The organism is Pseudoalteromonas sp. XMcav2-N (assembly GCF_024124545.1).
In the GTDB taxonomy this organism is placed as follows: domain Bacteria; phylum Pseudomonadota; class Gammaproteobacteria; order Enterobacterales; family Alteromonadaceae; genus Pseudoalteromonas.
Genome location: NZ_JAMXSF010000001.1, coordinates 691090 through 737503 on the forward strand (window position 1 = coordinate 691090; position 46414 = coordinate 737503).

The window sequence follows — 46414 nt, forward strand, 5'->3', positions numbered from 1 at the left end:
GAAACGCTATGAGGCCCTACCTGGTGTGATAGATGCCGAATCCGGCTATGCTGATGGTCGCGGCTTTAATGCGAGCTACAAAGCGATTACTGCTCCAAGTCGACGGTTTGATCCCAATAATTACGCAGAGGTAGTGCGCGTTACCTACAACGCCAGTCGGCTGTCCACAGACTCATTGCTAAAAGTGTATTTTGAAAGTCATGACCCGACACAGAAAAACCGCCAGGGCAACGACGTGGGTACTCAGTATCGTTCAACTATCTTGTATACACAAGAGGAGCAGAAAACCAAAGCAGAGGCGTTACGGGAGCAATATCAATTGTTACTGAGTAAAGCTGGTTATGGTCCGATCCAAACGGCAATTAAGCCTTTAGTGGCGTTTGTCAGGGCGGAAGAGTACCACCAAAACTATCTGGTGAAAAACCCCAATGGTTATTGCCCTGATCACAGTACAGGTGTGACCTTTAAACAAACGGTTGAAGAAAACGTCGACAATAAGGCATTAATGGTTGGCAAACATATTGTTGTTATTGATGCGCCATATTGCCCTTACTGTGAAAAGTTCAAACAACAAGTCGTGAATGATTATCAGGGCACCATTGCACTGCATTATCGTCGTGCAAACCAGTTGCAGGGGTTGAGTATCATGTCCGCAACCTGGGCGACACCGACGATCTTGTTTTTAGAAGCAGGTAAAGAAGTCGCAGGCTTTCAGGGCTATATGGATCGTGACGAATTTTACCGTGCACTGGGCGCTTTCAAGCTGGGTGACAGTGAGGCGTTCAAGACGGCGTTTGAGCAGGGCACAGATCGCCCGTTTTGTAAGCAGTATGATTTGTTTAAGCAAACTGGTGATGGTGTATTCATTGATAAGTTAAGCGGGCAAGCTTTATTCGATACCAAAGACAGGTTTAACTCAGGAACCGGTTGGCTGTCCTTTAAGCACCCCGTAGCTGGCAGCGTTACCTATCATGAAGATAATAGCCATGGTATGCAGCGTATAGAGATCCGTTCCAGTTCTTCTGGGATCCACTTAGGTCATGTGTTTGCCAACGAAGGTCCGGGTGGTAGCGATCGCTACTGCATTAATGCGACCGTATTGGAGTTCAAATCCAGGCAGGAGTACCAGATAAGCAAGTAACAGTCCCGCACTAAAATTAGATAGATGCTAAAGGATTAGCATCCAATCGCCTGCGATAATGGGCAGTTATTAATTGACTCTTCCCAACAAAAGCGGTTTTCAGTTGGCGCACAGTTATTAAAGTAGCTTTTAGGGCGACCGCCTGCTACTTGAGGTGTTACCTGAAGAGCTAATGTTGCTTTGTCCGCACTGAGCCTTTTGATGCATTTTTTATTCAAATTGAGTTTCATTTTGATATTCCTTTTAGAATTTGCAGTGTTCATATAGTGAACAGTTAAACATTAGTACATCTCATGCTAGCGTGTAAATCTGTTTAACTTAACTGTTTGTAAACAATTGTGTCACAAAAATGAGTTGGGTTTTTAGACTGAAAGAAGTGAAATAGCACCTATACTGGAGGGTATTGATTCTGAGCAGGCATCAGTCGTTTATGTACCGTATCCTCTGTTTTTGGATTTTGTTGCTGGCGATGCCACTGCGCGCCATGCAGCCTATTCAAATTCTCTACAATGACTGGACTAGCCAGCAAGTTTTGTCTCATATTGTGGCCAATATTTTTACCGAACTAGGCTATCAAACTGAATTTATAGAGGCCAAAACAGATGGCCAGTGGTTTTTACTTAAAGCCGGAATGGCAGATGTTCAAATGGAAGTCTGGGAAGGCACCATGGCCGACAAATATGCGCAACTTATGCACAGTCAGGTGATAGTTGACCTTGGTGATTATACGTTGAAAACCCGCGAAGATTGGTGGTATCCGCTGTATGTTAAACAGCATTGCCCCGGGTTACCTCACTGGGAAGCACTGATCCAATGTGCCGACGTCTTCTCCAGGCCTGGCTCTCAGGGCAAGGGCGTATATATCGCTGGCCCCTGGGAAAAACCTGACCGTGCCAGGATCCGAGCGTTACAGTTGCCCTTTGCCGTTGAGCAGGTCGACAGTGGAGAAGCACTATGGAAAAAGCTGGCGATCGCGCACAAAATTAAACAACCGATCCTGATGTTTAACTGGACACCTAACTGGGTGGGAGCCGTTTACCCTGGTGAGTTTGTTGAGTTTCCAGACTTTGATCCACGGTGCGAAACTGAACCTGGTTGGGGAGTCAATCCCAAATTCTTGTTTGATTGCGGAAACCCCAAATCAGGGTGGTTAAAAAAGATAGTCAGCACCGTGTTTTTTGAACGACACCCTTGTTTGGCCAAGGGCCTGCGTCAGTTCGACATGGACAGTATGATGCTTGAGCAACTGGCAGCCATGGTAAATCTGGAGAATTTTACGCCTGCACTGGTTGCAAAACACTGGCTTGAAACCAATCAGGTTCAGTGGCGTTTGTGGTTTGCTAAATGTATTGACTAGCCCTGTAAATGCAATAAAAAATAACATGAGTGGAGATCTTGAACTAAGCTCTAAGTACCTGTCGACTTTACAAGTCAGGATGACGCTGGAGGTGCCGTGAGCATCAAGTTAAAGCTTATTGTAAGCGTCTCAACTCTCATAACGATTGCGCTTATAATTTTGTCCTTTAGTGTGGGTATAGTGACTCAAAAAGATGTAGCCAGCACCCTTAATATGCAGGTCCAGCACCGCTTGGTGGGTCTCAGGGACGCAAAGAAAGAGCAGTTGACGGCGTATTTTGACTTCATCAATGGCCAGTTACTGACGCTGGCAACAAGTGAAGCCACCCGTAACGCGGCACTTCAATTTACAGATACTTTCAAACAAGTGGGCGCACAGCCCGAAGAAGCCGCATTGAGCCGCTATTATCGTGATGAGTTTGGACAGGTATTTACGCAAAGAAATGGTAAGCCGACTGATACACGGCGTCTGTTGGATAGCCTTGATGCACCAGCCAGATTCTGGCAAAACAAGTACATAGTGCAAAATACGCACCCATTAGGGAGTAAAAATGCCCTGAATAGTTTGCAAGATGGTAGCCAGTATGATTCTGTTCACCGTCTGCATCACCCCTTTTTTAATGGCTTCCTGGAGCAGTTTGGTTATTACGATATTTTTATTGTCGATGCACAAAATGGTCATGTGGTGTATTCCGTATTCAAGGAATTGGACTATGCGACATCACTGCTGCGTGGTCCCTATGCGCAAAGTGGACTTGGTGACGTTTTCAGAGCTGCCAGAACACTCACCCCGGGAGAGATAGCCTTTGTTGATTTTGCCCCGTATCTACCTTCCTACAATGCAGCTGCGTCATTTGTTGCGACGCCGATTGTCAAAGAAGGAAATATTCTGGCTGTATTGGTGTTTCAAATGCCGATCGACAGACTCAATGACATCCTGACTTACCAGCAGAACTGGCAAGCACGAGGGCTGGGAGAATCGGGCGAAACCTACCTGGTAGGCAGTGACTTTAAAATGCGTAGCATGAGCCGCTTTTTACTGGAAGATAAAGCAGGCTATCTGCAGGTACTGGCAAAGGCAGGTGTAGAGTCACAAGTGATTGCCGCAATAGACAGGTTTGATACATCGGTCGGGTTGCAAAGTGTCCGCACTCAGGCTGTCGAAGCAGCACTATCGGGTCGCTCCGGATTCGCCATCATTGAAGATTATCGCAATGTTGCTGTGGCATCTGCGTATACTTCCGTCGAGATAAACGGCAAGACCTGGGCGCTACTGAGCGAGCTCGATCAGTCTGAGGCCTTTGCTGATGTAGAAGAAATAACCAATCAGATAACAACGATGGCGATTATCATAACCGTCATACTGATAGTCATTGCGCTGTTTTGTGCATGGGTGCTGGGCAATATTATCGCTACGCCCATTCAAAAGATGAGCCGGTTTATCAATCAGGTTGCGACTTCACTGGACTTAACTTTGCGGTTTAATGAGTCTAATAGTCAGGACGAAATGGGTCAGGTAGAACGCGCTTTGAACTCTATGTTTGAAACTTTTGCCGACACTTTGAATCAGGTTAACTCCAGTGCCGAAAAGCTTTCCGGTCAAATGACACAGTTACAAGCTAACTTTACAGAGCTCACGAATAAGAGCGACACACAGACGGATTTAACCGTGCACATTGCTGCGGCAATGGAGCAAATGGCTGCAACCTCGGAGGACGTAGCCAAGAATGCGCAATACACCAGCGAAGCCAGTCATGATGCGGTGAGCGCGTCAGAGCAGGGTAAGAGTAATGTGGCCAAGAATATGCAGTCATCCCGTAGTCTGGAGCAGGCGATGGACCTGACTATGCAGCAAATGACGGCTTTGCAGGAGCAGTCCAATAACATCAGCCAGGTATTAGAGGTGATCCAGACAATTGCGGAGCAAACTAATTTGCTGGCATTAAATGCTGCGATTGAGGCAGCCCGAGCGGGTGAGCAAGGCAGAGGGTTTTCTGTTGTGGCCGATGAAGTAAGATCTTTGGCGCAGCGGACTCAGCAATCGACAGAAGAGATAAATCGTATGATACAAGGTCTTCAAAGTGGTTCGGCAAATGCGATGTCAGCGATACGTGAAGCACATGCGTTAACAGAGAATAACTTATCATCGACGGACTGCACACGGGATTCATTGCAGCAAATTAATGACCAAATTTGTAAAATCGAAGCCTTTAATGAACAAATGGCGACGGCGGCCACGGAACAAAGTGCCGTGGCCAAAGACGTAACTCAGCAAATATCAGATATCACAACCTTGGCTCAGGCAAACTGTGCGATTATCACAGAGGTCAATGCAATGGCCGCTGCTGCGGATGAGGATGCGCTATTACTCAAGCAGCAGATCAGCAAATTTCATCTGTAACACATGCGTTCAGGCAGATTTTCTAACAATCAACTTAGGCGGTAGCAGGGTGTCGGTCACCGTTTCCCCTTTAATCAAACTAAGCAGGTTGTTGACCAGCATTTGGCCTGCCAGTGTGGTATTTTGCTGTACTGTGGTCAAGGCTGGCGAAATAAAACTGGCAGCTGCGATATTGTCGAAGCCAATAACGGCGACATCACCCGGCACGTCTTTACCGGCTTCTTTGAGCGCTTTGAGCGCACCAATGGCGATGAGATCGCTGGCTGCAAATAACGCATCAAACTGAATATTATTGGCCAACAAAGAGCGGGTGGCATGATAGCCCGACTCTTCCGTTGAAATGGCATTGGCGATTTGGCGCTCGGGTAATGCTAAACCTTGTGCTGTCAGGGTATCCCGAAAGCCCTTAAAGCGCGCGAAAAACTCCGGGCTGTGATCGGATGCGTCGCCGATAAAGACATACTGAGTCCGATTTTGTTGTAATAGGTGTTTTGCCGCCAGCTTGCCACCACCGTAGTTATCACAACTGACTGTTAAATCTTCTCGCCCGTCGACCGTTGCGCCCCAGCAAACAAACTTAGTGTCCTGTGAGAGGAGCTGCTGGAGACGAGACTGATAGTCCATGTAATCACCATAACCAAGCAGAATAATGCCATCGGCTCTGTGGCTGTCTTCATAATCTGCTCGCCAGTCCTGGCTGGTGGACTGAAAGGAAACCAGCAGATCATAGCCTTGCTTTGCACAGGCGCGGGTGATGCTTCCGAGCATGTTAAGAAAGAAGGGGTTGATCTGCGATTCGTCCCCGGTTGGGTCTTCAAATAACAACAGTGCCAGAGTGCTACTTTGCTGGGTACGCAGGTTACTGGCATTTTTATCGACTTTGTAATTCAGCTGCTTTGCCACTTCCCAGACGCGACGTCGGGTCTCTTCATTAACCAGCGGACTGTTTCTCAGTGCGCGTGACACAGTAGACTGGGAGACACCCGCAAAGTGGGCTATATCAAAAGAGGTGGCCTTGCCTTTTGGTTTCATAGTTTATTTGTTCTAAGTGATAACCTGATTATTGTCAGCGAATGAATAAAATTTGCAAGCGTAATATCCATGTTGCTGCCCTGGTAACATACTTGACCGACCTAATTACCAAAATATTGCGGGTCTCAGAAATAGGTGCTGTGAAAATGCGCAGTTAGTAAATGCCGTGTCGATAGAGCGAAAATTTTTATTGCCTCCATCTGACACCGGTGTCATAATGTCACTGTTTTATCATTTTGTTGTCAAAACGTATTGGCTGTCCCTCCGGGGACAGCATTTTTTCAGCTGAACGTGCAAAGTTATACAGCTGAAGCTTGGCACCATCACCCGAGCCAGTTACCTTGGAAGTTGTGCATTCAGTGCACCCGGATAAAAGAGAAAAACAACATGAGCCAGACAACACCTCATAGCTCGAATAACAAAGGCCACGTGTTTGAGCCTATTGTCGTCGCGGATATCGGCGGAACCAACGCCCGTTTTGCCGTAATAACCCAATATGATTCGAGTACTAATCAGTTTGTAATAAGTCACCAGTCAACGTATCCCAGCGCCGAATTTCCCTCTTTTGAAACTGCCATCAGCCGCTACCTGAATGAACTTCCCATAGCCAAGCCGTTGCGTGCATGTCTGGCTGTGGCAGGGCCGGTGAAGGCACAGCAGGTTTATCTGACTAATTTAGGATGGCAATTTAACAGCCAGGATATTAAACAGCAATTTGGTTTTAGCGAATTAGCGGTCATCAATGACTTTGCTGCTTTTGCGTACGCTGCGCCTTACCTGGACCCAGAACAAAATATCGAAATAAAATCGGGTCAGGCTCAAGCTGGTGCTAATATCGCGGTGATGGGACCTGGCACCGGGTTTGGTGCTGCGTGTCTGGCCAGAGACATTAACGGCAGTGCCGTAATGAGTTGCGAGGCTGGTCATATCAGCTTGGCTGCGGTCACTGAACTGGATCAGCAGTTATTGGTTGCCCTGAAACAGGAAATTGCACATGTTTCAGTTGAAGAAGTCTTTTCCGGTCGTGGTTTAGCACATTTGTACCAGGCTATGGCAAAAGTAAAAGGACACACGGCTGAGAGACTGAGCGCGGCGCAGATCAGTGAGCGTGCAGCGGAATGTGAAATCTGTGATGCTACGCTGAATCACTTCTGTGATTGGATTGGCAGTGTTGCCGGTGATCTGTCTTTAACATTTGGTGCACTGGGTGGTGTGTTCATTGGTGGCGGAATTCTGCCTCGGATGGCGCAACGCTTAAAGTCAAGCCAGTTTGCTGAACGGTTTGTAACCAAAGGCCCGATGAGCCAATATGCGGGTCAGATCCCAGTCACTTTAGTAGTACAGGAAAATATCCCTTTGATTGGCGCTGCTGCGTGCTTACATGAGCGTGCCAGTACCAGATAGTCAGGACAAGTGTAATGAAAAAAGTGACCATTAACAGTGTCGCGCAGTATGCGGGTGTGTCGAAAAAGACAGTGTCCCGGGTATTGAATAATGAACCTAATGTCAGCCCTGCAACGCGCGAGAAAGTACTCAAAGTTTTTAAGGAGCTGGATTACCGCCCAAATCCTATTGCGCGTGGATTAGCGCGCAACAAGAGTTTCATTATTGGCTGCCTGTATGACAATCCGAGTAAAAGCTATATAACCCGTGTACAAAGTGGTGCGTTAGAAGCCTGTCATAAACATAATTACAACTTACTGATCCACCCTTGTGAGCTTCGCGGTGAGGCATTGATTGATAATATTGATCAGTTGCTGACAACGTCTCGGTTGGATGGTCTCGTATTGACGCCCCCGTTTTCTGATTCACGTGAGCTAATCGATTTTCTTAAGCAAAAAAATATCAACTACGCATTGGTGGCCTCAGCTATTCAGGATGATGAGTCTATTTCCATCTGTAGTAATGATGAGCAGGGGGCCTATGAGCTGACTGAACACCTCATTGCACTGGGTCATACAGATATTGCCTTTATCAAAGGTCACCCGGACCACAGTGCCACAGAAAATCGCTATAACGGATATAAACGAGCGCTTGAGCAACACCAGATCCCGCTTCAGGAACGTCTGGTTGCTGAGGGTAACTTTAGTTACCACTCAGGTGCAGACAGTGCTAAGGCCATTTTGGATATGACACCACGTCCGTCGGCCGTTTTCGCGTCTAACGACTACATGGCTGCAGCGGTACTCAAGTTGGCAACTCAACGGCAATTGCGCGTCCCGGAAGATTTGTCTATCGCTGGGTTTGATAATGCGCCGATCGCACGGCACATTTGGCCCGGTTTGACGACCATTGCACAGCCTGTTGAAGAGATGACGAGATTGGCTGTAGAGCAACTGATCATGCAAATCTCGGAACCCCAGGAGCAGGTATATCAGCGCGTTCTGGAAGCAAGACTGATCACACGCGAGTCAACTGCCAAAAACCACTAAATCCCATTTTTATACTTGCCCAAAGCCCGGCCAATCTTGGTCGGGCTTTTTTGTTTTCGGATTGTTCATTATTTGGTCATTGATGAATTTTAGACTAAATTTAAAGTAAGGGTTGACACCGGTGTCACAAACATGAGTAAATATAGTGACACCGGTGTCAGGTTGGGGTGAGAGACAACCTGACAGCGTACCTTTGAACGGGTAAATCAAAGCTGCTCAGTACAGGGAGAGCTGTACTGAGCCTTTTCCTCTAACAATAGAGAGTTGAATTATGTTGCATCCTCGAATTCATGAAGTCACTCAACGCGTTATCACCCGCAGTCAGCAATCTCGTCAGGCCTACCTTGAGCGCATAGAACAAGCAAAAAAACAAACTCGCGTCAGAGCCGGACTGGGCTGTGGTAACCTGGCACACGTGATGGCGGCCTGTTCGAGCAGTGACAAAGCAAGATTAAAAGCGGATGAGCAGCCTAACCTGGCTATCATCAATGCTTACAACGACATGTTGTCTGCGCATGTGCCTTACAAAGAGTATCCTGATCAGATCAAGGCGATCGCTGAAAAATACGATGCCACTGCACAGGTTGCAGGTGGCGTGCCCGCGATGTGTGATGGCGTAACGCAAGGGCGTGATGGTATGGAGCTGTCCTTGTTTTCTCGCGATGTTATTGCAATGTCGACGGCGGTTGCACTATCACATGATGTGTTTGACGGTGTGTTTTGTTTGGGCGTGTGTGACAAAATCGTCCCCGGATTACTGATTGGCGCGCTGTCATTTGGTCATCTGCCAATTTACTTCCTGCCAGCGGGCCCTATGCAATCGGGCATTCCCAATAAAGAAAAGGCTCGTGTCAGACAGAAGTTTGCACAAGGTCTGGTCAGCCGTGAAGAACTGTTGGAAGCAGAAAGTGCCTCTTACCACAGTGCGGGTACCTGTACTTTCTATGGTACGGCAAACTCAAACCAAATGCTGATGGAAATCATGGGTCTTCACTTACCTGGCAGTTCATTCATCAACCCTTATACCGAGCTGCGTGATGGCCTGACTGCCAGCGCAGTAGAAACCATGTTAAAGCAGCTGCTTGGCGACTACAATGTGAATAGCCTGGCAGAGGTAGTGAGCGAAAAAACCGTGATTAACGGGTTGGTGGGCCTGCTGGCAACAGGGGGGTCTACAAACCACGCCATTCACTTGGTGGCCATGGCTAAAGCCGCTGGCGTTCAAATCACCTGGAAAGATATGGCTGACTTATCGGAAGTGGTGCCATTACTAACGCGTATTTATCCTAATGGTTCAGCTGATGTGAACCACTTCCAGGCTGCGGGTGGCATGGGCTTTTTGATGCGTGAATTACGTGATGCCGGTTACCTGCACAACGATGTTAAAACCATTGTGGGCGAAGGCCTTGAAGCATATACAAAAGAGCCGATTTTAGATGTTGACCCAAGTCTTATTATGACAGACAGCACTGGGCCTGCAAAAGTGAAGTGGGTAGATTGCCCAGTTGATTCTCTGGACGAAGATGTGCTCAGACCTGTGTCTAATCCTTTCAACAAGCAAGGGGGCCTGCAGCTTTTAAGTGGCAACCTGGGCAAGTCCGTTATTAAAGTATCTGCGGTTGCTGAGCAGCACCAGGTGGTTTCGGCACCTGCGAAAGTATTTAGCTCCCAAGCTGCATTGCAAGAAGCGTATACCCGTGGTGAGCTGAATCAGGATTTTATTGCCGTACTTAAAGAGCAAGGTCCCAAGGCAAAAGGGATGCCTGAGCTACATAAGCTGACGCCGGTAATGGCGAGCTTGCAGGATGAAGGCTTCAAAGTCGCCATTGTCACTGATGGTCGGATGTCAGGTGCATCGGGTAAAGTGCCTGCGGCTATCCACCTGGCGCCAGAAGCCGTTGAAGGTGGGCCGATTGCGAAAGTGCGAGAGGGTGATTTGATCACGCTTGATGCACCCAAAGGTGAACTGGTTCTGCACGTCAGCAATGAAGAGCTTGCTCAGCGTGAGATTGAATTGACCGAGGTTGGTCCAACTTTTGGTACGGGCCGGGAGTTATTTAGCGGTTTCAGAAATATTGTCAGCAGTGCCGACTTGGGCGCAAGTGCATTCGGCATAGAAGAATAACAGCAACTGGGAATGAGGACATTATGAGCATTAAAGATATTTTATCAGCGGCGCCGGTAGTACCTGTCATTGTCATTGATGACTTAGAAGATGCCGTGCCACTGGCACAGGCTCTATATCGCGGTGGCCTGCGTGCACTGGAAGTGACATTGCGCACATCAGTTGCTGCACAGGCGGTCAAAGCCATGAAAGAAGCGGTGCCAGAGGCCTATGTCGGGACTGGAACCGTCGTTGACAAAGCATCATTCGACGCGTCCGTAGAAGCCGGTGCTGATTTTATGGTCAGCCCGGGCGTAAGCTCTGAATTGCTGGCGTTGGCAAAGGACTCAGATATTCCATTTTTGCCTGGCGCTGCAACGCCAAGCGAAGCGATGGAACTGGCCGCTCAGGGCTTTAAGTTTTTGAAGTTTTTCCCGGCAGAGGCTGCAGGTGGTACAGCCATGCTGAAATCAATCGGTGGTCCTTTGCCTCAGGTGACGTTTTGCCCAACGGGTGGGATCAGCTTAGCGACAGCACCTGACTACCTGGCACTCAAAAATGTGATTTGTGTCGGCGGTACCTGGATGCTGGACAAAGCACTTATCGCAAACAAAGACTGGCAAGCCATTGAAGCGCTTGCTCGACAAGCAAGTGAAGTAAACTAATTTAGGGGAATAGGGTTATGATTAATATTGCAATTAATGGCTATGGCCGTATCGGTCGAAATGTACTGAGAGCGCTTTACGAAGCAGGTCAGAATGATCAGATCAAGATTGTCGCGATTAACGATCTGGCACCAGCACAGACTAACGCACACCTGACCCAGTTTGACTCGGTTCATGGGCGCTTTAATTTTCCGGTTGAGCTAAAAGACAATACTCTTATTGTTGGTGAAGACGAAATTACACTGACTCAGGAACGTGATCCCGCACAATTACCGTGGCGTGACCTTAAGGTAGATATCGTACTTGAATGTACGGGCCTGTTTACTTCACGTGAAACTGCCGGCAAGCATATTGCAGCGGGTGCGAAGAAAGTGATCGTGTCGGCACCTGGCACTGATATGGATGCCACCGTTGTGCATGGCGTAAACAGTGAAGTGCTGAACGCAGATAGCAACATCATTTCCAACGCATCATGCACGACCAACTGTCTGGCACCAGTAGCAAAAGCCCTGAATGACACAATAGGGATTGAACAGGGCAGTATGACTACTATCCATGCTTACACAAATGATCAAAACCTGTGTGATGTTTACCACAAAGACTTATACCGTGCGCGTAGTGCAACACAATCAATGATCCCGACAAAAACCGGTGCAGCGAAGGCTGTGGGTCTGGTATTACCAGAGCTGGCTGGCAAACTTGATGGTATGGCGGTGCGTGTGCCGACGGTGAATGTTTCTTTGGTTGATCTTACTTTTATCGCAAAACGTGAGACATCTGCCGAGGAAGTAAACGAGATCTTAAAAGGCGCTGCCGACGGTGCGATGGCTGGTATTCTTGAGTACAACACATTGCCACTGGTATCCGTTGACTTTAACCATAACCCAGCGTCATCAGTATTTGATGCAACCCAGACTAAGGTCGATGGCAAACTGGTTAAAGTTATGGCCTGGTACGATAATGAGTGGGGTTTCTCGAACCGTATGCTTGACCAGGTAAAAGCACTAGGCCAATTCCTGTAAGCCTGATCAAATAGCATTTTTTCTTGCGTCATGTGAGCCCTGCTTAGTGCAGGGCTTTTTTATTTTTGTTGGATTTTTCCCCAAGGGAGTTTTTGTTACCTTTTTTAACGACAAAGTTAGCTCATTAGGCGTGTGGTGTTTGCACCAGAGGGCCAATTTTTATTACACTGCGCACAATTTAAATTAACGACAAAGAATTAACATGAAAGAAGGGTTCAAAGTTCCCCATACGCTCATCCTATTATTGTCTATGATGCTGGTAGCATATCTCGCAACCTGGCTTGTTCCGCAAGGCTTCTTCGAGACAGTAACACTCGACAATGGTCGTCAGGCCGTAGTTCCTGGTACTTACGCGCTTGCTCAAGCGCAAACGCACTTAACTCCGATGGACTTTCTGGTCGCGATTCCGCGTGCGTTTGCAGCGGCACAAGATGTTATTTTCTTCGTCTTTATTGTCGGTGGTGTGTTATCAATCGCACGTGCAACGGGCACCATAGATGCGCTAATAGGCCGCTTACTGGAGCGATTTGGTCATAAGCCGAATATTCTAATTTTCATGGTGGTATTCTGCTTTGCGCTGGCATCAGGTGCCATAGGTACAGCCGGTGAGTATATTCCTTTTGTACTTATCCTGGTTGGACTATGTAAAGCGATGCGCCTTGATGCAATGACTGCCGTGGGCATGGTGGTTGCGGGTTACGGTATCGGTTACGGCGTGTCTGCCTTTAATCCTTTTACCGTAATGGTGGCTCAGAAGGTAGCAGACATTCCTGTATACTCGGGCATTGAACTGCGGCTGGCAATATTCCTGCCGTTTGTATTGATTGGTTTTCATCATGTCTGGAGTTATGCCAAAAAAATACAGGCAAACCCTGAGTTATCCTTGACCAAAGGTTTACCATGTCCGTTAGCCGGTAGTGCTGAGGCAAATTATCCGACACTGAATAAACGTCACCAGATGATTTTATTTGGTCTGGTTGCCGCGATTGTGACAGCAGTATGGGGTATTTCTCAAAAAGGCTGGTATCTGTATGAGCTGGGTGCCGTATTTATTTCTTGGGGGATTTTCACGACTTTAATTGGCCAGATAGGAGCCGATCGGGCGGCCAATGAGTTTATTGAAGGGGTGAAAGACTTAGCAAGCACCGCTATTTTAATTGGTGTGGCACGTGGTATTGCATTGATAATGGAAGATGGTCAGATCCTTCACACTTTGGTTTATGCCATGTCGTCACCATTATCACATCTGGGTGCTGAACTGGCAGCTGTAGGTATGTTTATTATGCAAACGCTGCTGAATCTGTTTATCCCTTCAGGCAGTGGTCAGGCTTATGTCACTATGCCACTGATGGCACCGGTCGGTGATATTATTGGTGTATACCGTCAGGTTGCAGTACTGGCATACCAGTTTGGTGATGGCTTCTCTAACATGATCATTCCGACCAATGCGGTTCTGATGGGGATCATTGGTATGGCAGGAGTACCTTATCATTTATGGTTCCGATTCTGTCTGCCACTGTTTGGTAAACTGATGCTGGCTGCATCCGTTGTACTGGTTTTGGCTGTTACCTTTGGTTACGGCGAAGACGTCCAGCCTAAAGTGGAAGAGACTGCACAAACACAAGCAAAGTAAGCCGGATAAGATACCTTGTATCTCACAGAGTGAGCCACGTGCTCACTCTGTGCAGCGCATCAATCAAACTGCAATACCCATGAAGCATATTGCCATTGTGATATCAATCCGCATTAATACATAACCAATCGATGGGTGTATGACAGTCAGCCTATGTAGTTTGATGGTTTACAGGCAATAAAAAAGGGCTACGATAATCGCAGCCCTTTTTTACAGTTTGACGAACAGTTAATTGATATCAGTCGAGTTTTAACTCGAAATTACCTGTTACCTCTTCATCTTTGAACGTGCTAAGCGGCAGGTCAAAGTTAAACTCAGCTTCGATATGTGTGTCTGTATTGTCCCAATCCAGCTTAAGCATCCCTGAGTCGCTCTTGAGCTGGCTTATCTCAGGATATAGCGATGTTTCAAGCTGCGCAAAGTTGCCGGTTCCCACACTGGATAAGCTAGCAAGTAAGTCACTTGGCTTACCGCCAAATGTGAAGGATAGCTCAAACGGACTGCCTTCGTATTGGCTAGTCAAACGCACGACTGTGGCGTCGGCACTGGTTAATGTCTCATTATTACTGTCCTTTGCTTCCACATAAGACGTGGCAATAACTCCACAAAGTTGATTTGTTTCAGCAAGCTGCGGGTAGTTTGCAAAGTTAACTGCCAACTTACCAAAGCTCTTTTGTGCGGTCTCACTGACGTGTTTGAATGTGCTGGTAGCAGCAACGTCGTCACCACGCATTTTAGTGATGGTGAAGCTGTTTTCAGCTTGAGTCAGCACCATTGACTCAGTACCTTCTGAACAGTCAATATGAGCAAAAAATCATCCACTTTCACATCGTTACCATGTTGCTTACCGCACGCTTGAGCAGTAAACATATGTTCACTTTGATCGAAGCCAACAATATCGAGAGGGCGCGAGAATTTCACGGTAGTATGATTATAGCCGCCTTCCGTACGCGGTGCTTTAATATACCGGTGAATGGTCTCCATCCAGGTACTGCCAGAGACAAGCACACTTAAATCAAGCTCTTCAACCACGCTACCCGTATCAGGTTGTGGTGCAACGGTGCTTGAGTCTGTATCAGCGACAGAGACGGAGCTGTGCTGGTCCACAAAACCTATCACATTAGAGGTGTTTAGTTTTACAGAGATGCTGAGAGAACTCTGTTGGCTGACTTCTGGCGCTGTAAATGTGATTGTATCACTGCCTTGCCCAGTAAATGGTACATCGCCATCAACGCCACAAACTGTCCAGGTAAAATTCAGGTTATTGGCATTCGCCCCGGAGGTATTAAGAGATAGTGTGACCTCCTGACCTTCTTTTACATTAATAAAAGTAGGTAGTTTAGTGTAGCTAATTTTATTGTCTTCGACAGAAGATGTACCAGGGTCCTTGCTGTCTGAACCGCCACCACATGCAGTGAGTGACAAGGCCATTGTTGCGCATAAGAACAGCTTCTTATTAGGTAAGAATCTCATGTTGGATATATTCCGTATCCATATGAAAGGCGCGGATTCTAATCTTTTCTTATTTGCGCTTCAACTAGCATGGTGAACTATTGTAAACGACGAGAAGGGGTTACAGGAAAGGTGTATAAGCGAGGGTAAGCAGACTGTCAGCATGAAGCTAACAGTCTGTTGTATAATAACTAATTAGAATGTTGCGCGGTAGCGAACACCAAACTCGCTGGCATCATTGCTCTTGATAACCAGAATATAGTCACCAGTATTGAGACGTGCATCGTCATAGCGCTCATCAAAGATGTTGCGACCATATAGCGAGATGTCCCAGTTCGCATTGGCTGGCGCGTATGAAATATCAAAGTTTACCGTAGTGCGGTCATCAATTTGTGTCATACGGCGCGGATCTGAGCTCGGCTCACCATACATGCTGTCACGGTATGAAATGTCAAAGCGTGTGTTTACCGTTGCGTTGTTGTCCAGTTCAAACTCATAAGACGGGCTGATTGAGGCAGTCCACTCTGGAGTCAGAGGTGCAACTGGCTTGATGCCATTTTGCTCTTCAACATCTACATCCATAAAGCCAAAGCTTGAATGCAGGGTGAAGTTGTCTGTTACATAGTAGGTGCTCTCAAACTCGATACCGCGAGAGGTCTGTTCAACAATCAGGTTGTTGGTGTCAAATCCTGCATCAGTTACTACGTTGACCTGATAAGGCAGGTCTTCATATTCAGTATTGAAAAACGCAACGCTCATGCTGAAGTCGTTAGTCAGCTGGCCTTTGAAACCAGTTTCATAGTTGATTGCGCTGATGTTTTCGCTCGCCATAAATGCGTTGTTTGCACGCACCGCGGCGGCTGCATTCGGGTTGTCAAAGCCGCCTTCACCGAAGAACTGACCGATCAGGAAATATGGACGGGCAGGGTATTGACCAGATTGGTAACCAGTTTGAATGGTACCGTACCAGTTAAGGCCATTCTCAAAGGTATAATTCGCTGCAACTTCCCATGAGATCTCATCCCAGTCTTTGCTAGAGGAGATGGTACCAACAGGGTCGAATACATTTGTTGATGCTTCTTTTTCGTCTTCAGTGTAGCGTACACCACCACTCAAGCGCAGATCATCGGTCAGGTCATAGCCCAGGTTGAAGAAAACCGCACGACTGGTGGTTTCTTGATCCAACTCTAGTTTAGTCGGGCCACCATCAAAGCTTGCTTCATCAGAGCTCTGGCGGTTGCTGCCTTCTTCGTTAAACCAGTAAATGCCGGTTACAAAGTCTGCGCGACCCAGATAGCCCGTTAGCTGAAGTTCTACAGAAGTTTGATCGGCCTCACCACGCTCAGGGTAGTGGTCAAGGGCGATTGCGGTGCCGTCGTCATCCAGGCCGGCTTTATATTCAGAAGAGCGCTTACTGAAGATAAACTTAGTGCCAAAATCTGCGTTGATATCGTATTCTGCTGTGAGTGATACACCATTTGCTTTGTTCGATACCGTGGCCGTTTCAATGCTGCTCGTGGCATTGTCATATGGGTCAGCAGCTACCATGTGGTTACGTAAACCTGCTTTATAAAGACGTCCTTCTGGCATCTCATCGATCAGAACGGTAAACGGACGAGTACCACCTTCACCGTCGTTCGCATCTGCAGTCAGTACCAAACGTAAATCATCAGTTGGGGTGTATTTAACTGAGACTCGACCATGGAATTCCTGGTTCTCACCCACATCGTATTCAGCATTTGGCAGGTTAGTAAATTCACCCAGGCCACCGCGGCGGTTAAAGCCCATGTTGAAGTTAAACGCCAGTTCATCGGTTACGGCCTGGTTGGTAAACATGCTCGCTTTGAGACGACCACGTGTGCCAGTCTCAGCACTAACCTTAGTCACTGCTTCCTGATCTGGTTGCTTAGTGATGATGTTAATTGCGCCACCGATTGAGTTACGGCCATACAGAGTGCCCTGAGGACCACGCAGTACTTCAATACGCTCGATGTTGGCCAGGTTCCAGTTTTGGCCAACCTGGCGACCCAGGTAAACACCGTCAACATAAACGCTTACGCCAGGATCTGTAGTGATCAGGTGGTCTTGCAAGCCGATACCACGAATAAACGGGTTGGCAGAGGAGTTGTGACCTGCTGAGAAGCCGGTAATATTCAGGTTTGGAACAAATTTGCCCACATCAGTGATGTCTGAGATACCTTGTGCATCCAGATCATCCCCTGAGAATGCACTCATAGCGATCGGTACTTCATAGATAACCTGTGAACGCTTGGTCGCGGTTACCGTGATGGCTTCGATTTTTGATTTCTCAGCTTGGGCTTCTTCTGCCAATACTGGGGCAGATGACAGGCCGGCCATTGCCAGTGCCATGGCGGTTGCGATCGGAGTAAGATTGCGTGCTGTGGTGCTCATGTATGTTCCTCAAGTTAGAAACGGTTAATTTTAAATCTCGTGTGTGTTGGTTTCTGCGAGGGTAGTCGCCAACCTGGTTGAATGGCTATCGCTGAGCTGACTTTTGACATTTATAAAATTGACGCGCACAAAAAAGCAATCACCATATGGAGACTGCATGACTTTTATTAACAAGAATTTTAAAAATGAAAGGCCAGCAAAAGCTGCTATTCGGTTGGGCGTGCATTCTACAATGGAATGAAATAATTTTGCAATGAAAAATGGTTTAATTTTTTTATTTTGGCGAATTATTGCATTGCTTTGTCTGCTAATTAGGTAATTTTACATGAATGTACCTTTTTAGTAAAAAATGGCAGTAATTAAAATGATTGTTTTAAAATGTGCAGCAAAAGATGCGTACCGTTTTGCGCTTGTCGTGAAATTTATGCTAGCGTGATGCTTTGCATTGGACCCGAATTAGGGTGAAAAAGTCGTTAGGTCAGGAAGGGAATATGGATTTAAAAAGCACTTTGTGTGCATTGCTTGTCGTTGCAGTGTGGGGAATTAACTTTTCAGTCATCAAACTGGGCCTTGCAGAGCTGCCGCCTATCTTGTTTTCTGGCTTACGCTTTTTGATTGTGGCTCTCCCCGCTATATTTTTTATTCCCTTTCCGAAGACACCGGTATGGCATGTGTTGGGTGTGGGCTTATTTCTTGGTGTGATTAAGTTTGGCCTGCTGTTTGTAGCAATGGAAAAAGATGCCTCAGCGGGCATTGCATCGTTATTACTGCAAGCCCAGGTGGTGTTTACGATTGTGCTTAGTGCACTGGTGTTAAAAGAGCAGGCAAGTCGTTTTCAGATAGCAGGCGCGGTCATTGCGTGTAGTGGGTTTGGTTTGTTCTTTTTGAGCGAAACAGGCAGTGTCACTTTGTATGGCATGACGTTGATCCTGTGTGCGGCTTTGAGCTGGGCGGTGTCGAATCTCATCATGAAGCAGTTAAAGCAAGTTAACTTGCTGCATTTTATGGTCTGGGTCAGTGCTGTGGCGCCACTGCCTTTGTTCGTATTGTCTTATATTATTGAAAGTAATACACCAGTCACCCTGATCCAAAATACCAGTGCACAATCCTGGTTAGCGTTACTCTACGTCGGGCCCGTCTCCACCTTGCTGGCATTTACTTTGTGGGGCTGGTTACTGGGCAGGCATCGCGCTGCGGCAGTGACCCCGTTTGCCTTGTTGATCCCTTTAGTGGGGATGATAGGGGCCAGTTTGATCCTGGGTGAACAGATAAGCCTGTTCGAGATGATTGGCGGTGCCGTGATTCTCAGTGGTCTGACATTTTCGGTTCTGGGTGAGCGGCTATATCGAGCTGTCTTAGGCAGGGCTGGGTTAAAGCAAGAAGTCAGCTGATAATTATACCTGGCAAAGACGAGGTTTAATTGACCAAATTCTCATGGCAATCCGAATATTATGACAAGGTGAGCGAATTTTGTTCGCCTTGTTGTAATCAGCGCTAGACAATTGGTCTAAGTCCCTTGAGTATCCCTGCCCAATGTGAAAAAATTCGACACAATTAAAATCCAGTTAACTCACATACGAGGAACACACTATGCGCATTATTTTGCTAGGCGCGCCGGGTGCAGGTAAAGGCACTCAAGCTCAATTTCTAATGGAAAAGTACGGTATTCCACAAATTTCAACGGGCGACATGCTGCGTGCAGCAATCAGCGAAGGCACGCCACTGGGTCTGGAAGCCAAAAAAGTGATGGATGCAGGCCAGCTTGTGTCTGATGACATCATCATTGGTCTGGTAAAAGAGCGCGTTGCAAAAGAAGACTGTGCAAATGGTTTCCTGTTAGATGGATTCCCGCGTACTATCCCTCAGGCAGACGCAATGAAAGAAAACGGTATTGCGGTTGATCACGTTATCGAGTTCGACGTTGCTGACGAAATCATCGTTGAGCGTATGAGTGGTCGTCGCGTACACCCGGCTTCTGGTCGTGTTTACCACGTTGTGTACAACCCGCCTAAAGTAGAAGGCAAAGACGACCAGACTGGCGAAGACTTGATCATTCGTGCCGATGATACAGAAGAAACAGTACGCAAGCGTCTTGGTATCTACCACGACCAGACAAAACCGCTGGTAAGCTACTACCAGTCAGAAGCGGATGCCGGCAATACTCAATACCACAAACTGGATGGTACTCAGGCTGTTGAAGCGGTAAGTCAGCAACTGGCTGAGCTGTTGGGCTAATTTGCAGCTCACATAAATTGAAAAAGCCAGCTTAGATGCTGGCTTTTTTGTGTTTGAACATACCAATTTGCTTAATTAAGAGCTCTATTTTGAGGCGAGAAAATAGGGTCGATAACGAGGCAAAAATTTTGCTATTTAGTTGCTCTAAATGAAAATTTTTAACACAGTTAGCGTTCTATTTACTCCTTCAAATTGAGCATGTATTAAGTGAATTTGGTATTATCAGGCTTTTGCGACAATAATTGCTCTGAGGGGCGCCGGGTAACCTTCGATCGTTTTACTGGGATCGTTGGGATCCAGAAAGTCGGCCAAAGATTCGGTCTGCATCCACTCGGTACGTCTTTGTTCATCCAAAGACGTGATGTCTTTATCCACCACCTTGATGTCTTTAAAGCCCACGCGCTGTAGCCACAGCGCTAGCGCATCGCAACTGGGAATAAACCAGACGTTACGCATTTTGGCATAGCGATCCGTCGGCACCAGTACCGTGTTTACATCACCTTCAATGACCAGGGTTTCGAGCACTAATTCACCGCCCGGGCGCAACTGAGCTTTTAGCTGAGCCAGGAAGTCGATGGGGGAGCGACGGTGATACAGAACCCCCATAGAGAAAACGGTATCAAAGGCTTTCAAATCCGGGAGTTGCTCCACACCCAGAGGTAACAGATGGACATTCGGATCCGGATTAAAGTGCTTGATGGCCTGAAACTGACTCAAGAATAAGTCCGAGGGGTCAATTCCTACGACAAACTCAGCCCCTGCGCCACGCATACGCCACAGATGATAGCCAGAGCCACAGCCGATATCGAGTACACTTCGGCCATGTAAATTGCTGATATGTGGTAATAAACGATCCCATTTCCAGTCGCTGCGCCACTCCGTGTCAATGTCGATACCATGGATATGGAACGGGCCTTTGCGCCAGGGCATCATACGTTTGAACAAATGTGTCAGTTGCTTCTGATGTCCCTCAGAGAGCGTCTCCTGACGGGTAAAGGACACCTTGTTCTCAATGTCAATCTGATCGGCGGGCAAATCAGGGAGGTTTTTAAGTACCTTTTCCCATTGTGACCAGTCGCCGTGCTGGGCTTCTTTTTGCCAGTGAGTCAGTTGTGCCGGCAGTGTTTCCAGCCAATGGCTGAGAGGGCTTTTCGCAATAGCGGCATAAAAATCGGTAAACCAGGAATTCATAGTCTTTCTCTTATTTAATCGCTACCAGGGAGCAGAAGTTAAAGCACTGATACCACACCTGGGTATGGGCAAAGCCGATCTGTTCCAGGCGCTTTTTGTGGGTGCTGAGGCTGTCGGTGCGCATCACGTTCTCAATGGCGGTACGCTTTTGGCTGATCTCCAGTTCCGAATAGCCATTGTGTCGTTTGAAGTCGTGGTGCAGGTCAATCAACAAATTATCTTTGATGTCGTTCTCACCTTTGATCTTCTCCGAAAGCAGCAATACGCCGCCGGGTTTCAGTCCCTGATAAATTTTTTCAAGCACGGCGGCTCTTTGTGCCTGGGGGATAAACTGCAAAGTAAAGTTCATGGCAACAACGCTGGCGTTGCTTATCTCTAACTCGTTAATGTCACCCAGTTGTACGTCTACCGGTACGTCTGATTTGAAGCCTTTCAGATGCATCTGGCAGCGCTCGACCATAGGCTGGGAGTTGTCTACGGCAATAATGCGGCAATTTTCTTTGTCGATATTGCGGCGCATACTCAGGGTGACCGCGCCCAGCGAACAGCCCAAATCATACAGGTTAGAGTTACTCTGGGCGTATTGGCCTGCCAACTTACCCATGGTACTGACGATGGTGGCATAACCCGGCACCGAGCGCTGGATCATGTCCGGAAATACTTCTACAACGTTTGCGTCGAAGGTGAAGTCTCTGACTTCTTGCTCTGTGGCATATATACTGTCTTTGCCCGTCACACTGCTAGTCCAATTTGTCTTACAAAAAAATAATCATGCTATTTTAGCATTTTATACTAGATAGTCAGTGATAAATTGAGTAGCTTGGCTAGTATTAACAATAAGAAGTAAGTTAGAGAACCAACATGGCGAAAAATAAAGTGATCAGCACAGAAGATATCCTATCCACATTATGTCACTCGGTGACAGAGGTTTTATCCTCGGCCAGTGGCAATCAGATTGCCTATTCGGCAATGGTACAGAAGATCACCCGTACCTGTATGCGTCCAGACATTGGTTGTTTTGTTCTGTTTGACGGCGGTTTTACCGGACTGGTTGTCACCAACTTTACCGCGCAGGCTGCGATGGAGGTTTATCAGGACTATATGCGTTCAATGGGGATGCCGGAAAGTGAAATTGCGCAAAGCCACCTATCGGATGATGTATCCAATGTGATGGGTGAGCTAATGAACCAAATCGTTGGTGACTTTACCAGTAAAGTGCGTGAGCAGCTTCATACCTCTATCACACAGAACCAGCCTAAAATGATGGCAATTAACAAACAGGTTCAGATCTCGGTGGATACCACAATGGACAGGCCACAGGCGCGCCGCGTGACCTTTACCACTCAGGGCCAGAACATTTTCTATCTTGAACTGGCAATGGATAAGACCGAGTTTATCAAGCTCCATGACTACGATATTACCGAAGCCGTGGACCCGGATGACATCATTGCCAGCCAGAGAACAAAAAAAGCGGAGTCTGCAAAAAAAGCAGAGACATCAGCTGAAGACGTTGCAGATGACGACTTTATGGCTGACCTTGGGTTATAACGACTAATCTTACCTTTTGCGCAGCGCAGCCAAGCTTATTAAAGGCTGGCTATGCTGCCTCGAGCTCCATTTGGGCTCAGGCTCAAGCAAGTTGCGGTACATAAGGCAATAGCAGCGCGTGTGCTTTTTCAAACTCATACCGAGTGATCAAATCGTTAAGTTCATCCAACACCGCTTCAGGCAAATGTGTGCCTGTATGCATTGATGCGACAAGCTCAGTAGCACTTGCATCATAGTCCAGCAGCGCTTTCGCAAGTGCTATCAGCATTTCGTCGGACTGCTCAGACAGAGCGTCAGAGGTCTTATCTGAAAGACATTTTTCAGTCTCTGCGGTGTGTAAGTTTACATAATTCGAGACTTGCTCATGGCAGTGCCTGATGTACTCCAGCAAATTATCAATCTGTGTTCCGTCTAAGCTGTTATTCTGAAGTTGGGACTCCAGTGCCGCACATTGGCTCGTCAGATGTGTCATAGATAAGTTCGCACTTGCGCCTTTCAGGGCATGGAGAATGTGCTCAGCAAGCTCTGTGTTACCTATGGTGATGGCTTGTTTAAGGTTGATGAGTTCTTCAATCTGTTGTTTCACAAATTTCTCAAGCAGCGAAAAGTACACGTCCCGGTTGCCAGCAGCCCGGTTGATACCGGCCTCTATATCAATCCCCTCAAGTGTGAAAGTCTTGGCCTCCACACTTGGTGCTTCCAGCTCGTCAGACTCAAATGGCACTGCTTTTTGAACACCTTCTTCGGCCTCGTTTTGTTTAGCATGCGCCAGTATGGTTACAACCATGTTTTCAACATCGATAGGTTTGGCTATGTGTCCATTCATACCAGCACTCAGGCAAGTCTGTATATCTGCTTGCATGGCATTGGCCGTCATTGCCAGTATTGGCGGCTGGCAGAGTTCGGGCTGTTTGCGAATTGCTCGGGTTGCCTTTAGCCCATCCATGACAGGCATCTGCATGTCCATCAATACTACATCAAATGCGGTCTTTTGTACGGCCTCGAGTGCTTCCTGACCATTATTGGCAACGGCTACATTGGCACCGTGGAATGTCAAAATCTCAACCGCAATCTCCTGATTAACGGGTTGATCTTCGGCCACCAGGATCGTCAGTCCGGATAGCCTGGAGTCTTCGGTGGCACTGGTGGCAGTAACTTGCTGGGGCAGAGGTGCGAGGCAGGCTTGCAGGCAATCGAACACGCTGGATGGATTAATAGGCTTGAGTAAAATACTGGAGATCATGTGCTTTTGGTCGTCTTTCAGTCCGAGCTCTCGGCCGTAGGCGGTGACCAGTACATATTGTCTTGAAGAAGAAAGACGATGTAATTCCATAATGGTATCAATGCCGTCTTTTTGTGGCATATGCCAGTCAACAAAGGCAATATCAAAATGAGGTTGCTGATTTTGTACGTATTCAATACAGGCATCACCGGATGAGAACAGCTTAGAGGCGATGCCAAACTTTTTCAGCATGGCGGCCATGACTTCTCTTGCCAGCGCATTGTCGTCCACAATTAAAGCTATTTTGTCTCTAAAATGTTCAGAAGGCTGGCTAACGAGACGGGTCGTGGTGGCAAAAGGCAGAGGCAGTGTAAAATAGAAAGTTGAGCCTTTACCAGGTTCGCTTTCAACAAAAATTTCGCCACCCATCAGTTTCACCAGATGTTGCGAGATAGTCAGACCCAGACCGGTGCCACCGTATTTACGCGTAATAGATGTGTCAGCTTGTGAGAACGACTGAAAGAGTTTGGTTTGTTGTTCGCTGCTCAGCCCAATCCCCGTATCAATGACACGAAAGAGTAATTTGGCACTTTGCTCATCTTCACTTTGATAGCTGATATTGATCGTCACGTGACCTTGCTCTGTAAACTTAACGGCATTCCCTGCAAGGTTGATCAATACCTGGCCGATCCTCAGTGGATCGCCAATATAATCATTCGCTACATCCGGGTGGACATCAAATATCAGCTCCAGCTGCTTTTCTTCGGCTTTGAGTCCGACGATTGTCGCTACGTTATCCAGCACTTTATCCAGGTGGAAGTGGGTGGACTCTATTTCAACTTTACCTGCTTCGATCTTAGAGAAATCGAGAATATCGTTCAGCAGCTTTAGAAGCTGCTTGGCGGCGTTATCTATCTTTTCAACATAATTACGTTGTTTTGTCGTGAGCTGCGTATTCAGTGCAAGATGAGCCATGCCAATGATGGCATTCATGGGGGAGCGAATCTCGTGACTCATGTTAGCAAGGAATTCGCTTTTAACTTTGGCGTTTTTGTCGGCCAGCTCTTTGGCCGCAAGCATATTACGCTCGAGCTCGTTTCGCTCTGTCATATCTAAAAAGGTCCCAACCACACCACCAACTTCTTTATAGCCATCAAAGAAAGGAGCCTCATGTACTATCAGCTCTCTGGATTCCTGTTGGCCGTTCTTCAGAGTTAACTCGAACTGATGCTGTGTTTGCTGCTCTATGGTGTAATTAGATTTTTGCTCCAGGTAGCCCGTCGTATAGACATCAAACACATCCTGGATCCGCATGCCGGTCACCTCGGCCTCAAACAGGTCAAGAAAATCAAGAAAAGCTCGGTTTACCCCCAAAAAGGTGCCCCGGGTATCTCGGTAATAAGTCGGATTGGGAATGGCATTCAGGATATGCAATGTCATCTCCAGGTGCTGCGACAAGGCCGTTTCTGCAGCGAGCTGTTGCTGCGCGTTTTCACATAACTGAATCTGAATCGCAAGATCTTCACATAGCTGCTGGATACTGTTCTGCTGTTCACTGTCGAATTTATCAATGCTGGCAATATACAGTGCACCCTTCAGCTGATTGTTGACGAGCAAAGGATATAAAGCAGCACTTTTAATAGATATGGCGACGGCACCTGCTTTTAAGTCAAAAGCGGCATCGCCTGAGACTAAGCTTTGCCGCGTCAAAGTTCGACATAATTGAGTGAACTGAATACTCAGGTTATCCAGGCAGGGTGGGCAGCCTATGGTCTGTAATGGGGTCAGTACTTTGTCACTGGTGTCACAAATTGCTACGCTGGGAGCTGCGTAGTAAGTCGCGAAAAATTCCAATGCGAAGCGTCTTAGTTCATCCGGGTCACGACTGTGGCGGATCCCCTGATTAAACATTTCGCGCAGTTTGGCGATTTCCACTCGGTTATGAAGCTTGTCGTAGATCTGACCAACGACATTGGCCAGGCTACTTAGCTCTTCTCCTAGTTGTTCGGGCAAGTGCAGCTGGGCATTACCACTCTGATTGGCGTTGTGCAGTGATTGGTATAAGCGTTTAAGGGGGTCAAAAAGTCTAAAATTGCACCACCACATCCCCAGCAACGTAGCCAGACCAAGCAATATAATCCCCCATATCGCAAGTTGATTCAGGCGCATGTACTGACGATCTTTTTCTTTATATAGTTGTGATGTTTGCTGTGAGAATATTAAATCCAGCTGGTCAAGTTCTGTCGTGATATGTTGCAAGGTGCTGTGATAGTTTGCCAAATTGAAAGGGGCCGCAGTGGCGCTTGGTTGAGGCTGTGCCAGCTCAGCATAGGTTTGTATATAGAGTTGTCTGAGCTCACCGTACAGTGCCGCAAGTTGTGTTGCTGAGGACTCAATAGGCAGACGGGCCAGGGCATGGACCAGGCCAACCGGTTTTTGCATTTCACCTTGCGTTGATAGCTCACCAGATTGACTGCCCTGTGTGAATGTAAATTGCGACTCGTTATAATCACGCAGCAGCTCAAGCCTTTGGGGTTGTGGGTTGTTTAAGTACAGAGCAAGCTGTACTGCGTGATTCTGCGCTTGCTCCTTAAGCTCAGAAGAGACGTTGGCCAATGTGTTAAGGTTGTCTAATTTTTGGCTGGCCGGCTCGAGTTTGGTATAACTTAAAAAGAGTAATAACGCTGAAATAGCTAATATCAACAGTATCACCGCAAAGACAATATTCACTCTTAATTTTACACCCATATATACGCCACACTGTTGAGTTTACTAACATAGTAACCATAGTCGCGCGCGGTCATTTCTCAAGCTATGCTTACTGAAAGTGTAAAAAGCAACTTATGAGGGTAAAAGGAATGGCAGACATTTTGGTGGTTGATGATGTTGCAGAAAACCTGCATATGCTTCAACTGATCCTTCGTCAGCAAGGGCATACGGTACTTGCCGCTATCAATGCAGAGGTGGCACTGAATATAATTCAACGTAAGCCGCCAGAGTTGGTGATCACTGATATCAAAATGCCAGGAACATCCGGGATCGAATTGTGTAAGTTGCTGAAGGCAGAAAAGCATACCAGCCATATTCCGGTGATTTTTGTCAGCGCACACAGCGACACCGACTGGATAGTAGAGGCGCTACATGCCGGCGGTAACGATTATATTACCAAGCCTTTTATTCCTGCTGAGATATTAGCCAGAGTGGATACACAGATTAAACTGCTTGATGCACAAAAGAGTGCGTTAAAACAGCAGCTTTCTCAAGTGATGAACGAAATGGTGATTGGCGTAGCGCACGAAATCAATACGCCATTAGGTACGGCTATAACAGCGGTTAGCCATTGTTCAGGCACCATTTATAAGCTGGTAAGTACTTTGAAAGAGGGCGAGGTAAGCTTTGATGAGATTAAGGATAAGCTGGCAGAGTGTGATACAAGCCTGTCTTTGAGTGAACGAAACTTAACCCGGGTGGCTAAATTCGTGTCTATGGTCAAGCAGATTGCCCGGGTAGAGTGTCCGGTGTCGCCCACCCGGGTGAGCTTGCTTGAATTTGCTGAGAAAGTACAGTGTGCCTGGTTGAACAAACCGGTCAGCATTGAAATTGTCGTTCATCACGAGGGGGCCGCTCTGTTTGACGGAGGTCTGCTGGCCTCCGTAATAGATACCCTGATTGCGAACTCTCTGTCTCATGGCCGACAGGAAGGTCAGTTGGAAGTGCGTATCGGCCTCGGAATCGAGGATACACAATTAATTGTCAGCTACCTGGACAATGGTCTGGGGCTCGAAGGTATCTCAGAAGAAGACATGTTGAAGCCATTCGTGACAACAAAAAGAGGTAACACGGGGCATGTCGGATTGAGTGCTTCTGTAGCGGCTAACCTGATTGTGAATGCTTTAAATGGCAGTTATCAGGTGCACGACCGTCAGCACGGGTTGGAGTGGCAGATATCTTTACCTGTGGAGCCGATTTGATCTGAGTCAATCTCAGTGATTATTGACAGGGGAGGCGGACATAAGTCCTTATCTGAGGCGGTGGATTTCTCTAAGCTCGCGAGCAAGATTTTATCTTAATTCAAAAAGTTAATTTTCAATGTTCGAGTTGCAGTTAATTTCTTGAATTTAAGTCACGTTCAAATATCGGTGGAACCATTATGCAACAGCTACCTACAGTTGACTATCAAGCGCCTGACGCGGCGAAACAATTTGTTGAATCTCTGCGCTCAACGGGCTTTGGTGTACTAAAAAACCACCCAATTCCTCAGGAACTGGTTGAGTCTATCTATAAAAACTGGCAAGAATTCTTTAACTCAGAAGAAAAGCACGCGTTTTTATTCAATAAAGAAACGCAAGACGGTTACTTTCCGCCCGATGTTTCTGAAGTTGCGAAAGGCTTCACAATTAAAGACATTAAAGAGTACTTCCACGTTTATCCGAAAGGTCGTGTGCCTGCGCAACTCGATGCAGAAATTCGTGAGTACTATCGTTTGGCCAATGAGTTTGCGGCAGAGCTATTAAGCTGGGTTCAGGCTGAAGCACCAGAAAACGTGCGTGCTAAATTCTCTATTGATCTGAAAGACATGATCAAAGACTCTGAACAAACACTACTGCGCGTTTTGCACTACCCACCGATGACAGGTGATGAAGAACCGGGTGCTATCCGTGCAGCAGCACATGGCGACATCAACCTGTTGACCGTTCTGCCTGCAGCAAACGAGCCAGGCCTGCAAGTACAAAGACAAGACGGCAGCTGGTTAGACGTGCCATGTGATTTTGGTAATTTGATCATTAACATTGGTGACATGTTACAAGAAGCGTCGGGCGGGTACTTCCCATCTACCATTCACCGTGTAATTAACCCAACCGGTAAGGCCAGTGATAAGTCACGTATCTCACTGCCGTTGTTCCTGCATCCTCGTCCTGATGTGGTCTTGTCTGAGCGTTACACTGCTGACAGTTACCTGCAAGAGCGTCTGAGAGAGCTGGGTGTAAAATAACCGCAGCCTGCCCCTACATAAAATTAATGTAGGGAATTGGTTTTGAAAACGGTGCGAAAGCGCCGTTTTTTTCATTAAATGTGGCAATCTTCGTGTTTACATAAGGTGTCTGCCAAATCCTCCGTCAAAATGCAGAAAAAGGACAATATTCAGTTCCTTGCAAAAATTTTCTGACAATTAAGCAAAAGTATGCAATATTAAAATTTTTCACACTGCGAAAAAATAATAAAAAACTTAATGACAACGCTGTCATTTGTTGTGTAACATCAAATCAACATGACTGAATTCCGGTAGCCTTTGAATGAGGAGGCACCAATCACAACTTTTAGGGGTCGTTACATGATGGCTAAACAGGTTGAACATGACCAGTTATATATAGGTATCGATGGTGGAGGAACGAAATGTCGTGCCACCATATACTCTGCAATACATGGCGTACTAGGCACTGGTCTTGGTGGTCCTGCGAATCCTTTGCATGGATTCGAAAGAACCTTAGAGTCTATCATGGTTTCGACTCAGTTAGCTTTGCAGGATGCGGGACTAAGGGTAGAGCAGGTTCACGAACTCAATGCGGGTTTGGGCCTTGCAGGCGTAAACTTACCGAGCTTATATGACAAAATTATGCGCTGGGATCATCCGTTCAAGCAAATGTTCCTGACAACGGATCTCCATACCGCCTGTATTGGCGCACACGAAGGAGAAGATGGCGCGGTGATCATCACAGGTACTGGCTCATGTGGGTTTGTGCTGGTGGATGGAAAAAGCGCTAATTATGGTGGGCACGGGTTTGCTCAGGGTGATATTGGCAGTGGCTCCTGGATGGGACTTGAAGCAGTCAAAGCCGTGTTACTGGATTTAGACGGTCTTGGACCAAAGACAGCCTTGTCTCAAGTATTTTTACAGCATTTTAATACCAACACCGCAATGGGTATTGCCGAGCAAATGGCAGGACAGCCTTCCAGCAGCTACGCCAGGTTGGCCCGCTATGTACTGGATGCCGCGAAAGCCGGGGATCAGCTGGCGCTGGAAATTGTGAAAACCGGGGCCGGTTATGTCAGCCGACTTGCTCACAAACTACTGGAAAACAACCCGCCCAGATTATCAATGATTGGGGGATTATCCGAGCCGTTAAGCCAGTGGCTGGACCCGGAAATTGCAGAGCGGGTTGAACTGCCTAAGCAGCCACCTGAGATGGGGGCGATTTACTTCGCAATGCAGAGTATTCAACGTCAATCGGAACACTTGGTGTAATTCATGAACAGATTTTTAGCCAGCCGTCTGTTTGACGGCACACAATTTAAAAACGAAGTTGAGTTTGTTGTCGATAATGGCAAGCTTCACTTTGAGTCTCATCCCGCGGGCAGTGAAGTTACGCGACTTGAGGGCATAACCGCACCAGGCTTTATTGATGTCCAGGTTAATGGCGGCGGTGGTGGCTTTTTGAATGCCGATCCCTCATTGTCTTGCCTGACGACCATAGTCACAGCCCATGCAAAGTTTGGATCAACGGCTCTGATGCCAACGCTTATTACAGATCAGGTAGCGGTTATGGAGCAAGCTGCGGATGCCATTGCTCAGGCAATTGCACGCAAAGAGCCAGGTGTTGCCGGGGTTCATTTTGAAGGTCCGCATTTGTCACACCCAAAGAAAGGCACCCACAGCGAACAATTTATTCGTCCAATTTCTGAGCGAGAGTTCGCTATTTATGCCCGTGAAGACATAGGGATAAAAATGGTGACCCTGGCCCCTGAAACTGTGCCACTGAGTGACATCAAGCGGCTTGTTGAACTGGGTGTCAAAGTGTCTATCGGCCATTCTAATGCAGATTTTGAAACCACAATGGCCGCGCTGGAAGTTGGTGCTGACGGGTTTACGCACTTATTTAATGCCATGTCGGCCTATACCTCTCGTGAGCCAGGGGTGGTGGGAGCAGCATTATGGGATGACAACGCATGGTGCGGTCTGATTGTGGATGGACACCACGTGCACCCGGCTTCGGCTAAGCTGGCGATTCGCGCTAAGCAACGTGGCAAAATCATGCTGGTGACTGATGCTATGCCGCCAGTTGGCACGGATGAGCAGGAATTTGACTTTTTTGATGGTCGTAAAGTGATCCGCACTGGCGATCGGCTAAACTCGACCACAGGCGAGTTAGCAGGCAGTGTCCTTGATATGGCAAGCGCAGTACGTAACAGTGTTAACACTCTCGATGTGACATTGTCAGAAGCATTGCGGATGGCCTCGTTATACCCGGCACAGTACCTTGGGCTGCCTGACAAGGGACGTTTGATTGACGGTGCAGATGCTGACTTTGTGCTGCTCGATAGTGACCTTCATGTATTACAGACTTTCATTAACGGAAAACACATTTAATTTTCCCTGGGTAAAAAACCCCGCTGTTGTTTAGCGGGGATTTTTTGTTTCTATAGGTAGTAACTATGTCAAATAATAAGAAAAGACTGGCGTCGCTCGATGCCTTACGTGGCATGGACATGTTTTGGATCCTGGGTGGTCAGTCCATATTTGCCGCGTTGTTTGTTCTGACCGGCTGGCAGGGGTGGAAAATTTTTGAAGCTCAGACGCTTCACAGTGCCTGGCACGGCTTTACCTTTTACGACTTGATCTTCCCCTTGTTTATCTTTTTGTCGGGAGTGGCGATGGGCTTACGGCCCAAGCGCATTGATCACTTGTCATTGGAAGAGCGCAAGCCTATTTACATCAAGGCGATTAAACGGCTGGGTTTGCTGTGTCTGTTTGGTGTGCTGTATAACCATGGCTGGGGCACAGGTATTCCGGCTGATTTGGGCGAGATCCGCTATGCCAGTGTACTTGGGCGCATCGCCATTGCCTGGTTTTTTTGCGCCATGCTGGTGTGGCACTGTAGTCTGAAGACAACAGCGCTAACAGGGGTCGGTATCATGCTCGCGTATTGGGTGTTGTTGTGTTTTATTCCTGTGCCTGGAGGCAGTGCAGGGGAGCTCACACCGGCTGGCAGCTGGAACGCCTGGATAGATCAGGCATTACTGCCAGGGATTACCTATCAGAATCGCCCGGTTGACCCGGAAGGTATTTTGTCTAGCTTTCCGGCTATTGTGAACGCCATTGCCGGCGTCTTTGCCGGACAGCTGATAGCACAGTCGGATAAACTGGGTCAGTGGCAGGTCGCAGGGCGTCTGTTTATTGCCGGTATCATTAGCCTGGCTCTGGGCTGGTTGTGGGACCTTCAGTTCCCGGTAAACAAAGAATTGTGGACCAGCTCCTTTGTACTGGTGACTGTCGGCTGGAGCGCCATTTTACTGGCTATTTTCTTTACACTGGTCGATATACTTAACGGTCAGAAGTTGGCTTATCCCTTTGTGATCATCGGTGCCAACTCTATTATTATTTATCTGGCATCGAGCCTGGTAGATTGGGCCTTTATCAGCCGCAGTGTGTTCGGTGGCATCATCAGTGCGGTGCCAGAGCACTGGCAGGCGTTGCTCAGTGTATGCGCCTTGCTGGCGGTTCAGCTGCTGGTCTTACACTGGATGTACAAACGTAAGATCATTGTGAGCGTATAGCAAAGTAGATCTTATTGTTGGGCCTGACGACCGTTAAGACTTTGAAAATGACCTGCTGAGCAGGTCATTTTTATTTTGGCTATAAAAAAAGTACATTTTTTTATCACTTTTACTTTACAAGCGCGTTTTTTTCTCTAATAATGACAGCGTTGTCATAATGGTAATAACCTAAACAGTGTATCCCAGTTAGGTTTTGATCTGACCTTGTTTTGATTGCACGCAGAGCAAGGTTCAGATCCCATTTTTCCTGTTTGTTCACAACCTTGAGCCTTACATTATGCAAATAGTCATTCTTAAAAACGCAGCTGAAGTTGCAGCATATGGTGCCGATATTTTTACTCAGCAGTTAACACGTAACGCAGGCTCTGTTTTAGGACTGGCGACAGGATCAACGCCAGTTGCTTTGTATCAGGAACTGATCCGTCGCAACCAGACAGGCACGGTAAGCTTTAGCAAAGCCAAAACGTTTAACCTGGATGAATACTTGGGCCTGAATGGCGATCACCCACAAAGCTATCGTTATTTCATGAACGAGCAGTTGTTCAACCACATAGACGTTAACAAAGACAATACGCATGTTCCGCCAGGAGATGCCAAAAACCCAATTGAAGCCTGTAAAGAATATGAAGCGCAGATTAGCGCAGCCGGTGGCATCGATGTTCAGCTTCTGGGCATAGGTCGCAATGGCCATATTGGCTTTAACGAACCATCGTCAGGGTTAACTTCACGCACTCGGGTTAAAACCCTGACAAAAGCGACCATCGACGATAATGCACGTTTTTTTGCAGCGGATGAATATCAGCCACATCTGTCGATCACCATGGGGATTGGTACGATTTTAGATGCACGTAAAGTGGTCTTACTGGCAACTGGTGAAAACAAAGCCGATGCGGTACATGCCATGATTGAAGGTCCTCTGACCGCTGCTTGTCCTGCATCAGCCTTACAAATGCACCGTCACGCTGTGATTGTGCTGGATGAAGGGGCTGCGAGCAAACTGAAAGACATTGAATTCTACAAACACATTGAAGCTGAGAATCAAAAGCTTCAGGAATATCTTGCCTCTCTGTAGTGTGTTATCACACTGTAGTTCAAGCCCGTAAGGGCTTTTTTTTTGCCGCAAAGCTATTGGCATTCGGGCCAGCTATGTTAGCGTGTCGTCAAAGACCAACAAAAGGATGAACGTCGTGCTGCATTACACGCAAATGAACCTGGACAGGGCCTCGGCTGAACGAAAAGACCCTAACTGGTTACTTGGCCAATACGGTGAAAAAAGCCGCTGGTTGCTGGTATGGAATAACAAAAATCTGATTGTCAGCAACGAGCGCGAGCTGGCTTTGTTGTCTCAGTCACAGGTTGACACACTTGACCGCGCCGAAGCCGTGTTTTTAGGCATTGACGACACTTATAGCTACTTTGCGCTGGACGTTAGCGAAGTCGAACAAGAGTTACTTCAGGACTGTATTGATGTCAGCTTTGATGAGCACACGTTTGAACAAACCTTCCATTTCGAAGATATGCGCACCATAGGCCCAAAGCTGGACGCCGAATTAGCGTCGGTGGGTGTGTTGGCCCGCGGGCTGTGTTACTGGCATAAAACGCATCGTTTCTGTGGGCGTTGTGGTAGTCCAAATCGCCCTGTGGAAGCCGGACACGCGCGTTTGTGCAACGACAAAGAATGTCGTCATATGACGTTCCCGCGCACGGATCCCGCTGTGATTATGCTGGTAACACATACCTTTGCAGATGGTGTTGAGCGCTGCCTGCTTGGTCGACAAGCGCAATGGCCAGAAGGTGTGTACTCAACTCTGGCGGGGTTTGTTGACCCCGGTGAAACACTGGAGCGGGCCGTGATCCGCGAAGTTAAAGAAGAGGCCGGGGTTGAGGTTGACCAGGTACGCTACCTTGCCTCGCAACCCTGGCCATTTCCGTCGTCTATTATGCTAGGCTTTATAGCAACTGCAAAAAGCACCGACATTTTTGTTGAGCAGGATGAGCTGGAGCATGCACAATGGTTTTCCCGAGCGGATCTCAACGGATTTGCCGAGTGGGGAGACGATGTGCCCGGATATAAACTCACCCGCAAAGATTCTATCTCCAGATATCTGGTTGAATACTGGCGTCAGCAATGATGCACTTAGTCCAAAATTGAGCACACTATGAAGAAGAATACTAAACTGGTGGCCGCTGGCCGCAAAACCCAGTACACCAAGGGCGTGGTTAACCCTGTGGTACAACGGGCATCGACCGTTGTTTTTGAGTCTGTCGCCGATATGCAGGAAGCCATTTCCGAGCGCGGCAAACGCACTTTGTTTTATGGCCGTCGTGGCACCAATACGCATTTTGCATTGCAAGACGCCATCATGGAGCTTGAAAATGGCGCCGGTTGTGCGTTATATCCGTCTGGTGCTGCCGCCATTTCGCAGGCCCTGTTGTCATTTCTGAAAACCGGCGATCATCTGTTGATGGTAGATACTGCCTACGAGCCAACCCGTGATTTTTGTGACAAGATCCTGGCTGGGTTGGGGATCACAACTACCTATTATGATCCGCTGATTGGCGCTGATATCGAATCACTCATTCAGGACAACACCAAAGTGCTGTTCCTGGAATCCCCTGGCTCTATCACCATGGAAGTGCAGGACGTGCCCAGCCTGGTCAAAGTGGCTAAGGCAAAGGGCCTGATCACTATGCTGGATAACACCTATGGCAACGGGTGGCATTATCGGCCGCTGGAGCATGGCGTGGATATCAGCATTCAGGCCGCCACTAAATACATAGTCGGTCACTCCGATGTCATGATGGGCGTGGCCGTGGCTAACGAGACGCTGTGGCCAACCCTGCGCGAAAACTCTTACCTGCTTGGACAGTGTACCTCAGCAGACGACGCTTACCTGGCATTACGTGGTTTGCGGACCATGCCGGTACGCTTGCAGCAACACGAAAAGTCGGCACTTCAGGTTGCCAACTGGCTGGCCGGTCACCCTCTGGTTGATCACGTACGACATCCTGCACTGAAAAGCTGCCCGGGGCATGAGTTTTTTAAACGCGACTTTAGCGGCAGCAATGGTTTGTTCTCTGTGGTGATGAAACAGGGGCACCGCAAAGCCATTAACCGTTTCCTCGACAGCTTACACCACTTTAAGATGGGCTTTTCATGGGGCGGCTTTGAAAGCCTGGTAACGGCGAATGCCAGCATGGCCCCTCTGCGCACAACAACGGGGTGGCAGCATGGTCCGGTGATCCGCTTGCACATAGGTCTGGAAGATGTGGAAGATTTGATTGCTGATTTGGAGCAGGCGCTCAAGGTCTATCAGGAAAGCTTGTAACAGAAGCGGGCGGTGAGGCTGTCACCGCCTGTTTATGATGCCAGATTAAAGGCTCTGCGCGTAATGGTACAGTGCCTTTAACACAGCCAGATTCTTTTCATTGCCTTCATGTTCATACACCAGATTTTCCAGCGTGATCATAAAGTCCTGCGCATTGATAGACGGGTTGTCTTCGCCATGCATGAGTTTGTTCTGACAGTATTTACGCCACTGCTCCAGTTCACTGGCAGAGAGGCTTTCCGGCCAGTTTCGGGCACGATAGCGAAACAGCAGAGTATGGAATTTAGGATCTTCAAACTCCAGGTTGAGCGAGCCTAATTCGTGCGGCGGCGCTTCGCGTACAATGGCCAGCTTGGCTTTGTCGGCTTTACTGATAAAACCATTATAAAGCTGATAATCCGGGTTAGTTGTGTCGCTGAAATCGCCCTGGTCGTTAAACACCTCAGCCACCTTGTCGCGCAGCTCCGGGTGCGATTTAAGAATTTTAAGATGTGCCAGACACTGTTCACGATCGATCCCCAGGCGGGCAGCGTTCTCTGGTAGCAGCGTTTTTGCAGGCGCTAATATCGGACATTTGTTCAGGTGAACCAGTTTCAGGCCAACCGGTAGCTCATCTTCGCCCAAATCACTGTGTTTAGTGTACAAGCGCGCACGGAGTTCCTCTACCGACAGGTCCAGCAGCACCTGCGGGTCATTGGTCAGGTTGAAACACACCACGGCATTTTTGTTCACCGGGTGAAAGCTCATTGGCGCAATCCAGCTGGTGCAACCCTGAGTGGCTGGAATACGCGAAGAAGTATGCACCAGTGGCTGCATGTTAAACACATCAATCAGGTCCGCGAGTGCTTTTTTACCGCGCAGCGAGAAGAAAAACTGATACAGTTTAGGCTGTTTGTCTTTAATCAGCTTGGCCAGCGCAATGGTTGCCGTCACATCGCTCAGCGCATCGTGGGCATCGGCGTGCTCAATGCCGTTCGCTTTGGTGAGGTCTTCCAGGCGAAAACTTGGGGTGCCATCTTCTTTTTCTGGCCACACAATGCCTTCAGGGCGAAGCGCATAACAGGCACGCACTAAATCAATGATATCCCAGCGGCTATTGCCATTTTGCCACTCGCGTTCATAGGGGTCATAGAAGTTGCGATACAGACTATAGCGGGTCACTTCGTCATCGAACCGAATGCTGTTATAACCGGCAACACAGGTATTGGGTTTACTGAATTCGCGATGGATCTTGGCCATAAACTCACTTTCCGGCAATCCATGTTTCAGCGCATGCTGCGGCGTGATCCCAGTTACCAGGCAAGCCTCTGGCTGAGGCAAATAATCCGCCGCCGGGCGACAATACTCAATCAGCGGCTCACCTATAATATTCAGGTCCAGATCGGTACGGATCCCGGCAAACTGACTCGGCCGGTCCTTCTGCGGGCTGGCCCCCCAGGTTTCATAATCGTGCCAGTAAATTGTGGGGATATTATCAGTTAATTCTTGTGTCGCCATCAGGCTATAAATCCTATTTCAATCAACCTGTTATTCTTATTCAGTGCAGCAGGTTGCTGTTCAGAGTTTGCTGTTTTTTAAACCTAAGTGTGTGTATCACTGCGTGTACTGAACTCAATCAGTGTGTATATAAATGCGCATACTGCTTAGGCTTGTACAAACTCAAAAGTCTGGAAATCTAAGTCGTTACGCTATTGTCTCATAGTGATGGGTTGGGAGTAAACGGAAGAGGGCGAGTGTGGGTTTGCATGCTCAAATATTAAAAGGTTCAGGGCAGGGCGTTGGTAAACTAACTAATAGTTTATCATCAAAAAATCGGCCTCTTCCTATTAGTGGAAAATCTACTTAAAAGCTTGTTCAGTATATGGGGTCACTCTATGTGTGTCACTGAAGCTAAAAGTTACTAATTCCGAACACCATGACATGAGTAGATGAAATTATGTATGTGCAATACCAGTTCTTTGAGCATTTGAGTAGCAGATTGGCTAATGCATCAATATCAAGAGTGTGATGTCGTGTCATCTTTTACGGCTCGTACTTAGTACAAAAATATAGCGCTGTCATTTTTGTTTCCTTGATAAAATTTCAATGTAGTAAACAACTTAAAAAACAAGTACCTAAAAACGCGCACTGAGAAAGTGGCTAAAACACCTTGTTTTTTGTTGCTAATTTCAACACATTGTTTAACGGATGAGCACAGCCAGAGCAGAGTGTCTCATCATTTGTCGAATAACCATTGTAAGAAATACAACAGGAAACAACATGAAACTTAAAAAGGTTAAATTAAAAACGCTAAGTACAGGTAAAAACCTAAACGCACAGCAAACGAATGAAATTGCGGGTGGGGCAAGTGCCTACAGTAAAGACTATGGTGCATGTTACACAGCGCCTGTATTTTGCCCAACAGCATACATTTGTTGATAAGGCTGCTTAGCCCGGCTTAGTCGGGCTTTATGCTTTAACAAGGAGTCCAGTCAGATCTTATCTATTTGTCCTTCATGCATTTCATTTAGGTATTAGCAAACCGGAATGTTCTCCTACAGGGCTATACCAGTTGGCTAATTCTCTTAACTTTGAACCGTATATCAAAAACATATAACAATATCTGTCGCTATTTTAATGTCTTGCATTCCATCCAGGCAGAGTTGACGCGATTTTCGTGTATGGACCCATTATCAACCGGGTGTGTAATGTCATTTTGTTGCGATTCAATAAAAGCGGATACTGCTTTAACTGCTATTTTGCGCACTTTAATTGTACATAATTGCGTCGTCTTATTTGAGTTCAATGGCTAAAGTTTGATACAAATACTAAGTAGATGGGATATCTTTTCACAAGTCTCTCAGGGACGACATTGCGCAAAAATTAAAAAGAGAAGGAATAATAATGATGACAAGGCAAGTGCCTAACTGGGTGGTTATTGCTGGAGCTGTGTTTGGTGGTCTTACCCTGCTCTTTTTCATGCTATTGATAGTCATGTCGGCCTTTGGCTTAGAAGTGCCCTGTGATAGCCGTTTTTTAGTTGTGGTTGTCATCGCTTTTGGGGTAGCACTTTCTATCACTTTTTTAGGAGGAGCCGTTGCTGCGAGGGGCAGTGTTCCGTTACCTTTTATATCCAGGCATCCATTTACATTTAGCGCATCCGGCGGTATCGCTGCGTTTATCGTAGTGTTAACTCTCTCAAATTCACTGTTCAGTAAGAATTGCGAGTCACCTATTGTGGGGTGTGCTGATGGGTATCAAAGTCACTATGTTTCGCAGCTAAGGTTCGGTTTTTGTTACCCCCGCAGAGGGTGGGAACTGGATACTGCTGCCATAGATATCAGAGCCGCAGATATTTTTATTAGAGCTTCAGAGGATAGAAATGTCGGGGTGCGTTATCACCTTACGACAGTACCTGCTGTTTTTATGAGTGAGCAGGACGATTACTTCCAAAGGACCGCAGTAACCTGGTCACAATTAGACGAAAACATTGAGCACGGCCCCACTAATGTAGGCGGGCGAAAGGCGTACAGTTATCAATTGACGCCCCTTAACGGCAAAGGGGAGCCAATGCCAACAAGGATAACTCATATATTTTTATCGAACGAGATGCTTTTGGAAATATACGCTTCTCACATGGAGGATACTTCTGACGTACTGAAAAGTGAGATAGAAAGTATTGTGGCCAGTACTTCGATATTTAAGTGAGATGATGTCACTTTCTGCGCCTGACAGTTTAGTGTTCACAGCGTTGGGCCAGTGTATCACCTTGTTTTGAAAACCGAATTTTAGCCCTGCACATATGTTAGTAACATATCTAGCAGGGCAGGTATTATCTAAGGCGTTACCAATTCCTCAAACGCTTCTTTTGCTTGCTCGCTTTGCAAGATACGGCCATGCCCAAGCCCCTGCGTTTCTATGAGTTTTACCTTAGACATTTCGGTCGCTGCTTGTTTAGAGACGGTAAACTGCGCAAACCGGTCGTTCTGGTCGTGCACAATAATACACTGAGCGGATCGGCTTTTTAGCTTTGCAAACGGGTCAACAGACGCCATTGGGTAGTTGTATTCATTTTCGACCTTGCTGACGACGGAGCGAAACAGTCGCATTGAATAACCCGAACGCTCAATACTGCCAAACAAATTGCTGACATAATCCAGCACGGGTGCAATTAGTAACAGCGGTTTGTCGGCAAGTTTTGGGTGCTTACATTCAATAGTCGCGGCGCAGCCCATACTGTGGGCGATAACACCTTCAACATGGTCTGTGTTGTCGAGTACAGCTTCAAGTCCGTATACAAAGGCGGGCAGGTGACCGACCGAGCCTTCACTGTTGCCATGGGCTGGGTGGTCAAAGGCCAGTGCTGTGTAGCCTTGCTGAGCTATGTGCTGCATCAAAGGAAAGAACTGGTTGGCACTGCCAGACCAGCCGTGGGTTAACACCCAAACGGGCCCACTACCAATCTGATAGGTTTTTAGTAAGCCTTCTTTTGAAGAAATACTGCCCTCAACCATTTCATTTGGTGCCGCATGCTTGGGCTTAGCCCTGACCGGCGTAAGCAGTAGCTTAGTTGCAGTCTTTTCGGCATGTCCTGGCGCTATTCTGTGGTGCGCACGGGTCATGACATTAAGCATATGCTTTTTGAAGTTAAATTTGCTATCTGATTTAAAGTAAATCTTGTCACTCATTTCTCTTTCTCCACGAAAAACACCATAGCCAGTTAACTTTAAAACGAACGGTCGTGCTAATAATGTATTCAAAAAAAGGCTGAAGGTGTTCAGCCTGGGGTTTATCCTGTTTAGCCTAAACTACCGGAAAGCTAAAACAATTACTTCCAGCTCTGTATCTGGCGTTCTACGCCATGCCAGAACCTCTGTGTGCTTTCTTCCTGTCCATGCATTGAATGATACAGGTGGGCACTCAAATACATGCCATATAACTCAAAAGTGGCTTGCTCCGGTGCCAGATCAGCCCGAAACTCGTTGTTTTCAACGCCTTTGCCTATCTGGATTTGCAAATAGGTTAGCCAATTTTCAATCCCTTGCTTGAGCACTCGCTGCGCGGCAGACTCGTCGGCACATTTTTCTCGCCAGGCGTCCAGGAACATACAGCTGCCCTGGAATGATTGATTCCAGTTTAACCAGTGATGTAACAGCGCCTTTATCTTCTCTTCATAGTTGCGGCAGTTATCTGCCCGAGCAGGCACAATAACGCGTTGTACAAAAATATCATTGGCAAAATCAACAACAGCCGCCTGCAAGTTCTCTTTTGAGTTAAAGTGTGCGAACAAACCGCTTTTAGACATACTGCACTGTTTGGCCAGCTCACCAATCGTCAGGCTTTCCAGACCATTCTCACTGGCCAGCGCAAATGCCACATTTAAAATGTTATCGCGGGTTTGTTTGCCTTTGCTCATACACTACTCACTGCTATGTTACATATATTTATAGCACGACCGTTCTTTTAATGATAGGTCAAAGTTTAAAGAGTGTGTAAGAGCATGGATAGTAGTGGCCATAAGTTTGATACATATTGAGTGTCAAACTAGCCAAAAGTTAGCCATAACAACCAACATGCATAACCTCCTGTGACTCCCATTTTAAAATCTTATTAAAATACAATGACATAAAATTTGGCCTGTATTATGCTCCTGTATGTGTTTTAACTTGGAGAAGATTTTTGAAAAAGCTGTTTATCGCTGTTTTACTACTGCCTGTGTTCTGGATTTTATTACCAAAACAAGAAGCCATCAGCCAGGACAAGAAGACGTTTAGCGAATACATCAAGGCCGTTATGGAAGAAGCGGCTATCCCGGGGCTGGCGATTGCCAAAATTGACAATGGAGAAGCCACACTTCATACCTTTGGCTTTGCGGATGTGACGCAAAACAGGCCGGTGACACAAGACACCTTGTTTAATATCGCTTCAATCAGCAAACCCATTATGGGCGTGGTGCTGCTTAAGTTGGTAGAGCAGGGTAAGCTTGAACTCGACCGGGATATTAACGATTATTTACCGTTTAAGGTTGATAACCCCAAACTAGAGAATGAGACGATTACACTCAGGCATTTGGTGACCCATACCTCCGGGATTGCAGATTACTACGATGTAAACAGCTTCACGGCAAATCGGGATCCTGAAACGACCTTGGAAGCACACTTGACGTCATTACTGACACCCGGGGGGCATCTGTATGAGCAGGGGGCCTATTATCTGGACCATCAACCAGGCACTCATCGCAAGTATAGCAACCTGGCTTCTGCTCTGGCGGGTTATCTGGTCGAGGCAACCACGGGTGAAAGCCTGGCGCAGTACAGTGTGGATCATTTGTTTAAACCGTTGGGAATGGACAACACCCGCTGGCGATTAGAGGGTCTCTCATTTGCAGAAATAGCAGTGCCTTATGAAGTGGAATCCTGCATTCCTTATACACCTGTGTGTGGTGATTTCGAATCACCTAAATTGAATTATGTGATTAACGAGTACTTTAATCCACCCATTGCGTTCAAGCGGTTTGTGCCACAGCCTCACTATGGTAACCCTCAGTATCCTGATGGTGGGGTCCGCACCAGTATCAAAGAGCTCAGCCTGTTTCTGACCCAGCTGTTAAAAAACCAAACCATGGCCGGCGAACCACTCCTGTCAGCTGCGATATCTCAGCAAATGATATCGATCCAGGCACCCGAAGCTGTATCAAAAGGTCAACGTTTCTTCTGGCGCGACAACAGTATGGGATTGATAGGACATATGGGCTCGGATCCTGGTGTATTCGCAGCCATGTACTTTGATCCAAACAAAAAAGATGGGTTTATTATTCTGATGAATCGGGGACTGGACACGAAATCGGGCAGCGCCATGAAAAGTATTGCAGTCAGATTAATGAATCAATAGTCTGGTTAGAGAGTTGAGTTAAGAGAAACGACATGGACGTTGCTGAAAATACTGAGAGACTAAGTGACAATGAGAGTAGAAAAGAGGGGGAGAAGAATGGTCGGCATAGCAGGATTTGAACCTGCGACCCCTGACACCCCATGACAGTGCGCTACCAAGCTGCGCTATATGCCGACTTGGTTGCCACTATAATGATTTTTATTGGAAAGGCAACACCAGGGCTGTTTGTTTGCACATTAATTAAACATAAGGGTTTCAAAGGGACGCCCTTTGTACAAAAAAGCAAAGGTCATGGGTGTGAATACGCTGGAAACTTTCCCGGGTGAAGTAAACTAAATTGGAAATGGGCTTGGCGTGTGGTAAACATGGCTTGTCTGAGAGCTTTAAAATACAGGCAACTGACTTCAAGGCCTAATTTTGATTGACATCGGTTAAGTCTAACCGTGTCGTGGAGCAAATAGCCATTTTACCAGGAAAGTTAAATATGCGTTTTGAAAACAAGAAAGTTGTGATTACAGGAGCCAGTCCAGACTTTGGACTGACGCTGTCTATTTTGTTTGCCAGGCTGGGGGCAGAGTTATTTCTGTCGGCCAGAACGCTTACCAAAGCGAAAGCGACAGCCCGGCAGGTACTCGAAGCGGTTCCCAGTGCCAAAGTCACGCCGTTTCAGGTCGATGTGACTAAGCCTGGTGAAATTGCGCTGTTTGCACAGGAAGTTGAAGCACGCACTGCTGAAGTCGACATTTTGATCAACAATGCCTCATTCTGGTTGTCTGGCTCAATATTAGAAGTATCAGATGAGCAGATTGTCGAAACTATCAATTCTACAGCGACAGGCAGTATTTTGATGACGCAAAAATTTCTACCACTTTTGCAGCGTTCAGCTTCACCAGACATTCTGTTTATCAATAGTACCGCCAGTCTCGAAAACAACCCACGCTCAGTTGCCAGTGAAGCTTTTAGCGCTGCAAAAGCTGCACAGTCCACATTTGCAGACCGGCTTCGGCATCGGTTAATGGGGCAGGGTATAAGAGTGATCAGTATTTATCCGCCCAACTTCGACAATCCATCTGCGCTCAATGAGGCGCAGTGGGATCAGCCCCGTTCGCACACAGACCATATGAATCTGTCAGCGCGACATGTTTTTGAATGCATCCAGTTTGCTTTATCTCAGGATCGTGTCTGCTCCGTTGATAAAATTGTACTAAGCAATAACAGTATGCATGTGAATGACAATAATGCCTAAAGAAAACAAATATATGAGTGAACAGGTTTTGACTTTTAGTTGTGGCACAGAGCTTTTGAAGATGAAGATACTGAAATATAAGTATTTGACTGGAGTGAGAAAAGAATGGTCGGCATAGCAGGATTTGAACCTGCGACCCCTGACACCCCATGACAGTGCGCTACCAAGCTGCGCTATATGCCGACTTGGGTTTCACTATAATGATTTTTTGATGAAAGGCAATAAGTAATTGTTTCAACTGAATGTTATTTGTGCTGACCGGGCTCGAGTGCGGATTTGTTGCGCAATAGGGTTAATGTGGGGGAAGTGAGATTGAGGCAGCGTGCGGTACGCTACCCCGGTCTTAGATTACTTGTGCCAAATGCCTTTAGGTAAGGTTTTTAACACTTCAGGTTTTTGTGAGGGATCAAATACGGGCGTCTTACCTTGCTTAAGTTGTGCGCGATAGTCTTTGGCAAGCCAGATAACAATGCCAGACAACATGAACAGCGCAACCACGTTTACAATCGCCATCAGGCCCATTGAGATATCGGCAAGCGTCCAGATCAGGCCAAGCTCACCTACAGCACCAAACATGACCATAGCCAGTACACAGGCTCTGAATATAAACAGGCCTTTTGGATGGTTATGCTCGAGGAATAACAGGTTGGTTTCTGCATAACTATAGTTTGCAACAATAGAAGTAAAGGCAAAGAACAGAATGGCGATAGCTACAAAAATTGCACCCCAGTCGCCCACGTGTTCAACCAGTGCGGCCTGCGTTAATTGAATACCCGTGACACCAGATTCTGGCACGAGTTGGTTAGAGAGCAGAATAAGTGCGGCGGTGGCACTACATATCACTATGGTATCAACAAATACACCCAGCATCTGAACATAGCCTTGTGATGCTGGGTGGTTTGGGTTCGGGGTTGCGCTTGCTGCGGCATTTGCGGCACTACCCATGCCTGCTTCATTGGAGAATAGACCACGTTTAATTCCCTGGATCATTGCCTGCATGACGGCATAACCTACGGCTCCGCCTGCAGCTTGCTCAAAACCAAATGCGCTGTTGATGATCAGCATGAAAACGTCGGGTAACTGGCTGGCGTTCATAGCACAGACAATGATTGCCAATAATAAGTAGGCGATCGCCATGAAAGGTACTGCCAGCTCAGCAAAGCGGGCAATGGTTTTAAGACCGCCGAAGATAATAAAGGCTGAGCCACATACCAGTAGCAAGCCCATCACATATTTGGGAACATCAAAAGCTACTTCAAACGCTGCGGCAATCGAGTTTGCCTGCACGGCATTAAACACCAAGCCGAAAGCGAGGATCAGACATAAAGAAAAAAGTACACCCATCCAGCGTTTATTCAGGCCATACTCCATATAATAAGCAGGGCCACCTCGGTAGTTGCCTTCATCGTCTTTGGTTTTGTATAGCTGAGCAAGCGCACTTTCTGCAAAACTGGTCGCCATACCAATCAGGGCGATGAGCCACATCCAAAAAATAGCACCGGGTCCACCCAGATAAAGCGCAACGGCAACACCTGCCATATTTCCGGTACCAACTCGTGCGGCAAGTGAGGTACAAAAAGCCTGAAAAGAAGAAATTCCGTCTTTGGCGCCACTTCGACTGTTTGCCATGACTTTAATCATGTACGGGAATTGAGTGAACTGTATGAAACCCAGTCGGAGGGTAAAGAAAACACCTGCTGCAATTAATAGGTATATAAGTATATGACCCCACAGCAAGCCGCTTATAGTATTAAAAAAGTCAGCCATTGGATTACGACCCTTATTATAGATATAGCAGAACGGGTAAATAAGGTGACGTAATTTAGCACATGACGGCTTTCAACTCTAAGTATTATTGCTTTATCCACAGGTTTTTGTGGGTAACTTGTGTGGCAGTTGTGAGGTCGTGTTGGGTAAAAAATTAATTCAAAAAAATCATAAAAAGCGCTTGCGCTGCATTCGAATCTCCCTATAATGCGCATCCATCGACACGGCGGGCAGCAAATATAACGCTGAACAAAATGCCGATTAGTCATATGAAACTTAGTTTAACTTCTTTTAAATCTGAGTGTTGACAAAAAGAGGAAAGTGATTAGAATGCACAACCCTCAGCGCTAACAGCGCAGCGACATTGAGTCGCACTGTTCTTTAAAAATATGAAGCAATCATCTGTGTGGGCACTCGTACAGATTGAGTTCTAACAGCGAAGCTACTTAGGTAGTGACGCACAAAAATTTAGAGTCTCAACTGAACTGAGTGACTAACATAGTCAATTCGTTTTGATTTTACTTTTTTAAAAAGTAGAAACAGACAAAATCAGAATTCATTGAGCACGAAACTTCGGTTTCAAAAAACTTTTAATTGAAGAGTTTGATCATGGCTCAGATTGAACGCTGGCGGCAGGCCTAACACATGCAAGTCGAGCGGTAACATTTCTAGCTTGCTAGAAGATGACGAGCGGCGGACGGGTGAGTAATGCTTGGGAACATGCCTTTAGGTGGGGGACAACCATTGGAAACGATGGCTAATACCGCATAATGTCTACGGACCAAAGGGGGCTTCGGCTCTCG

Annotated in this window: 36 protein-coding genes, 2 tRNA genes and 1 rRNA gene (1 of these 39 cut by a window edge); 25 read left to right on the top strand and 14 right to left on the bottom strand. The window is 47.1% G+C overall.

Going from position 1 to position 46414, the window contains the following annotated elements:
* On the top strand, positions 1-1141 hold the 3' portion of the coding sequence (msrA, locus tag NH568_RS02835) for a peptide-methionine (S)-S-oxide reductase MsrA (RefSeq protein ID WP_253044516.1). It extends 107 nt beyond the left edge of the window; 1141 of the gene's 1248 nt are visible here — the last part of the coding sequence; the start codon falls outside the window, past its left edge; it ends in the stop codon at positions 1139-1141.
* A gap of 35 nt (positions 1142-1176) precedes the next feature.
* Here the strand turns inward: msrA and NH568_RS02840 are convergent, their stop codons facing one another.
* Positions 1177-1371 (bottom strand): hypothetical protein, encoded by a 195-nt coding sequence (locus tag NH568_RS02840; protein WP_054013799.1) that lies wholly within the window; start codon positions 1369-1371, stop codon positions 1177-1179.
* Positions 1372-1571: 200 nt separating this feature from the next.
* Between NH568_RS02840 and NH568_RS02845 the strand changes: the two genes are divergently transcribed.
* A complete protein-coding gene (locus NH568_RS02845) occupies positions 1572-2498 on the top strand; it encodes an ABC transporter substrate-binding protein (protein WP_253044461.1) in 927 nt (308 codons plus the stop codon).
* A gap of 180 nt (positions 2499-2678) precedes the next feature.
* Positions 2679-4898 carry a methyl-accepting chemotaxis protein gene (locus NH568_RS24160; RefSeq protein WP_253044462.1) on the top strand — a complete coding sequence of 740 codons (2220 nt, stop codon included), beginning with the start codon at positions 2679-2681 and terminating at the stop codon, positions 4896-4898.
* A gap of 9 nt (positions 4899-4907) precedes the next feature.
* Here the strand turns inward: NH568_RS24160 and NH568_RS02855 are convergent, their stop codons facing one another.
* Positions 4908-5930, bottom strand: a complete 1023-nt coding sequence (locus NH568_RS02855) for a LacI family DNA-binding transcriptional regulator (RefSeq protein ID WP_253044463.1) — start codon at positions 5928-5930, stop codon at positions 4908-4910.
* Between the two features lie 387 nt (positions 5931-6317).
* Here NH568_RS02855 and glk point away from each other — a divergent pair, with 387 nt between their 5' ends.
* The 6 genes from glk (at position 6318) to NH568_RS02885 (ending at position 13786) form a co-directional block, all read left to right on the top strand.
* Positions 6318-7334 carry a glucokinase gene (gene glk, locus NH568_RS02860; RefSeq protein ID WP_253044464.1) on the top strand — a complete coding sequence of 339 codons (1017 nt, stop codon included), beginning with the start codon at positions 6318-6320 and terminating at the stop codon, positions 7332-7334.
* Between the two features lie 14 nt (positions 7335-7348).
* Positions 7349-8362: a LacI family DNA-binding transcriptional regulator gene (locus NH568_RS02865; RefSeq protein ID WP_253044465.1), complete on the top strand. Its 1014-nt coding sequence runs from the start codon at positions 7349-7351 to the stop codon at positions 8360-8362.
* Between the two features lie 271 nt (positions 8363-8633).
* Positions 8634-10487 carry a phosphogluconate dehydratase gene (edd, locus tag NH568_RS02870; protein ID WP_253044466.1) on the top strand — a complete coding sequence of 618 codons (1854 nt, stop codon included), beginning with the start codon at positions 8634-8636 and terminating at the stop codon, positions 10485-10487.
* Positions 10488-10510: 23 nt separating this feature from the next.
* Positions 10511-11131 carry a bifunctional 4-hydroxy-2-oxoglutarate aldolase/2-dehydro-3-deoxy-phosphogluconate aldolase gene (locus NH568_RS02875; protein ID WP_253044467.1) on the top strand — a complete coding sequence of 207 codons (621 nt, stop codon included), beginning with the start codon at positions 10511-10513 and terminating at the stop codon, positions 11129-11131.
* Positions 11132-11148: 17 nt separating this feature from the next.
* Positions 11149-12153: a type I glyceraldehyde-3-phosphate dehydrogenase gene (gene gap, locus NH568_RS02880; protein ID WP_253044468.1), complete on the top strand. Its 1005-nt coding sequence runs from the start codon at positions 11149-11151 to the stop codon at positions 12151-12153.
* Positions 12154-12355: 202 nt separating this feature from the next.
* Positions 12356-13786: a TIGR00366 family protein gene (locus NH568_RS02885; protein WP_253044469.1), complete on the top strand. Its 1431-nt coding sequence runs from the start codon at positions 12356-12358 to the stop codon at positions 13784-13786.
* Positions 13787-14024: 238 nt separating this feature from the next.
* Here NH568_RS02885 and NH568_RS02890 read toward each other — a convergent pair whose 3' ends face one another.
* The 3 genes from NH568_RS02890 to NH568_RS02900 form a co-directional block, all read right to left on the bottom strand.
* Positions 14025-14561: a hypothetical protein gene (locus NH568_RS02890; RefSeq protein ID WP_253044470.1), complete on the bottom strand. Its 537-nt coding sequence runs from the start codon at positions 14559-14561 to the stop codon at positions 14025-14027.
* On the bottom strand, positions 14552-15259 hold the full coding sequence (locus NH568_RS02895; RefSeq protein ID WP_253044471.1) for a hypothetical protein: 708 nt from the start codon (positions 15257-15259) through the stop codon (positions 14552-14554). Before NH568_RS02895 ends, NH568_RS02890 begins: the two co-directional genes overlap by 10 nt.
* A 174-nt stretch (positions 15260-15433) precedes the next feature.
* Positions 15434-17650 (bottom strand): TonB-dependent receptor, encoded by a 2217-nt coding sequence (locus NH568_RS02900; protein WP_253044472.1) that lies wholly within the window; start codon positions 17648-17650, stop codon positions 15434-15436.
* A 491-nt stretch (positions 17651-18141) separates the two neighbouring features.
* On the opposite strand from NH568_RS02900, the gene NH568_RS02905 reads away from it, so the two are divergent.
* Complete coding sequence (locus NH568_RS02905; protein WP_253044473.1) at positions 18142-19041, top strand: EamA family transporter; 900 nt, start codon at positions 18142-18144, stop codon at positions 19039-19041.
* A gap of 199 nt (positions 19042-19240) precedes the next feature.
* Complete coding sequence (gene adk, locus NH568_RS02910; protein ID WP_010385354.1) at positions 19241-19885, top strand: adenylate kinase; 645 nt, start codon at positions 19241-19243, stop codon at positions 19883-19885.
* 222 nt (positions 19886-20107) lie between these two features.
* Here the strand turns inward: adk and cmoB are convergent, their stop codons facing one another.
* Positions 20108-21076, bottom strand: coding sequence for a tRNA 5-methoxyuridine(34)/uridine 5-oxyacetic acid(34) synthase CmoB (gene cmoB, locus NH568_RS02915; protein ID WP_253044474.1), 969 nt, complete (start codon positions 21074-21076; stop codon positions 20108-20110).
* A gap of 10 nt (positions 21077-21086) precedes the next feature.
* Positions 21087-21812 (bottom strand): carboxy-S-adenosyl-L-methionine synthase CmoA, encoded by a 726-nt coding sequence (gene cmoA, locus NH568_RS02920; RefSeq protein ID WP_253044475.1) that lies wholly within the window; start codon positions 21810-21812, stop codon positions 21087-21089.
* A gap of 125 nt (positions 21813-21937) precedes the next feature.
* Between cmoA and NH568_RS02925 the strand changes: the two genes are divergently transcribed.
* Complete coding sequence (locus NH568_RS02925; RefSeq protein ID WP_253044476.1) at positions 21938-22624, top strand: DUF3334 family protein; 687 nt, start codon at positions 21938-21940, stop codon at positions 22622-22624.
* An 82-nt stretch (positions 22625-22706) separates the two neighbouring features.
* Here NH568_RS02925 and NH568_RS02930 read toward each other — a convergent pair whose 3' ends face one another.
* On the bottom strand, positions 22707-26594 hold the full coding sequence (locus tag NH568_RS02930) for a PAS domain-containing hybrid sensor histidine kinase/response regulator (RefSeq protein WP_253044477.1): 3888 nt from the start codon (positions 26592-26594) through the stop codon (positions 22707-22709).
* Positions 26595-26704: 110 nt separating this feature from the next.
* On the opposite strand from NH568_RS02930, the gene NH568_RS02935 reads away from it, so the two are divergent.
* From NH568_RS02935 to NH568_RS02970, 8 genes are all read left to right on the top strand, one after another.
* Entirely contained in the window at positions 26705-27817 is a 1113-nt protein-coding gene (locus NH568_RS02935; RefSeq protein ID WP_253044478.1) for a response regulator, read from the top strand.
* Between the two features lie 179 nt (positions 27818-27996).
* Complete coding sequence (locus NH568_RS02940) at positions 27997-28839, top strand: 2OG-Fe(II) oxygenase family protein (RefSeq protein WP_253044479.1); 843 nt, start codon at positions 27997-27999, stop codon at positions 28837-28839.
* A 339-nt stretch (positions 28840-29178) separates the two neighbouring features.
* Entirely contained in the window at positions 29179-30090 is a 912-nt protein-coding gene (nagK, locus tag NH568_RS02945) for an N-acetylglucosamine kinase (protein ID WP_253044480.1), read from the top strand.
* Between the two features lie 3 nt (positions 30091-30093).
* Complete coding sequence (gene nagA / locus NH568_RS02950) at positions 30094-31212, top strand: N-acetylglucosamine-6-phosphate deacetylase (RefSeq protein WP_253044481.1); 1119 nt, start codon at positions 30094-30096, stop codon at positions 31210-31212.
* Positions 31213-31277: 65 nt separating this feature from the next.
* Positions 31278-32399: a transmembrane glucosamine N-acetyltransferase NagX gene (gene nagX / locus NH568_RS02955; RefSeq protein ID WP_253044482.1), complete on the top strand. Its 1122-nt coding sequence runs from the start codon at positions 31278-31280 to the stop codon at positions 32397-32399.
* A gap of 277 nt (positions 32400-32676) precedes the next feature.
* Positions 32677-33471 carry a glucosamine-6-phosphate deaminase gene (gene nagB, locus NH568_RS02960; RefSeq protein WP_253044483.1) on the top strand — a complete coding sequence of 265 codons (795 nt, stop codon included), beginning with the start codon at positions 32677-32679 and terminating at the stop codon, positions 33469-33471.
* Positions 33472-33586: 115 nt separating this feature from the next.
* A complete protein-coding gene (gene nudC / locus NH568_RS02965; protein ID WP_253044484.1) occupies positions 33587-34531 on the top strand; it encodes an NAD(+) diphosphatase in 945 nt (314 codons plus the stop codon).
* A 27-nt stretch (positions 34532-34558) separates the two neighbouring features.
* A complete protein-coding gene (locus NH568_RS02970; RefSeq protein WP_253044485.1) occupies positions 34559-35728 on the top strand; it encodes a cystathionine beta-lyase in 1170 nt (389 codons plus the stop codon).
* 45 nt (positions 35729-35773) lie between these two features.
* On the opposite strand, the gene sbcB is transcribed toward NH568_RS02970, so the two are convergent.
* Positions 35774-37225: an exodeoxyribonuclease I gene (gene sbcB, locus NH568_RS02975; protein WP_138552043.1), complete on the bottom strand. Its 1452-nt coding sequence runs from the start codon at positions 37223-37225 to the stop codon at positions 35774-35776.
* Positions 37226-37987: 762 nt separating this feature from the next.
* Between sbcB and NH568_RS02980 the strand changes: the two genes are divergently transcribed.
* A complete protein-coding gene (locus NH568_RS02980; RefSeq protein WP_160317350.1) occupies positions 37988-38146 on the top strand; it encodes a hypothetical protein in 159 nt (52 codons plus the stop codon).
* A 465-nt stretch (positions 38147-38611) separates the two neighbouring features.
* Entirely contained in the window at positions 38612-39415 is an 804-nt protein-coding gene (locus NH568_RS02985) for a phage holin family protein (RefSeq protein WP_253044486.1), read from the top strand.
* 128 nt (positions 39416-39543) lie between these two features.
* Here NH568_RS02985 and NH568_RS02990 read toward each other — a convergent pair whose 3' ends face one another.
* Together NH568_RS02990 and NH568_RS02995 are read right to left on the bottom strand one after the other, a co-directional pair.
* Positions 39544-40395: an alpha/beta hydrolase gene (locus NH568_RS02990; protein WP_253044487.1), complete on the bottom strand. Its 852-nt coding sequence runs from the start codon at positions 40393-40395 to the stop codon at positions 39544-39546.
* A 140-nt stretch (positions 40396-40535) separates the two neighbouring features.
* Positions 40536-41123, bottom strand: coding sequence for a TetR/AcrR family transcriptional regulator (locus NH568_RS02995; protein WP_253044488.1), 588 nt, complete (start codon positions 41121-41123; stop codon positions 40536-40538).
* 263 nt (positions 41124-41386) lie between these two features.
* Here NH568_RS02995 and NH568_RS03000 point away from each other — a divergent pair, with 263 nt between their 5' ends.
* Positions 41387-42598, top strand: a complete 1212-nt coding sequence (locus NH568_RS03000) for a serine hydrolase (protein WP_253044489.1) — start codon at positions 41387-41389, stop codon at positions 42596-42598.
* Between the two features lie 97 nt (positions 42599-42695).
* On the opposite strand, the gene NH568_RS03005 is transcribed toward NH568_RS03000, so the two are convergent.
* Positions 42696-42772, bottom strand: a tRNA-Pro gene (locus tag NH568_RS03005).
* 310 nt (positions 42773-43082) lie between these two features.
* Here NH568_RS03005 and NH568_RS03010 point away from each other — a divergent pair.
* Positions 43083-43844: an SDR family oxidoreductase gene (locus tag NH568_RS03010; RefSeq protein ID WP_253044490.1), complete on the top strand. Its 762-nt coding sequence runs from the start codon at positions 43083-43085 to the stop codon at positions 43842-43844.
* Positions 43845-43950: 106 nt separating this feature from the next.
* Here the strand turns inward: NH568_RS03010 and NH568_RS03015 are convergent.
* Positions 43951-44027, bottom strand: a tRNA-Pro gene (locus tag NH568_RS03015).
* Between the two features lie 165 nt (positions 44028-44192).
* The gene (locus tag NH568_RS03020; protein ID WP_253044491.1) at positions 44193-45611 is read right to left on the bottom strand and encodes a sodium:alanine symporter family protein; all 1419 of its coding nucleotides are present in this window, start codon (positions 45609-45611) and stop codon (positions 44193-44195) included.
* Positions 45612-46202: 591 nt separating this feature from the next.
* Between NH568_RS03020 and NH568_RS03025 the strand changes: the two genes are divergently transcribed.
* Positions 46203-46414: ribosomal RNA gene (locus NH568_RS03025) — 16S ribosomal RNA — on the top strand; the annotation flags it as partial.

Coding starts and splice junctions, on each gene's coding strand:
- NH568_RS02845 (WP_253044461.1), top strand. CDS start 1,572: ATGTACCGTATCCTCTGTTTTTGGATTTTGTTGCTGGCGATGCCACTG.
- NH568_RS03010 (WP_253044490.1), top strand. CDS start 43,083: ATGCGTTTTGAAAACAAGAAAGTTGTGATTACAGGAGCCAGTCCAGAC.
- NH568_RS02985 (WP_253044486.1), top strand. CDS start 38,612: ATGATGACAAGGCAAGTGCCTAACTGGGTGGTTATTGCTGGAGCTGTG.
- NH568_RS02935 (WP_253044478.1), top strand. CDS start 26,705: ATGGCAGACATTTTGGTGGTTGATGATGTTGCAGAAAACCTGCATATG.
- nagB (WP_253044483.1), top strand. CDS start 32,677: ATGCAAATAGTCATTCTTAAAAACGCAGCTGAAGTTGCAGCATATGGT.
- glk (WP_253044464.1), top strand. CDS start 6,318: ATGAGCCAGACAACACCTCATAGCTCGAATAACAAAGGCCACGTGTTT.
- gap (WP_253044468.1), top strand. CDS start 11,149: ATGATTAATATTGCAATTAATGGCTATGGCCGTATCGGTCGAAATGTA.
- NH568_RS02840 (WP_054013799.1), bottom strand. CDS start 1,371: ATGAAACTCAATTTGAATAAAAAATGCATCAAAAGGCTCAGTGCGGAC.
- NH568_RS02925 (WP_253044476.1), top strand. CDS start 21,938: ATGGCGAAAAATAAAGTGATCAGCACAGAAGATATCCTATCCACATTA.
- adk (WP_010385354.1), top strand. CDS start 19,241: ATGCGCATTATTTTGCTAGGCGCGCCGGGTGCAGGTAAAGGCACTCAA.
- NH568_RS02995 (WP_253044488.1), bottom strand. CDS start 41,123: ATGAGCAAAGGCAAACAAACCCGCGATAACATTTTAAATGTGGCATTT.
- NH568_RS03020 (WP_253044491.1), bottom strand. CDS start 45,611: ATGGCTGACTTTTTTAATACTATAAGCGGCTTGCTGTGGGGTCATATA.
- nagX (WP_253044482.1), top strand. CDS start 31,278: ATGTCAAATAATAAGAAAAGACTGGCGTCGCTCGATGCCTTACGTGGC.
- NH568_RS02990 (WP_253044487.1), bottom strand. CDS start 40,395: ATGAGTGACAAGATTTACTTTAAATCAGATAGCAAATTTAACTTCAAA.
- NH568_RS02875 (WP_253044467.1), top strand. CDS start 10,511: ATGAGCATTAAAGATATTTTATCAGCGGCGCCGGTAGTACCTGTCATT.
- nagK (WP_253044480.1), top strand. CDS start 29,179: ATGATGGCTAAACAGGTTGAACATGACCAGTTATATATAGGTATCGAT.
- NH568_RS02940 (WP_253044479.1), top strand. CDS start 27,997: ATGCAACAGCTACCTACAGTTGACTATCAAGCGCCTGACGCGGCGAAA.
- NH568_RS02970 (WP_253044485.1), top strand. CDS start 34,559: ATGAAGAAGAATACTAAACTGGTGGCCGCTGGCCGCAAAACCCAGTAC.
- cmoB (WP_253044474.1), bottom strand. CDS start 21,076: ATGAATTCCTGGTTTACCGATTTTTATGCCGCTATTGCGAAAAGCCCT.
- NH568_RS02980 (WP_160317350.1), top strand. CDS start 37,988: ATGAAACTTAAAAAGGTTAAATTAAAAACGCTAAGTACAGGTAAAAAC.
- sbcB (WP_138552043.1), bottom strand. CDS start 37,225: ATGGCGACACAAGAATTAACTGATAATATCCCCACAATTTACTGGCAC.
- NH568_RS02885 (WP_253044469.1), top strand. CDS start 12,356: ATGAAAGAAGGGTTCAAAGTTCCCCATACGCTCATCCTATTATTGTCT.
- nagA (WP_253044481.1), top strand. CDS start 30,094: ATGAACAGATTTTTAGCCAGCCGTCTGTTTGACGGCACACAATTTAAA.
- NH568_RS02895 (WP_253044471.1), bottom strand. CDS start 15,259: ATGAGATTCTTACCTAATAAGAAGCTGTTCTTATGCGCAACAATGGCC.
- NH568_RS02890 (WP_253044470.1), bottom strand. CDS start 14,561: ATGGTGCTGACTCAAGCTGAAAACAGCTTCACCATCACTAAAATGCGT.
- NH568_RS02930 (WP_253044477.1), bottom strand. CDS start 26,594: ATGGGTGTAAAATTAAGAGTGAATATTGTCTTTGCGGTGATACTGTTG.
- edd (WP_253044466.1), top strand. CDS start 8,634: ATGTTGCATCCTCGAATTCATGAAGTCACTCAACGCGTTATCACCCGC.
- NH568_RS02905 (WP_253044473.1), top strand. CDS start 18,142: ATGGATTTAAAAAGCACTTTGTGTGCATTGCTTGTCGTTGCAGTGTGG.
- NH568_RS02900 (WP_253044472.1), bottom strand. CDS start 17,650: ATGAGCACCACAGCACGCAATCTTACTCCGATCGCAACCGCCATGGCA.
- NH568_RS02865 (WP_253044465.1), top strand. CDS start 7,349: ATGAAAAAAGTGACCATTAACAGTGTCGCGCAGTATGCGGGTGTGTCG.
- NH568_RS02855 (WP_253044463.1), bottom strand. CDS start 5,930: ATGAAACCAAAAGGCAAGGCCACCTCTTTTGATATAGCCCACTTTGCG.